Annotated in this window: 60 protein-coding genes (2 of these 60 cut by a window edge); 16 read left to right on the forward strand and 44 right to left on the reverse strand. The window is 58.1% G+C overall.

What is annotated here, in order from left to right; all coding sequences use genetic code 11:
• A protein-coding gene (gene mltA / locus AC0V6W_RS10565; RefSeq protein WP_486151569.1) for a murein transglycosylase A crosses the window boundary here: on the forward strand, positions 1-1125 show its 3' portion. 84 nt of this gene lie to the left of the window's left edge; the window shows 1125 of its 1209 coding nt (coding positions 85-1209); the start codon falls outside the window, past its left edge; it ends in the stop codon at positions 1123-1125.
• Complete coding sequence (locus AC0V6W_RS10570; RefSeq protein ID WP_486149792.1) at positions 1122-1706, forward strand: Smr/MutS family protein; 585 nt, start codon at positions 1122-1124, stop codon at positions 1704-1706. The genes mltA and AC0V6W_RS10570 overlap by 4 nt, the downstream gene beginning before the upstream one ends.
• A gap of 107 nt (positions 1707-1813) precedes the next feature.
• Here AC0V6W_RS10570 and AC0V6W_RS10575 read toward each other — a convergent pair whose 3' ends face one another.
• The gene (locus AC0V6W_RS10575; protein ID WP_486149794.1) at positions 1814-2413 is read right to left on the reverse strand and encodes a DUF2306 domain-containing protein; all 600 of its coding nucleotides are present in this window, start codon (positions 2411-2413) and stop codon (positions 1814-1816) included.
• Positions 2414-2594: 181 nt separating this feature from the next.
• Here AC0V6W_RS10575 and AC0V6W_RS10580 point away from each other — a divergent pair, with 181 nt between their 5' ends.
• Positions 2595-3473 (forward strand): LytTR family DNA-binding domain-containing protein, encoded by an 879-nt coding sequence (locus AC0V6W_RS10580; RefSeq protein ID WP_486149796.1) that lies wholly within the window; start codon positions 2595-2597, stop codon positions 3471-3473.
• Here the strand turns inward: AC0V6W_RS10580 and AC0V6W_RS10585 are convergent.
• From AC0V6W_RS10585 to ahpC, 4 genes are all read right to left on the reverse strand, one after another.
• Positions 3450-4091 (reverse strand): Pr6Pr family membrane protein, encoded by a 642-nt coding sequence (locus AC0V6W_RS10585; RefSeq protein WP_486149798.1) that lies wholly within the window; start codon positions 4089-4091, stop codon positions 3450-3452. The genes AC0V6W_RS10580 and AC0V6W_RS10585 overlap by 24 nt on opposite strands.
• Positions 4092-4232: 141 nt before the next feature.
• Positions 4233-6434 carry a catalase/peroxidase HPI gene (katG, locus tag AC0V6W_RS10590; RefSeq protein WP_486149800.1) on the reverse strand — a complete coding sequence of 734 codons (2202 nt, stop codon included), beginning with the start codon at positions 6432-6434 and terminating at the stop codon, positions 4233-4235.
• A 146-nt stretch (positions 6435-6580) separates the two neighbouring features.
• Positions 6581-8182 (reverse strand): alkyl hydroperoxide reductase subunit F, encoded by a 1602-nt coding sequence (ahpF, locus tag AC0V6W_RS10595; protein WP_486149802.1) that lies wholly within the window; start codon positions 8180-8182, stop codon positions 6581-6583.
• A gap of 158 nt (positions 8183-8340) precedes the next feature.
• Complete coding sequence (gene ahpC / locus AC0V6W_RS10600; RefSeq protein ID WP_486149804.1) at positions 8341-8907, reverse strand: alkyl hydroperoxide reductase subunit C; 567 nt, start codon at positions 8905-8907, stop codon at positions 8341-8343.
• 260 nt (positions 8908-9167) lie between these two features.
• Here ahpC and AC0V6W_RS10605 point away from each other — a divergent pair, with 260 nt between their 5' ends.
• Complete coding sequence (locus tag AC0V6W_RS10605; RefSeq protein ID WP_486149806.1) at positions 9168-10745, forward strand: tetratricopeptide repeat protein; 1578 nt, start codon at positions 9168-9170, stop codon at positions 10743-10745.
• 21 nt (positions 10746-10766) lie between these two features.
• Here AC0V6W_RS10605 and AC0V6W_RS10610 read toward each other — a convergent pair whose 3' ends face one another.
• The 7 genes from AC0V6W_RS10610 to aroC all read right to left on the reverse strand — a co-directional run bounded on the left by AC0V6W_RS10610 (position 10767) and on the right by aroC (position 17653).
• Positions 10767-11711, reverse strand: a complete 945-nt coding sequence (locus AC0V6W_RS10610) for an acetoacetate decarboxylase family protein (RefSeq protein WP_486149808.1) — start codon at positions 11709-11711, stop codon at positions 10767-10769.
• A gap of 11 nt (positions 11712-11722) precedes the next feature.
• Positions 11723-13837 carry an FAD-dependent oxidoreductase gene (locus AC0V6W_RS10615; RefSeq protein WP_486149810.1) on the reverse strand — a complete coding sequence of 705 codons (2115 nt, stop codon included), beginning with the start codon at positions 13835-13837 and terminating at the stop codon, positions 11723-11725.
• A gap of 12 nt (positions 13838-13849) precedes the next feature.
• Positions 13850-14584, reverse strand: a complete 735-nt coding sequence (locus AC0V6W_RS10620; protein WP_486149812.1) for an FAD-dependent oxidoreductase — start codon at positions 14582-14584, stop codon at positions 13850-13852.
• The gene (locus AC0V6W_RS10625; RefSeq protein WP_486149814.1) at positions 14551-15516 is read right to left on the reverse strand and encodes a hypothetical protein; all 966 of its coding nucleotides are present in this window, start codon (positions 15514-15516) and stop codon (positions 14551-14553) included. The genes AC0V6W_RS10620 and AC0V6W_RS10625 overlap by 34 nt, the downstream gene beginning before the upstream one ends.
• Positions 15465-15908 (reverse strand): NAD(P)-binding protein, encoded by a 444-nt coding sequence (locus AC0V6W_RS10630; RefSeq protein ID WP_486149816.1) that lies wholly within the window; start codon positions 15906-15908, stop codon positions 15465-15467. The genes AC0V6W_RS10625 and AC0V6W_RS10630 overlap by 52 nt, the downstream gene beginning before the upstream one ends.
• A 165-nt stretch (positions 15909-16073) precedes the next feature.
• On the reverse strand, positions 16074-16430 hold the full coding sequence (locus AC0V6W_RS10635; protein WP_486149817.1) for a UrcA family protein: 357 nt from the start codon (positions 16428-16430) through the stop codon (positions 16074-16076).
• Between the two features lie 107 nt (positions 16431-16537).
• Positions 16538-17653, reverse strand: a complete 1116-nt coding sequence (gene aroC / locus AC0V6W_RS10640) for a chorismate synthase (protein WP_486149819.1) — start codon at positions 17651-17653, stop codon at positions 16538-16540.
• Positions 17654-18047: 394 nt separating this feature from the next.
• Here aroC and ruvA point away from each other — a divergent pair, with 394 nt between their 5' ends.
• Genes ruvA through ruvB form a run of 4 tightly spaced genes read left to right on the forward strand, consistent with a single transcriptional unit; the run spans position 18048 to position 20750 of the window.
• Complete coding sequence (gene ruvA, locus AC0V6W_RS10645; RefSeq protein WP_486149821.1) at positions 18048-18662, forward strand: Holliday junction branch migration protein RuvA; 615 nt, start codon at positions 18048-18050, stop codon at positions 18660-18662.
• A 57-nt stretch (positions 18663-18719) separates the two neighbouring features.
• Complete coding sequence (locus AC0V6W_RS10650) at positions 18720-19205, forward strand: hypothetical protein (RefSeq protein WP_486149823.1); 486 nt, start codon at positions 18720-18722, stop codon at positions 19203-19205.
• 46 nt (positions 19206-19251) lie between these two features.
• Positions 19252-19698: a hypothetical protein gene (locus tag AC0V6W_RS10655; RefSeq protein ID WP_486149825.1), complete on the forward strand. Its 447-nt coding sequence runs from the start codon at positions 19252-19254 to the stop codon at positions 19696-19698.
• The gene (ruvB, locus tag AC0V6W_RS10660; protein ID WP_486149827.1) at positions 19695-20750 is read left to right on the forward strand and encodes a Holliday junction branch migration DNA helicase RuvB; all 1056 of its coding nucleotides are present in this window, start codon (positions 19695-19697) and stop codon (positions 20748-20750) included. Before AC0V6W_RS10655 ends, ruvB begins: the two co-directional genes overlap by 4 nt.
• A gap of 587 nt (positions 20751-21337) precedes the next feature.
• Here ruvB and AC0V6W_RS10665 read toward each other — a convergent pair.
• From AC0V6W_RS10665 to acnA, 4 genes are all read right to left on the reverse strand, one after another.
• On the reverse strand, positions 21338-22459 hold the full coding sequence (locus tag AC0V6W_RS10665) for a hypothetical protein (protein WP_486149829.1): 1122 nt from the start codon (positions 22457-22459) through the stop codon (positions 21338-21340).
• 182 nt (positions 22460-22641) lie between these two features.
• On the reverse strand, positions 22642-23205 hold the full coding sequence (locus AC0V6W_RS10670; protein ID WP_486149831.1) for a rhodanese-like domain-containing protein: 564 nt from the start codon (positions 23203-23205) through the stop codon (positions 22642-22644).
• 97 nt (positions 23206-23302) lie between these two features.
• Positions 23303-23863 (reverse strand): rhodanese-like domain-containing protein, encoded by a 561-nt coding sequence (locus tag AC0V6W_RS10675; RefSeq protein WP_486149833.1) that lies wholly within the window; start codon positions 23861-23863, stop codon positions 23303-23305.
• Positions 23820-26492, reverse strand: a complete 2673-nt coding sequence (acnA, locus tag AC0V6W_RS10680; protein WP_486149835.1) for an aconitate hydratase AcnA — start codon at positions 26490-26492, stop codon at positions 23820-23822. Before acnA ends, AC0V6W_RS10675 begins: the two co-directional genes overlap by 44 nt.
• A 223-nt stretch (positions 26493-26715) precedes the next feature.
• On the opposite strand from acnA, the gene AC0V6W_RS10685 reads away from it, so the two are divergent.
• Positions 26716-26880 (forward strand): hypothetical protein, encoded by a 165-nt coding sequence (locus AC0V6W_RS10685; protein WP_486149837.1) that lies wholly within the window; start codon positions 26716-26718, stop codon positions 26878-26880.
• An 87-nt stretch (positions 26881-26967) separates the two neighbouring features.
• On the opposite strand, the gene AC0V6W_RS10690 is transcribed toward AC0V6W_RS10685, so the two are convergent.
• Entirely contained in the window at positions 26968-27873 is a 906-nt protein-coding gene (locus AC0V6W_RS10690) for a DMT family transporter (RefSeq protein WP_486149839.1), read from the reverse strand.
• Positions 27874-27903: 30 nt separating this feature from the next.
• A complete protein-coding gene (locus AC0V6W_RS10695; RefSeq protein ID WP_486149841.1) occupies positions 27904-28053 on the reverse strand; it encodes a hypothetical protein in 150 nt (49 codons plus the stop codon).
• 37 nt (positions 28054-28090) lie between these two features.
• Between AC0V6W_RS10695 and AC0V6W_RS10700 the strand changes: the two genes are divergently transcribed.
• On the forward strand, positions 28091-29467 hold the full coding sequence (locus AC0V6W_RS10700; RefSeq protein ID WP_486149843.1) for a L,D-transpeptidase family protein: 1377 nt from the start codon (positions 28091-28093) through the stop codon (positions 29465-29467).
• Here the strand turns inward: AC0V6W_RS10700 and AC0V6W_RS10705 are convergent.
• The 3 genes from AC0V6W_RS10705 to AC0V6W_RS10715 all read right to left on the reverse strand — a co-directional run bounded on the left by AC0V6W_RS10705 (position 29464) and on the right by AC0V6W_RS10715 (position 32244).
• Complete coding sequence (locus tag AC0V6W_RS10705) at positions 29464-29982, reverse strand: hypothetical protein (protein WP_486149845.1); 519 nt, start codon at positions 29980-29982, stop codon at positions 29464-29466. The two genes, AC0V6W_RS10700 and AC0V6W_RS10705, sit on opposite strands and share 4 nt — an antisense overlap.
• Positions 29983-29985: 3 nt before the next feature.
• Positions 29986-30699 carry a murein L,D-transpeptidase catalytic domain-containing protein gene (locus tag AC0V6W_RS10710; protein WP_486149847.1) on the reverse strand — a complete coding sequence of 238 codons (714 nt, stop codon included), beginning with the start codon at positions 30697-30699 and terminating at the stop codon, positions 29986-29988.
• Between the two features lie 87 nt (positions 30700-30786).
• The gene (locus tag AC0V6W_RS10715; RefSeq protein ID WP_486149849.1) at positions 30787-32244 is read right to left on the reverse strand and encodes an NAD(P)-binding protein; all 1458 of its coding nucleotides are present in this window, start codon (positions 32242-32244) and stop codon (positions 30787-30789) included.
• 78 nt (positions 32245-32322) lie between these two features.
• On the opposite strand from AC0V6W_RS10715, the gene AC0V6W_RS10720 reads away from it, so the two are divergent.
• Complete coding sequence (locus AC0V6W_RS10720) at positions 32323-33006, forward strand: hypothetical protein (RefSeq protein WP_486149851.1); 684 nt, start codon at positions 32323-32325, stop codon at positions 33004-33006.
• A 19-nt stretch (positions 33007-33025) separates the two neighbouring features.
• Here AC0V6W_RS10720 and AC0V6W_RS10725 read toward each other — a convergent pair whose 3' ends face one another.
• The 10 genes from AC0V6W_RS10725 to AC0V6W_RS10770 all read right to left on the reverse strand — a co-directional run bounded on the left by AC0V6W_RS10725 (position 33026) and on the right by AC0V6W_RS10770 (position 39085).
• A complete protein-coding gene (locus AC0V6W_RS10725; protein ID WP_486149853.1) occupies positions 33026-33598 on the reverse strand; it encodes a retropepsin-like aspartic protease family protein in 573 nt (190 codons plus the stop codon).
• A gap of 36 nt (positions 33599-33634) precedes the next feature.
• Positions 33635-34549 carry a histone deacetylase family protein gene (locus tag AC0V6W_RS10730; RefSeq protein WP_486149855.1) on the reverse strand — a complete coding sequence of 305 codons (915 nt, stop codon included), beginning with the start codon at positions 34547-34549 and terminating at the stop codon, positions 33635-33637.
• Positions 34495-34890 carry a type II toxin-antitoxin system RelE/ParE family toxin gene (locus tag AC0V6W_RS10735; protein ID WP_486149857.1) on the reverse strand — a complete coding sequence of 132 codons (396 nt, stop codon included), beginning with the start codon at positions 34888-34890 and terminating at the stop codon, positions 34495-34497. Before AC0V6W_RS10735 ends, AC0V6W_RS10730 begins: the two co-directional genes overlap by 55 nt.
• An 88-nt stretch (positions 34891-34978) precedes the next feature.
• Positions 34979-35155 carry a ribbon-helix-helix domain-containing protein gene (locus AC0V6W_RS10740; RefSeq protein WP_486149859.1) on the reverse strand — a complete coding sequence of 59 codons (177 nt, stop codon included), beginning with the start codon at positions 35153-35155 and terminating at the stop codon, positions 34979-34981.
• Between the two features lie 36 nt (positions 35156-35191).
• Positions 35192-35713 carry a thioredoxin family protein gene (locus tag AC0V6W_RS10745; RefSeq protein WP_486149861.1) on the reverse strand — a complete coding sequence of 174 codons (522 nt, stop codon included), beginning with the start codon at positions 35711-35713 and terminating at the stop codon, positions 35192-35194.
• Positions 35710-36885, reverse strand: coding sequence for a flavodoxin-dependent (E)-4-hydroxy-3-methylbut-2-enyl-diphosphate synthase (gene ispG / locus AC0V6W_RS10750; RefSeq protein ID WP_486149863.1), 1176 nt, complete (start codon positions 36883-36885; stop codon positions 35710-35712). The genes AC0V6W_RS10745 and ispG overlap by 4 nt, the downstream gene beginning before the upstream one ends.
• A gap of 168 nt (positions 36886-37053) precedes the next feature.
• Positions 37054-37710 (reverse strand): NrsF family protein, encoded by a 657-nt coding sequence (locus AC0V6W_RS10755; protein ID WP_486149865.1) that lies wholly within the window; start codon positions 37708-37710, stop codon positions 37054-37056.
• Between the two features lies 1 nt (position 37711).
• Positions 37712-38242 carry a sigma-70 family RNA polymerase sigma factor gene (locus tag AC0V6W_RS10760; protein WP_486149867.1) on the reverse strand — a complete coding sequence of 177 codons (531 nt, stop codon included), beginning with the start codon at positions 38240-38242 and terminating at the stop codon, positions 37712-37714.
• Positions 38243-38255: 13 nt separating this feature from the next.
• Positions 38256-38729, reverse strand: coding sequence for a DoxX family protein (locus AC0V6W_RS10765; RefSeq protein ID WP_486149869.1), 474 nt, complete (start codon positions 38727-38729; stop codon positions 38256-38258).
• Positions 38730-38803: 74 nt separating this feature from the next.
• Positions 38804-39085, reverse strand: coding sequence for a BufA1 family periplasmic bufferin-type metallophore (locus AC0V6W_RS10770; RefSeq protein WP_486149871.1), 282 nt, complete (start codon positions 39083-39085; stop codon positions 38804-38806).
• A 420-nt stretch (positions 39086-39505) separates the two neighbouring features.
• Between AC0V6W_RS10770 and bufB the strand changes: the two genes are divergently transcribed.
• The 3 genes from bufB to AC0V6W_RS10785 are packed head-to-tail and all read left to right on the forward strand — an operon-like array spanning position 39506 to position 42223.
• The gene (gene bufB, locus AC0V6W_RS10775) at positions 39506-40396 is read left to right on the forward strand and encodes an MNIO family bufferin maturase (RefSeq protein WP_486149873.1); all 891 of its coding nucleotides are present in this window, start codon (positions 39506-39508) and stop codon (positions 40394-40396) included.
• Complete coding sequence (locus AC0V6W_RS10780) at positions 40393-41223, forward strand: HvfC/BufC N-terminal domain-containing protein (protein ID WP_486149875.1); 831 nt, start codon at positions 40393-40395, stop codon at positions 41221-41223. The genes bufB and AC0V6W_RS10780 overlap by 4 nt, the downstream gene beginning before the upstream one ends.
• 46 nt (positions 41224-41269) lie before the next feature.
• On the forward strand, positions 41270-42223 hold the full coding sequence (locus AC0V6W_RS10785) for an alpha/beta hydrolase fold domain-containing protein (protein ID WP_486149877.1): 954 nt from the start codon (positions 41270-41272) through the stop codon (positions 42221-42223).
• A 21-nt stretch (positions 42224-42244) separates the two neighbouring features.
• On the opposite strand, the gene AC0V6W_RS10790 is transcribed toward AC0V6W_RS10785, so the two are convergent.
• Both AC0V6W_RS10790 and AC0V6W_RS10795 read right to left on the reverse strand, forming a co-directional pair.
• Entirely contained in the window at positions 42245-43195 is a 951-nt protein-coding gene (locus tag AC0V6W_RS10790) for an SDR family NAD(P)-dependent oxidoreductase (RefSeq protein ID WP_486149879.1), read from the reverse strand.
• Positions 43196-43273: 78 nt separating this feature from the next.
• A complete protein-coding gene (locus AC0V6W_RS10795; RefSeq protein ID WP_486149881.1) occupies positions 43274-44437 on the reverse strand; it encodes a mechanosensitive ion channel in 1164 nt (387 codons plus the stop codon).
• A gap of 118 nt (positions 44438-44555) precedes the next feature.
• Between AC0V6W_RS10795 and AC0V6W_RS10800 the strand changes: the two genes are divergently transcribed.
• A complete protein-coding gene (locus AC0V6W_RS10800; RefSeq protein WP_486149883.1) occupies positions 44556-45662 on the forward strand; it encodes an isoaspartyl peptidase/L-asparaginase family protein in 1107 nt (368 codons plus the stop codon).
• Between the two features lie 29 nt (positions 45663-45691).
• On the opposite strand, the gene AC0V6W_RS10805 is transcribed toward AC0V6W_RS10800, so the two are convergent.
• From AC0V6W_RS10805 to AC0V6W_RS10850, 10 genes are read right to left on the reverse strand one after another with little or no spacing between them, the layout of a single operon-like run.
• The gene (locus tag AC0V6W_RS10805; protein ID WP_486151571.1) at positions 45692-46309 is read right to left on the reverse strand and encodes a serine hydrolase; all 618 of its coding nucleotides are present in this window, start codon (positions 46307-46309) and stop codon (positions 45692-45694) included.
• Entirely contained in the window at positions 46201-46674 is a 474-nt protein-coding gene (locus AC0V6W_RS10810; protein ID WP_486149885.1) for a hypothetical protein, read from the reverse strand. Before AC0V6W_RS10810 ends, AC0V6W_RS10805 begins: the two co-directional genes overlap by 109 nt.
• The gene (locus tag AC0V6W_RS10815) at positions 46671-47633 is read right to left on the reverse strand and encodes an RDD family protein (protein WP_486149887.1); all 963 of its coding nucleotides are present in this window, start codon (positions 47631-47633) and stop codon (positions 46671-46673) included. The genes AC0V6W_RS10810 and AC0V6W_RS10815 overlap by 4 nt, the downstream gene beginning before the upstream one ends.
• Complete coding sequence (locus AC0V6W_RS10820; protein WP_486149889.1) at positions 47630-48766, reverse strand: stage II sporulation protein M; 1137 nt, start codon at positions 48764-48766, stop codon at positions 47630-47632. Before AC0V6W_RS10820 ends, AC0V6W_RS10815 begins: the two co-directional genes overlap by 4 nt.
• 32 nt (positions 48767-48798) lie before the next feature.
• Positions 48799-50160, reverse strand: coding sequence for a DUF58 domain-containing protein (locus AC0V6W_RS10825; RefSeq protein ID WP_486149891.1), 1362 nt, complete (start codon positions 50158-50160; stop codon positions 48799-48801).
• A gap of 6 nt (positions 50161-50166) precedes the next feature.
• Positions 50167-51123, reverse strand: a complete 957-nt coding sequence (locus AC0V6W_RS10830; RefSeq protein WP_486151573.1) for an AAA family ATPase — start codon at positions 51121-51123, stop codon at positions 50167-50169.
• Between the two features lie 2 nt (positions 51124-51125).
• A complete protein-coding gene (locus AC0V6W_RS10835) occupies positions 51126-52484 on the reverse strand; it encodes a DUF4350 domain-containing protein (RefSeq protein WP_486149893.1) in 1359 nt (452 codons plus the stop codon).
• On the reverse strand, positions 52481-52921 hold the full coding sequence (locus tag AC0V6W_RS10840) for a hypothetical protein (RefSeq protein WP_486149895.1): 441 nt from the start codon (positions 52919-52921) through the stop codon (positions 52481-52483). Before AC0V6W_RS10840 ends, AC0V6W_RS10835 begins: the two co-directional genes overlap by 4 nt.
• Positions 52909-53274 (reverse strand): hypothetical protein, encoded by a 366-nt coding sequence (locus AC0V6W_RS10845; protein WP_486149897.1) that lies wholly within the window; start codon positions 53272-53274, stop codon positions 52909-52911. The genes AC0V6W_RS10840 and AC0V6W_RS10845 overlap by 13 nt, the downstream gene beginning before the upstream one ends.
• Before the next feature lie 48 nt (positions 53275-53322).
• Positions 53323-54216 carry a prephenate dehydratase gene (locus tag AC0V6W_RS10850; protein WP_486149899.1) on the reverse strand — a complete coding sequence of 298 codons (894 nt, stop codon included), beginning with the start codon at positions 54214-54216 and terminating at the stop codon, positions 53323-53325.
• A gap of 133 nt (positions 54217-54349) precedes the next feature.
• Here AC0V6W_RS10850 and AC0V6W_RS10855 point away from each other — a divergent pair, with 133 nt between their 5' ends.
• On the forward strand, positions 54350-55075 hold the full coding sequence (locus AC0V6W_RS10855; RefSeq protein WP_486149901.1) for a c-type cytochrome: 726 nt from the start codon (positions 54350-54352) through the stop codon (positions 55073-55075).
• 22 nt (positions 55076-55097) lie between these two features.
• Here the strand turns inward: AC0V6W_RS10855 and AC0V6W_RS10860 are convergent, their stop codons facing one another.
• A protein-coding gene (locus AC0V6W_RS10860; RefSeq protein ID WP_486149903.1) for an RlmE family RNA methyltransferase crosses the window boundary here: on the reverse strand, positions 55098-55622 show its 3' portion. The gene runs 144 nt beyond the window's last position; 525 of the gene's 669 nt are visible here — the last part of the coding sequence; the start codon falls outside the window, past its right edge — the gene reads right to left on this strand; it ends in the stop codon at positions 55098-55100.

Genomic DNA, 55622 nt, shown 5'->3' on the forward strand with positions numbered 1-55622 from the left:
GGACCGGCACCGCCTCCTGTTACTGGTGCGAGCAGCGCTTTGGCAGCAGGCGTTTACAAGGGGCCGCAAATCGCAGGTGAGCGATTTGGCAGAGCTGATCTTATTTTCAGTTCTGCGGACGGCGAAGCTGCTTTGCGTTCTTTCATTGAAAGCTGCGGTGTTCTGACAAGCCGTGAAGACCGCACAGGCCTCACCCAGCCAGCAGATTGGCAGGAAGCGTGCGATAAGGCGCCGGAGAATCGCGGCACCGCCGACAGTTTCTTCATGTCCTATTTCCAAACCGTGACCATTGGTGATGGCAAGGCTTTTGCAACCGGCTATTTCGAACCGGAAATCGCAGGCAGTCGCACGGTGCGACCCGGCTATGTTCCCGTCTATGGCGTGCCCGGTGATCTGGAGCGCGGCTGGCCTGATAATGTGCCCCAGTCAGAGCGAACGGGCCGCGCACCCTTGTCGCGCAGGCTCGCAGATGGCTCTTTTGTTCCCTATTTTGAACGCGCTGAAATTGAAGAAGGTGCTTTAGAAGGCCGCGCACCCATACTGGCATATGCCGCCGATCCTGTGGAATTTTTCTTCCTTCAAATTCAGGGTTCCGGCCGCATCCTTACCGATACCGGCGAGGTTATTCGCATCGGATATGCTGGCCAGAACGGGCGGGGTTATACCGGCATTGGCGGTGTGATGCGCGACCGCGGCCTGCTGGGCGACGGGCCGGGGCAATATTCGGGCTCCATGCAGGGGATCATGGCCTATATCCGCGAAAATCCTGAGGATGGGCGCGATCTTATGCGGCTCAACAAAAGCTGGGTCTTTTTTCGCACGCTGACAGGGGATGGCCCGCTTGGTTCTATCGGGGTGCCCGTTAGACGTGAAAGCTCCGTCGCGGTTGATCCGCGATTTGTGCCCTATGGTGCGCCGGTGTTTCTCGATCTGGACCGCGATGTGGCCGACGGGTTGTGGATTGCACAGGACACTGGCGGAGCCATTAAGGGCGCAAACCGGTTCGATACCTTTTGGGGCGCTGGGGCAGAGGCGCGGACTATTGCAGGCGGGATGAGCGGGCGCGGCAATGCTTACATCCTTTTGCCGCGCGCTGCGGTGCGCAGGCTTACCCAGGGCCAATGAAGCCGCCGCGCGGATTGAGCGAGGACGAAGCGGCTGCCTGGTCGCATCTGGCGCGTTCGGTCACCCCGCTGGAAGGGAAATCCGCGCCTATGACTCCCGCACGCAAGGCCCGAGAGAAGCAGCCCCAGCCTCCTCAAGAGGCCGCTAAGCCAGTACCTGTGAAGCGAGCGCCAAGCCGGGCAGTTAAGCGCGCCGCATCGCCGCCGCCTGTGACGCCTTTGCGCAGGATCGGGCAGGATCAAACGCTTGATCGCAGCTGGAACCGCAAACTCAAGGCAGGGCAGATTGCGCCTGATTACACGCTCGATCTGCATGGTCATAACCTTGATAGCGCCTATACCCGCATCACCAGCGGTCTGGATCAGGCGCGCGCCATGAACGCGCGGGTTGTGCTGGTGATTGCTGGCCGAGAGCGGCCTGTGGACCCGGCTGACCGTGCATCCCAACGCGGCGCAATCCGTGCAAAGCTGCTCGATTGGCTCGCGGCGAGCCATCATGCCGACAGCATCGCAGCCATTCGCCGTGCCCATATCAGGCACGGGGGAGAGGGCGCGCTTTATGTGGTCTTGAAAAAAGCGTGAAACACAAAACGGCGGCGTGGGACCAGCCTGGACCAACGCCGCCGCCTCTTAGGGTAAGGGTTATCGCATCACACTTACCCCAGAGGATTTGATGGTGGCGGTCTGCCTCAGCCAAACAGCCAAACATTCATCAAGCGGCCCGGAATGGCGAAGCTGAAGATGCCCGGGATCATGAGCGCCCCGAGATAAAGGCTGAGCACCTCGTAGCGGTGGCCTTTCATATTGCCGGCACGCGCTGTGGCGACGATTTTGTACGAGGCCCAGAACGTCATCGGCACGAAGATATGAATGAAGCTGAAGCTGCCGCCTGATTTGATAAAGATGGCTGACGTTGCGGTCGCCAGCATAAGGCCAACCCACACCTTGCCCAATTGTTTGTGCAGCTTGGTGCCTTTGCGCGTCAGCAGCAGGTAAGCGCCCAGCGGGATGGCCGGCAGAACGGTGATTACATGGAGAACAATCGCCAAATGCCGCGTGGCTTGATGATCCGGGGCAAATCCTGTGAGGCCGCGCATCAAGGCATAGACCACTGCAAGCGTCATTGTAACGCCCGCCACCCATACCACAGCGCGGATATGGGGGGAGATATCGAACCCGCCTTGCTTGGCTGCTTTGTAATTGCTGGCGCGTTCCTGCGCGGTCTGTTTGTGCAGTTTGGTGCCGGTGAGAAGCGCGACGAATGGCAAGTGACGGATGAGGCTGGTCATAATGAAACTCCCTTTGAGCAGGTGCGTGATTGACTTGATGGCCTAACCATGCCGCTTGCCCATTCGCCTGCAATCACGGCTTCGCGAATGGGTGGGGGCCTTCGTCAACGGTGCGGCTAATCCGCGGGTTTGGGGGCGTTTGCCACTTTACGAAGCGCCAATGGGCAGGCATTTGTGAGCTATGGATATGCGGGGCGGCAAGCATGACGACGGGGAAGCGGCAGGCAAGCCGGCCGAGCTGACGGCGCGTGCGGCGTTCTGGCGAAGCACTTTAACCGACCTTGCAATCATGACCGTAATCGGCGTTTTTCTGGCGGTGATCGGACCGTTTGGGTCGATTGAGCAGCCGCTGGCAGTCCGGCTCGTGACATGGCTCACATTTTCCTATCTCGGCTATGCGATTTATTCTCCCATGGGATACTTCGTTGAACGGGCGCATATCGCTTTGGCATTGCCGAGGCTGCCTTTGTGGATAGCGGCTGCGGCGATTGCGACTGTGCCTATGACTGCAGCAATTTACTTCGTGCAGTTTCTGCCTGAAATGCCCCCGGTGCCATCTCTGGAAGAAGCGCTAACGAGCTATTTTTATGTGTTTGTCATTGGCGGAGGCGTGACGCTTTTGTTCAATTTCATCGGTCCAAGGGCAAACGCAGTGCGCACGGCCGAAGACATGACCAGCTCTGCTCCAAAAGCGCCGGCTGTTCAGCAGACTTCTGGGACGGATTATGAGACCGCGTCAGCAACCGCACCCAATCCGCTATTGGATCAGCTTCCTGCCGAGCTTGGCAGTGATATCATCGCTTTGCAGATGGAAGACCACTATGTGCGGGTGCACACGGCATTGGGATCAGAGATGGTGCTGATGCGCCTGCGCGACGCTATGACGCATGTGGCCGATGCAGAAGGCCGCCAGGTTCATCGCAGTTGGTGGGTGGCGCGCGGCGCTGTTGAAGATGTGCGGCGCGAAGGGCGCAATGTGCGGCTCAAACTTGCGCGAGGGATCGAAGCGCCGGTTAGCCGCGCTCAGGTAAGCGAATTAAAGGCCGCTGGCTGGATCTAGCGCGCGCTGACCGCCGATACGGTTTTTCACCCATACCAATCCTGCACCGACAGCGGCAAAGAACGCGGCCAGCGCAACATTGCTGATCGCATATCTCGCCCAGCCCAGCTCCGGCAGATTGAGGAAGAAATAGGCGTAAAAGCCTGTCACTTGTCCCAGCACCAGCGCAAAGGCGCCATAGGTCAGTGGCGGCACCATGATCGCAGGGATCAGCCGAGCAGGGTGCGGGTCAGCAGGGGTAAAACGCAGCCACCAGATAATCGTCGCGGCAGGGATGATGGTGTGGTGGAATTGATTGGTGATCCGGTCAAACCCTTGGGGGTGATGCTGACCTGATAAGAGACCCCAATAAATGCCAGCGATGATGAACAATGCGGTGGCTAGTGCTGCCATTACGCTGCGTCCAATCGGTTTTCCCAATGCGATCAACGCCATAACAGCGCACGCGGCGACATTGCCCCAGATCGTAAAGAACCGCAGCATGGCTGCCAGATTGCTCAAATAGCCGAATTCGCCCAGCAGCGGCTGCACAGCCAAAGCAAGAAAAGCCAGAATGGCGATGATCGCGGCTGGCACTCTGCCAGGGGATTGAATTGTTTGGTTTTGAGAATTGGTCATCGCTGTCCCTGCCCTTACAAAAGCCAAAAATGCAAGCAAAAGCCCCCGGCGCATATGTTGTGCACCGGGGGCTAAAGCGACCCATTGCTCAAGCCCGACTGACAGGGGGGATAGTCAGGCCTTAAAGGGCTCTACCGGGCTTTACGCATGATGTTTCGCATAGGTTACATCGAAGCGATCATTGTCCATGACCTTGGCCCAAGCGGCTGCGAAATCGGCGACGAATTTCGCCTCATTGCCGCTTTCTGCATAGACTTCGGCTTGAGCGCGAAGCTGGGAGTTTGAGCCAAAGACAAGGTCGGTGCGCGTGGCGCGGTACTTTTCTGCGCCCGTCTTACGGTCGGTGCCGACATATTCTTCATCGCCCGATCCATCGACAGGTGCCCACTTAGTGCCCATGTCGAGAAGGTTGGTGAAGAAGTCCGGTGTGAGCTGGCCCACGCGGTCTGTGAAAATGCCGTGCTTGGTGCCTCCAGCATTCGCGCCCAAGGCGCGCATGCCGCCGACCAGAACTGTCATTTCCGGCATGGACAGACCGAGCAAATGCGCTTTGTCGATCAGCATTTCCTCGGTGCGGACATCCGCTTTGGTTTTGAGGTAGTTGCGGAAGCCGTCTGCAAAGGGCTCCATCGGCTCAAAACTGGCGGCATCGGTGTGCTCATCACTTGCATCGCCGCGTCCGCCCGTGAAAGGAACGCTGATTGCGTGGCCAGCGTCGCTCGCGGCTTTCTCAATCGCAGCGTTACCAGCAAGCACGATAGCATCGGCCATCGAGATATTGCCGCGCAGCTCTTCGATTTTGGCGAGCACCTTGCCAAGTTCTTCCGGATCGTTCGCTTTCCAGTCCTTTTGCGGGGCAAGACGCACACGCGCACCATTGGCGCCGCCGCGATGGTCTGAATTGCGGTAGCTGGAAGCCGAAGCCCATGCCGCCTTCACAAGCTCACTTACCGAAAGACCGCTGCCAAGGATTGCCGTTTTGAACGCGCTCGCATCGGCATCGCTCGGAGCTGTCCCTTCTGGAACCGGGTCCATCCAGATCAGCGTTTCGTCCGGCACTTCCGGCCCCATATAGCGAACCTTTGGTCCCATATCGCGGTGGCACAGTTTGAACCATGCGCGCGCAAAGGCGTCATCCAATTGCTCTGGGTTTTTGAGGAACCGTTCTGAGATTACACGGTAATCCGGGTCCATTTTGAGCGCCATATCGGCAGTCGTCATCATGGTGCGGACTTTTTTGGAAGGATCGCGCGCATCGGGTGCCATGTCTTCAGGATCAGGATTGATCGGCGTCCACATTTTCGCGCCAGCGGGGCTTTCCACCAGTTCAAAATCATATTTGAACAGAATGCGGAAATAATCGTGGCTCCACGATGTGGGGTTGTTTGACCAGCTGCCTTCAATGCCAGATGTGGTGATGTTGCCATTGGCAATTTCTTCCGCATCGTTGAGCCAGCCGAAACCTTGCAGATGCAGGTCTTCGCTTTCGGGGCTCTCGCCGAATGTGTCTGATGGGTGCGCACCGTGCGCTTTACCAAAGGCATGGCCACCAGCGGTAAGAGCGACGGTTTCCTCGTCATTCATTGCCATGCGGGCAAATGTCTCGCGCATGTCGCGGCCCGATGCGAGCGGATCGGGATCACCGCCGGGGCCTTCTGGGTTGACGTAGATCAGACCCATCTGGATCGCGGCAAGCGGGTTTTCGAGCGCCTTGCCTTTGTCAGGAATGATGCGGGTTTCGACGCCTTGGTCGACCCATTGCTCTTCCGTGCCCCAGTAGACGCTTTCGGGCTCGTAAACGTCAGCGCGGCCGCCGCCAAATCCGAAGACCGGGCCGCCCATGCTTTCAATCGCGACATTCCCGGCGAGGATAAACAAGTCAGCCCAGCTGATGTGCTTGCCATATTTCTGCTTGACCGGCCAAAGGAGGCGGCGTGCCTTGTCGAGATTGCCGTTATCGGGCCACGAATTGAGAGGGGCAAATCGTTGCTGACCGCTGCCGGCACCGCCGCGGCCATCACCGGTGCGATATGTGCCCGCTGCATGCCAGGCCATGCGGATGAGAAACGGCCCGTAATGGCCATAATCGGCTGGCCACCATTCCTGATTGTCCGTCATCAGGGCGGTCAAGTCAGCTTTCAATGCTTTGTAATCAATGGCGTTGAAGGCTTCGGCATAATCGAAATCTTCACCCATCGGGTTGGCGCTGCGTCCACCTTCTGTGAGGATATCAAGTTGCATGGCCTGCGGCCACCAATCGCGATTGGTGCGGCCAAACAGCCCGCGCGGGCCTGCATCGCCGTGGAACGGGCAGCCACTCATCTCACCGGTTTTTACATCCATTTTCTGCTCTCCTCTTGGACCAATCCCTCAGGTCGGGATTCGGCATAATCAGGTTTGATGGCAAAAAGATGATGCAAGCGGTGTGATTAGTCCAATCGATTAATATGACAAGATTGATCGGTTTTGTGGTTTAATGTGAGTACGGGCTAGGCCGCCGCTGCGATGTCTTCGATGGCTTCGTTGCGGATGAGGTAATCAAACGCGCCAAGCGCTGCTTTTGACCCTTCGCCCATGGCCACAACAATCTGTTTGTGCGGCACAGTGGTGACATCGCCAGCGGCATAGATGCCGGGCAAATTGGTCCCGCCTTCTTCGTCGATCACTATCTCGCCATACTTCGACAATTCAAGGTCTGTTTCGACCAGCCATTCGGTGTTGGGCACGAGACCGATTTGGATGAACACGCCTTCCAATTCGATCCGGCGTTCCTCCCCTCCTGTCCGATCTTTCACCACCAGTCCATTACAGCGTTTCCCATCGCCCGTAACTTCGGTGGTCTGACCGTTGGTGATGATGTCGACATTGGACATAGATCGCAACTTGGCCTGCAACACTTCATCAGCGCGCAGCTTGGTGCCAAATTCGATGAGCGTGACATGGCCAACGATCCCAGCAAGGTCGATCGCCGCCTCAACGCCGGAATTTCCGCCGCCGATTACGGCAACGCGCTTGCCTTTGAACAGCGGCCCATCGCAATGCGGGCAATAGGCAACGCCTTTGTTGCGGTACTCCGCTTCGCCCGGCACACCGAGATTTTTCCAGCGCGCGCCGGTTGAAAGGATGAGCGAGCGCGCTTTTAATGTGGCTCCATTGGCGAAAGTCACCTCGTGCAGGCCGCCAGCTTTGGCTGCGGGTTTAAGCTGCGTTGCGCGGGAGAGGTCCATCAGGTCAATGTCGTAATCACCGACATGCTTCTTAAGATCATCCGCCAGTTTCGGCCCTTCGGTGTAGGTCGTACCAGGTAAATTTTCGACACCCAATGTGTCCATCAACTGACCGCCAAAACGCTCTGCGGCAATGCCGGTACGGAACCCTTTGCGTGCGGTGTAGACAGCGGACGCTGCACCAGCCGGGCCGCCGCCGATTACAAGAACTTCAAACGGGTCTTTCGCGGCGAGCTTTTCGGCTGCCTTCGCATCTGCGCGGCTGTCCAGTTTTGAGAGGATTTCAGCCAGCTCAATCTTGCCGTTGTAAAAGCTTTCGCCATTAAGGAATGTCGCTGGAACCGCCATGATATCGCGGCTTTCGACCTCGTCCTTAAATGTTCCGCCTTCAACCAAAGTGGCGGTGATGCGCGGGTTTTCGAGCGCCATCAAAGTGAGCGCTTGGACCACATCGGGGCAGTTGTGGCAGGTGAGTGAGAAGAACATCTCAAACTCGAAATCGCCTTCGAGCGCGCGGACCTGCTCAATCAGATCGGCATCAACCTTGGGCGGGTGTCCGCCAGCCCACAAGAGCGCCAGCACGAGCGAAGTGAACTCATGTCCCATGGGAAGACCCGCAAAGCGCACCCATTTGGCAGGGTCGGACGCACGCCGGATAACAAAGCTTGGGCGGCGGCCGCCTGCGATTTGATCGTCGCCGTCGAAATGAGCTGATACCATTTCGTGAAGTTCAGCGATTTCGGTCAAAAGCTCGCGCGTCTGGGCGGATTTTTCGCTGTCATCCAAAGCTGCGACAAGCTCAATCGGCTCGCGCAGATTGGCGAGATATTGTTTGAGCTGGGTCTGCATATTGGCATCGAGCATGGCGTGTTCCGTGGTGTATTGGGTAACAAAAGGACAGGCCCGAACCGCTTCGGGAGGGGGAGGGGGTGGAAGCGGTTCGGACCTGATGTTTGCCCGGACTTGCGTCAGGGCGCAGGCAGCACGCGGCTGGAGGATTGCGCGCTGCCCAATATTGTCAGTTAAATTTTGCCGACAAGGTCGAGTGAAGGAGCAAGCGTTTCAGCGCCTTCTTCCCATGCTGCTGGGCAAACTTGACCGGGGTTGGCGCGCACATATTGAGCGGCTTTGATTTTGCGCGTCAGTTCATTGGCATTTCGGCCTACGCCTTCGCAGGTGATTTCCATGATCTGGATCACGCCATCGGGGTCGACAACGAAAGTCGCACGGTCTGCAAGGCCCACTCCTTCACGCAGCACGCCGAACTGGTTCGACAATGTGTGCATTTGATCGCCGAGGAACGGGAATTTCAGCTTGCCGATTTTCTCAGAGCTATCGTGCCATGCTTTGTGGCTGAAATGCGTGTCGGTTGAAACGCCGTACACTTCCACACCCATGTCTTGCAGCATTGAGTATTTTTCGCCCATGTCTTCAAGCTCTGTCGGGCATACGAATGTCCAGTCGGCGGGGTAAAAGAAAAACACCGCCCATTTGCCTTCGATGTCTTTTTCAGTGACGTCAAAAAAGTCTTTGCCTGCTTGAAAAGCGGTGGCGGTGAAAGGTTGGATTGTTGAACCGATAATGCCCATGTGAATTGTATCTCCTTAAAAGTTTGGATTTCTAGCTGCGGCGCTGATGCACATAAGAATTGATGCGCCGCAACAAAATTGAATTGTGCGATTGCGAAGATCGATTTTTTCAATGAAAAGAACGGGAACCTATCCGGTTGGTTCCAACATGCACTGCCGTCTGGACGAAATTGCTTGCCGGTGACCTAATTTGCAAGGCGGTTGCCGCTTGCCACAAGGAAAGCGCGGTGCGTAAAGAGGCGGTGTTGGGGGAATAGAATTTGAACAATAGGCTTTTGCACCGCAACGGTGTCGACCGCATTGGAGAGGTCCGCGTGCGCGCCGATCTCAACCGCTTGGAACTGGGCGATCAATCATCGGCAATCGAACCGCGCATTATGGAAGTGCTGCTCAAGCTTGCGCAGATGCAGGGCGAAGTGGTTTCCCGCAATGAGATGATCGAAGATGTCTGGGGCGTAGAATTTGGCGGCGATGAAAGTTTGAGCCGTGCGGTTTCCATCCTGCGCAAGACCTTCAAGTCCCTTGGCCAATCCGAACCGTATATCGAGACCATATCAAAACGCGGTTACAGGCTGGTTCAACCGGTCAAAGCCAAACCCCAAAACGGTGACGAGCACACGCCGACTGTCATATCTGGCGGCCTTTCGCGCGAATTGCCTGAATTGCCATCCATGGCGGTTTTGCCGTTCGAGATGCGCGGCAATGCCGCATCGGATCAATTTGCCGTGGACGGATTGGTTGAAGAAGTGGTCGCAGCGCTTAGCCGCATCCGCACTTTGTTCATCATTGCCAGTGGTTCAACCTTTGCGATCCGGAACGAGGTCAACACGCCGATCGAAGCGGGTGAGAAGCTGGGCGTGCGTTATATCGTTTCGGGCCAGGCACAAAGCGCAGGGGACCGGCTGCGTGTCCGCGTTGAAGTGGCCGATGTCAGCAATGGCGGGGTCGTTTGGCAAGACCGGTTCGAAGGTTCGATGGACGATCTGTTCCAGCTTTATGATGATGTTGCAGCAGGCGTTGCAGGGGTTGTGGAGTTTTCTGTACAGCAGCGCGAAACCATGCGCGCGATCCGCCGTCCAACCGCTGATCTTAAGGCATATGAGCTCTATCTGCGCGGGCTTGCCAAATTGCGCACTTACACTCGCCAGGGCATGTACGAAGCGCTCGACCTTCTGAATGAAGCTTTGGAGCGCGATCCCGATTACCCGCTGGCGCACAGCATTGTGGCTGGATGCCATGCCAATATCGCGCAAAGCAAATGGTCGGATGATCCGCTGGAAAATCTGCGTCTGGCCGAATATCACACGTCCGAAAGCCTCACCCATGGCTCGGACGATCCGCAGGTGGTGGGTACGGGATCGCTCGCTTGCAAGATCGCCGGTGATCTTCAAGGGGCGAGCCGATTGGCAGAGCGGGCCTATCAGCTCAATCCGGGCTCCTCGTTCACGCAGATGGTGCTCGCAATGGCCAAGCTTGCATCGGGCCATGTCGATGAAGCTGAGGCGTTGATGCAATTGTCGATCAAGCTTGATCCTCTGTCGCCCAATCGCACTTTGCAGGTCGGTTATCAGGCTGCAATTGGGTTTGCGAGAGGTGACTACGCACAGGCAATGGAGCTGGCGAATGAGGCGGTGAAATACGGACAATCGCCGCCGATTTACGCATTGCTGATTGCATCGTGTGCGCATGCGGGGCAGCTGGACAAAGCTGCCGCATTGCTCACCAAGCTGGAATCAGAAGCGGGCATATCCATCGCGGCGGCCGCAGGCACCTTTTATGAAGACAAGGCGATCACCGCCCTGTTTCACGAAGGAATTGCCAAAGCGCGCGGGGGCTGACGGTGTCAGCCGGTTTTGCCGCTATTGGCTAACCAGAACATTATCGCCGGGCAGCGTCGCAAAATTAAACTTTGCCCAAATGGCGAATTTTACCGGGATTTTGGTGGAGCCGGGGTCAGGTTCGCGGCCCAAAATATCGCGAATGATCTGGTGGCTTTCGCACGTTATCACTTCGATTTCATGCGCGCCTTTCGAAAAGCCGCCGCCTTTGAACTTGGTGATTTCAACAGGCGTGTGCACAATCGCGCGGTAACACGCTGTATTGGTAGCGCCAGGCTCGCGAAATTGTTTGAGTGCGACTGCCGGAACATGGGGGCGAAAGTGAAACAAATCGGCCACGTCTTCGCCAGCGCCTGACAGCAGCCGGGTGAGGAAGGATTCTGCCGCTTTGACGCCATCACTCCATTCTGCGGCGTCCAATTCGGCCTTGGCACCTTTTATGGTGTAAAGCGGAGCCGTTACCCCGCGCGTTTCGCTCGACAGGGTGGGGAAGAATGTGGTTGTGCAGCAGAATTGCGGATTTTCAGGATTGTCTTCTGGCACTTCGAGATCGCCCAGCTCTTTGGCCCAGCCCCATGTCTCGCGTCCGATCACCATACCCATGGCATAGTTGATGAAAATATAGGGCGACCACAGAACAACGCGCGTCTTCAATAGATCGCCTTTGTGCCTTTCGATCAGCGGGATCCACACCGCAAATTCGCGTCCCGGTAGCCAGCCGACCTGCGCGCCGCCTGAAAAAGTGCGCTCCACATCGACAGAGCTGAAAATCGACACGCCCAGCGGAACTTCATACCGCACGCTACCATCGCTTGCTGCGTTGAGAAGTGCATCGGTGAGCTTTTGCATCGACGCCTTATCGGCCTCAATCACAAATGCGTGCGCGGCCGCGTTTTCAAAGACGCCCGGCGGTGCCACATCAATCGCGCCATGGCCCAGCCAGGAAATAAAAGGGATATTGCTCATCGTTTCAATCCTTATCCAAAGCCTTGTGAAGGGCGGCGTTCGAGAAAATCGTATCCGATAATTTTGACAGGCTGACCGCAGATCGCGCGGGCGGCGGCCATGCCTGACATCACTGCCCCTTCGAACGAGGTGACAAGCCCCATTTGCGTCCCTTCTCCAGCAAGGATCAGATTGCTGAAATCGGTCTTTGCGTGCAGCCGGTATTGCGTCATCCCGGCGCCTGAAAGGGTTGTGCATTCGCCCGGATCAACATTGGCGCGGTAATATTGCGCGTCCAATCGCGCTTCGCCCGTCACATCCCTGGGCGCATGGAGGATGGACCAGTTAAACTGATTATCCCTTTGCGCACCGGGCCATGAGGCGTAGCTTTTGGTGTTGAGCCAATTGATTGTCATGCGGCGCAAATCCGCTTTGGCTTTTGCTGGCGTACCCGATTGAGATTTTGGCGCGCGATACAGCGTGGATGGCATGGTGCCCGTCAGGTAATGCAGGCTTTCGGGGCCGTGATCGCCCCATCCTTCAAACTTCAAAACCTGGCTCATATCAGCCCAGATATCGAGATATTCTGGGCCTGAGACACAGGCGGGTTTGGCGCGGGTCCAGCCAAGACCTTCAAGGTCGCGGTCGCACCACAATTGAACGCTGAGGCTGGGCACGATCGGGGTGTTTTCGATCCAATTGCGCAGCGGCGTGTTGATCGCGGTAAGCGGGGCGCAGATGCCCGGCTCATCCTCGCTGAACTGTTTCAATGCGCCCAAGGCAATGGCCAGAACGACATCGTCGAAATCCTCGCCCAGCGTCAATTCACGCTGGTTTGCAGCTGGCCAGTTGTACCAGTTGCTTTCAAGATTGACCGCCGCGGCCTGCATTTGTGCGCCGGCTTTCAGCTGTTCCCAATGCGGCTGTGATGGCCACACCACCATGCCATCTCGTCGCTGCGTGGGCGCATAAGGACCATCAATGCACTCGGCCTGTATGTCGATTTTGACCTTGCCCACTTTGCCGGGATCGGTTGAGCTTGGTTCAAGCGACGTGACCTTGTTGAAGAATTCGAACGCCACACCATTGGCGATTAGCTGTTCATAAAGCGGGCCAACCATCACCTCGCCCATGCCAGCCTGCACCTCGTATATGGCTGTGCCTTTATAAGTCAGCACGATACGCATAATGGTGCCCAGCGCAGTGCCGGCGGCGACATTGGGCTGGTCCGCATCGCCATCGACATATTGATAGGCGGTGTCATAGAGCAGCCGCACAAGAGTGGATTGCGCAACTACGTCGCGGTCAGCGCCGTGTTTTAGCAGCCACTCGCGAAACTCTAAATCGTCAAGCGAAGTGAAGGGCGCATCCTTCAAAACCAGATCAAGGATGATCCCTTTCGATACCGCTTTGAAAATGTCGAGCAGATCGTGCGGGATGGAATGACCGTTCGCCCTGCGCGCCTCGGCCGAATGCGGTTCATGTGCCTTATGGACCCAGCTGATCAGGCCGAGTGCGCGGTGTGCTGCCTTATGTAGAGCATCCGCTGTTGCCTCTTCAGCGCCGCGTAAATGCGCTGCTGCTGCATCAAGAGCATCGAGCGGGTTTTGCAGTTTGTGCAGTCCATCTGGCGCAGGCCCCGCATGCCCGGTCGCCTCGCGCATATTGGGGCCTTCGTGATGCGACAGGATCAGCTTCACCCAATCTGCCATTGTGCCAAGCATTTCAAACAGAGTCGGAAACAGCCCGCCGGTGCCCGGAATGCCATTGTTTGTCGCCCAGGTCAGCGGCCAGTAAGACCAGTTTCCTGCTGGATCTAACACTCCTAGCGGAGTGAAGCGCTGGGGTTTTGCCGCATCCTGCCATGTTGGCATGGCCCACCCGCCTTCTATTGGCGGGCGTTCGGCGTAGAGTTCCTGAAGCAGTTTGAACGTGTTTTCGTAAAAGCCGAACCAGACATGCAGGCCGTGTTCGATATTGCGGTTTTGCGCGTCGCGTCCGCTGGCCCCTTTGCCGCCGCAGCGCCAGCCCATCTGATAGACGGTCACTTCATTTGCGGCTCGCAAATCAGGCGTGCGGGTCAATTGATAAGCGGCACTCAGCCCCGCCATACCGCCACCCAGAATTGCTATCTTGCGCTTGGCCATCGGGCACCCTCCTCAGGTGGTTTTGATGTATTGCGGAAAGCCGCTGATCGCGCGCGCGGCCAGCATTCCTGATTCCATCGCGCTTTCAAAACAGCCGCCGCTAAAGCGGGTTTTGGTCCAGTCGCCCACGACGTAGAAATTGCTGAGTTCGGCAGGTTTTGCAGGATCAAAGCGCGATGCGACATTTTCGCCTGATGGGGTTTGGACATATTGTTCGGACAGGTCGAAATTGGCCCGCACATAGCTGCTGATAACCTGTGATCCGAAACTGGTGTCTTTAAGGTTAGGCCACAAACCGCTGAGCGAGGTGTCGATCCATTGATCGGCTATATGGTCAGCATCGCGAGTCAAACTGGGCGGCGATATTGGGTCGCCGTCGATTGCCAAAGTGCCGCAGAAATAGGCCAGCGAATGCGGGATGGGGGCAGGGCCAGAACGGTCCTCCCCCCAATTTTCAAAGGCAATGACCTCGGTCATATCGCCCCAGCTATCGTAAGGCGGTTTGTACGATGTGAGCACGGTTGAACCATGGCTCCAGCCAAGGTCATCAAGTCCCCTGCTCATCCACAATTGCATCGCCTGTGTGCCAACCGATGCACTGTGCTCAATCGCGCTGGCCCATTTGGGATGCGCTGTCATCAGATCGGTGACGAGCGGTTCGAGAACAAGCGGCGGAAGCCCTGATATGGCGATGTCGAAGTCTTCGCCTGCTTTCAGTGTGCGGGGGGATCGGAATAGACGAGACAATCGGAATAGTCGAAATCTGTGCCGTCGGCTTTCAGCTTTTCGCCATTTTCCAATTGGGACCAATCCGGTTCGCTTGGCCAGCTGTCCATCTGTTTGCCGCCCGGTATGGTGATCCGGCGAAGCGGCTTATAGGGCTGGTCTCCAAGAGTGCGCGCTTGCCGTCTGACAGTGATTTGCGACAATTCGCCATTTGCGCATTCCAGCCCGGTCACCCGGTGGAACAGCTGGATATCGACCCCGCGTGCGGTCAGAACATCGTAAAGCGGCGTGAATACAGTGTCAGCCGTGCCTGCCACCATTCGCCATAGCGGCGCGTTGTTGTATCCGACCGCAATTTCCATCTGCGCGCGAAAGGACACGCCGGCGGCCAGCAGCCCTGGGCTGTCCATTTCTCCGCCAACCTGCGCAAAAGCAAGGTCATAGATTGCATTGACGAGGCCCGAATTCAGCGTCCCATGCGTTGCCCCATGCTTTTCCAGCCATTCGCGCATATCGAGCGTGTTGAGCGCGTCGTAGCCCGCTTCCCCCTTGCCCAGCAGATCGCTGATATAGCCGGCACTTGTCGCCACAACGAGATCCGCGCCAATGGCGATCATGCGCAAAGTGCCGAATATGCCGACCGCAAGCGCGCTATCATCGTTTTGATGTTCGCCGAGGAATTGGCCAATCTGTTCCTGCGCGCTGGCGAGTGCGACTTTTGCGCCCACTTTGGGCTGTATCCGATCGGGCACCAGCCTGTAGCGGACGACAGCGAACCAGGTCTCCACAGCTTTGCGGAAAGGTGCGTGGGCGGGGATCAAACCTTCAATCGTATCGATCAAAGTTAGAACCAATTTGCTTTGTGCGCTGATTGGCAGCTGGCCGGGGCGGTCTTTTGCGTTCAGCACCTCATCGCCCGGCTCTCCCCCAATTTGGGAAAGGGGATGTTCCACGGGGTCCAGACCCCATCGGGCGAACGGTCCATCAACGACACCAGATGCTGCGGTTTGAAGCCGTCGGTCCATTCCTGCAGGGGATTATCCGGGTCTGGATGCACTTTGCGCCACTCTTCATAGCAAGTGCGCAAAGTGGCAAAGGCGTTTTGATAGCAGCCCATCAGGATGTGCAGGCCGTGTTCCTCTATCCGGTCGGCGACCGCTTCGTTGCGGCCGCTCGCGCATTTGCCGCCCAGCCGCCAGCCTTGCGTGTAGATGGTGATGTCATAGCGGCCCTCAAGCGCTGGATCGCTGAGCCAGAAGGCGGCCGCAACCGCCGATGGTCCGCCGCCCAGGATCGTGATCCTTGTGCGCTGTGCGACCTCGTTCGCACCCTTGGTATCAGTCATATGGTCCCCCCAAACCTGATCGACTGACCCGGCCTGGCGGGAGTCGCTGGCATCAATCCTACCATTGCTTTGCCTCCCTGTCGCACGTTGATATCGTACCCTTCGGCGCGGCCAGACCCAGAGGGGGCAGCCGGTCACCCAGCCGCCCCCCTTTGTGGTCAGTGCTTACCGGTTCGCTTTGGCCGGGACGCTGCTTACAGCGAGGCGAGTGGCGTTTGTTGACTTGATGCTGGCCAGCGCAACCGATGTGGTGGCTTTCGCACATTGGCGGTATTGCGAGACCTCGCGCACCGACTGGCGCGCTCTTGAGTATCCGCACACCTTCTTGACAGCCCCGCGAATGCGGCTTTCCAAAGCTTGCATCCCCGTTTCGCTGTCGAGGTTGAGGTCGTCATAGGACACCATCACGGTGCGATTGCCGTCATCGTTGACTGTCATCGTGTCATTGTCAGCCGCGATTGCGGTGGTGCAGCCAAGTGCAAGCAGAGCGGTGGCGGTGATGGCTTTAGTGGTATTGAACATGTGAATTCCCCTTGATGAGTTGTGGCGATCTGTTCGCCTGCCATCCTCAATCGGGGGTTTGGCATTCAAAGTCCTGAGCGCACCTTGAAGCTAATCTGATGTTTCCCTTATGGCTTCTCCGCTCCTGCTCCTGCTCCTGCTCCCACCCCGATGCTGCCCATCTGGCCTTGATGCAGCAGTTTGTGATCGGCCAGCACCAGCGCCATCATCGCTTCGACTACCGGCGCGCCTCTGATGCCCACACACGGATCATGGCGGCCCTTGGTGCGCACCTGAGTCGCCTCCCCATCAGAGGTGATGGAAGGGACAGGCGTGAGGATCGAGCTTGTTGGTTTGAAAGCGGTTCGCACCACTACGGGCTGTCCGGTGGAGATGCCGCCTGCTGTCCCGCCTGCATGGTTGCTGGCGTATTGCGGTTTACCATCAGGGCCGGGCGACATGGCATCGGCGTTCTGTTCACCCGTCAGACGCGCGGCTTCAAAGCCATCGCCGATCTCCACGCCTTTGGTCGCGTTGATTGTCATCATCGCAGCCGCCAGATCGCTATCGAGCTTGGCATAGACCGGCGCGCCCCAGCCAGCCGGAACGCCCCTTGCCACGCATTCGACCACAGCGCCCAGCGAAGAGCCTGCCTTGCGCGCCTCGTCCACTTTCGCTTCCCAGCGTTTGGCCGCCGCCGCATCAGGGCAGAAGAACGGATTGCGCGCGATCTCGCTTGCGTCAAAGGCATTCATGTCAATCGCATCCCCGCCCAGTTCGCACACAAAGGCAAGCACCGATACCTCTGGGATGATCGCCCGCGCCACTGCGCCAGCGGCCACCCGCGCTGCGGTTTCGCGCGCCGATGATCGCCCGCCGCCGCGATAGTCACGGTGCCCGTATTTCGCATCATAGGTGTAATCGGCATGGCCGGGGCGATAGCTCTTGGCGATTTCCGAGTAGTCTTTGGAGCGCTGATCGGTGTTTTCGATCATCAGGTGAATGGGCGTGCCGGTTGTCTTGCCCTCAAACACGCCAGACCCAATGCGCACTTGATCCGCCTCTTGCCTTTGCGTTGTGTACTTGCTTTGCCCCGGACGGCGCGCATCCATGAAGGGTTGGATCGCCTCTTCTGTCAGCATCAGCCCGGGCGGGCAGCCATCCACCACCACGCCAAGGCCGGGTCCATGGCTTTCGCCCCAAGTGGTGAAGCGCAAAGCGCGTCCGAATGTGTTCCAGCTCATGCCAGCCCTTTCCCCAATCTGGCGCCATTTGTCCACCACCCGCCCGGCTGCCTGCCATTCAGCTTACTATTCAGCTCACCGGGCCCTCTCACTCGGTTCGTCGCTGATGAGAGGCACTTGGACCGCATGTTACACGGTCTTGGCGTAAAAATCAGATCGATCACTGATGCGGCTTTTGATCGAGCAAGTCGATCAATTCGGCAGGGTTGAGGGAGGGGCTGAGAGAGTGCCTCAGAGAGGAGAAGCGCGCAAATCATCGTGCCAAAGCCTATAGCGCGGCAGCACAAAGTAGGAAAACGGGGGCGGCAGCGCGCCTCCTCCCCCTGCAGGAGTGACGATAAACGCCTCGCACGGTCTGGCCTTTGGCGCACCTTTAGGCGAGAACACATACAGTATGATTGCAAAGCTATCAGGCAGGCTCGATGAAACGGGTGAAGATTGGGCCATCGTCGATGTCGGCGGGGTGGGCTATCTCGTCCATTGTTCGGCGCGCACATTGTCGGCGCTGGGTAATGTGGGGGAGGCATGCACGGTCCACACCGATTTGCAGGTGAGCGAGAATGATATGCGCCTTTTAGGCTTTGCGGAAAGCGCAGAGCGCGACTGGTTCCGCCTTTTGACGCAGGTTCAGGGCGTGGGCAGCAAAGTGGGCCTTGCGATCCTGTCCGCGCTTTCCACTGCCGAATTGCGCGATGCGTGTGCGGCAGGCGATGCCGCCAGCGTTGCGCGCGCCAATGGGGTAGGGCCGAAACTTGCAGGCCGGATCGTGAATGAGCTGACCGATAAAGCAGGCGCGATGCCGGGATCTGTCGGGGCAGGCGGCGCGTCAGGCGGCGGGGCGGCCATGGCCTCAGGCGGCGCAAGCGCGGATGCGGTAAGCGCATTGGAAAATCTCGGCTTCAAACCGGCTATCGCGGCGCAGGCCGTCGCGCGCGCCACGGCTGAACTGGGCAAGGATGCCAGTGAAAGCGATCTGATCCGGGTCGCGCTGAAAAAGGCGGCGGGGTGATGTTCATCGGCAATCAATCCTTGCGATGCGACCCGTTTTTCAGGAGGAATTGACCCGATGAAAAACCCGAAGATTTTCGCCGCTGTTAAGTGCATTGGACTGGGGCTTGGACTTTGCCTTGGACTGGGCCTTACCGCTGCGTCACCCGCCGCTGCGTGCCAGGGGCCGCAGTTCGAAAGCCGATTTGTGCTGTTCAGCGCGCAGCAACAGACCGAAATCCCCGAAGGCATGGTACAATACCGGGTGCGCATCACGCCCAATTCGCTGCGCAATGTGCATTACCGCGATCTGATCGATGTACATCTGATGGCCGATACGCCCCAAGAAACGGGCAAAATCGAACGAGCGACCGGCCGTCTGAAAATCGTAAAACCTGTGGGGACGAGTTGCAGCTCCGTCGCTGTGCCGGAACCGGGCGTTTATTACGTTGTGGGCTCGCTCGCGCTGGATCAGGCAGGCAATCCTGTGCAGATCAATGGCGGGAAATTGTTCCGCCCCCAATTCACCTCCCGCAAGGCCTATCCAGACTTTTCCGAGCAATGAGCAAGATGAACGATATGGCAGGTGCAGCGCCGATAAAGGCGGCGGGATGATGACTTATACCATTCGTCATCCTGAACTCGTTTCAGGATCCATCACCGGCGCGGCGCTGTTGCAAGGGCGCAAAGCCCAATTCACAGGCCAGATCTCGCCAATGGGGATTGCCCCCTTCAATCAAGTTTATCTTCCACTGCCTGCGCCAGTTCTTCAATTGCTTTTCTCTGATGATGGCAGGCTCCATCGTCTCAAACCGTTCAAAATGGACAAGCCGGTGAACGCGATACCGCTTCGTGAAGCTATCTGTGGCACCGCTTCTATGCTGAGCAAGTCGCGCCATCAAATCAGACGTAACGCCAGTATAAAGCGTTTCGCGATAGCCGCTGGCAAGGATGTACGTGCAGGGTTCGAGGTGGCGCTTCATCTCACCTGTATTGTTTCGCGATGGGTCCTGAAACAAGTTCAGGATGACGGTGGAGGGATTAAAGTACTGTCATGACTGACGATCTGCCCATTCATTCCCCCGATCCGCAAATCGGTGATCCAGACACCGCGCTCAGGCCTAAATCGCTCTCCGAATTTATCGGACAGGAAGCCGCACGCGACAATTTGGCAGTGTTTATCCAGTCGGCCAAATCGCGCGGCGAGGCGATGGATCATACGCTGTTTTTTGGCCCGCCCGGCCTTGGCAAGACGACGCTGGCGCAGATCGTTGCGGGGGAATTGGGCGTGGGATTTCGCGCCACGTCCGGCCCCGTAATTGCAAAAGCGGGCGATCTGGCGGCATTGCTGACCAATCTTGAACCGCATGACGTGCTGTTTATTGATGAAATTCATCGGTTGAACCCGGTTGTTGAGGAAGTGCTGTACCCCGCGATGGAGGACCGCGCGCTCGATATCATCATTGGCGAAGGGCCATCGGCGCGCAGTGTGCGGATTGATCTGCCGCCGTTCACGCTGATCGGGGCGACGACGCGCCAAGGGCTGCTCACCACGCCGTTGCGCGATCGGTTTGGCATTCCGGTGCGATTGCAATTCTACTCCCATGAAGAGCTGGAACAGGTGGTGACGCGCGGCGCCCGGCTGCTGGGGCTCGCGATTGACGCAGATGGCGCGCGTGAGATTGCGCGGCGTTCGCGCGGGACACCGCGTGTGGCGGGGCGGTTATTGCGCCGGGTCCGCGATTTTGCGCAGGTTGCAGGGACCGGCACCGTGACGCGCGCAGGCGCTGACGATGCGCTGACCCGGCTGGAGATTGACCGGCTGGGTTTGGACGCGATGGACCGCAAATATCTCACCATGATCGCCGCCACTTACAAAGGCGGCCCGGTGGGGGTGGAAACGCTGGCAGCAGGGCTGGCGGAACCGCGCGATACGGTGGAGGATGTGGTGGAACCTTACCTCATCCAGCTGGGTCTGCTCGCACGCACCGCGCGGGGGCGCGTGCTGAATGATGCGGGCTGGGAGCATCTTGAGATGACGCCTGTGAAACGCGCAGGCGATGATGCGAATCGCTCTGCGCCCGGATTGTTCGGCGATAGCGTCAAATAGGCCGCGCAAATGTTGCGCCCGTGTAAAATGGCTAAATGAAAGCTAACCCAGCAGTGTCAATTCGGGACAAGCGGACGTAAAATCACGGTAATTCGCGATTTTTGAGGAGCCGAGGCGGCCTAAATATGGTTAAACACATTGCGGTGTAATGCGAGGTGGAGGCATTACAGCGTTGGAACAGGCGTCGGTATAGGTCCGCTATATCAAGCCTCCAATAGGCAAATAAGGTTTTTAGTTATGTCGTTCAAACTGGCTGCTGCAAAGCTCTCCGCCGCCGTCGCAGGTGTCGCTCTTATCCAGGGCGGTGCTGTTCGTGTGGCTGAGCCGTTGAACACGGATGATCCGCAATACACCACCAATCTGGATGTGCCGCGCGACGGGACGAAGCTTCAACCGCTTCCGAATGAACCGCGCTATATCAAGACGCGCGAACGGGTGATCCCTGAACAGCGCCGCCGGATTGTGGAACGCACAGTGGAATGCCAGCCTTTGGCGCCCGGCGTTGTCGCGGCATCGGCTCCGCTGCCTGCCGGCGCGAGCCAGGCCTATTACGATCCGATTGAATGCCCGCCGATTGCGCAGGTTGCCTACGCACCTGCACCGCTTCCCCCGCTTCCTCCCGTACAAGGCGGCGGCGGCTTTGGCGCTGCGCCCGTGATTGTTGGCGGCAGCGGCGGCTTTGGCGGCGGGTTCGGTGGCGGCTTTGGCGGCGGCTTCTTTGGCGGCGGTGGCTCGTCATCGGGCGATGTCACGGTCAACAACATCACCAATACCGGCGAGCCTGTAAGCTCAACCAGCGGCGGCACAACCACCACCACGACCAGCGGCGGGACAACCACCAGCACGGGCGGTGAAGATGGCGATGGTATCAACATCAATATCAACATCGACAATTCGACCTCGACAGGCGCTGTCAGCTCCTCAACTGGCGACGTCTCATCGAGCACAGGTGCGGTTTCCACCTCGACATCAACGGGGGCGGTTTCCAGCTCTACGGGCGCGGTGAGCAGTTCAACTGGCGCAGTCTCTAGCTCAACAGGCGATGTCTCCAGCTCCACTGGTGCAGTGTCCAGTTCAACCGGCGCGGTTTCCAGCTCAACTGGGGCCGTGACATCGAGCACGGGTGCGGTTTCCAGCTCGTCTTCCTCGTCCAGCTCCAGCTCTTCATCGAGCAGCAGCTCCTCATCGTCCTCCAGCTCGACGAGCGGCGGCGGTGACAACACCAGTTCGTCGGGTGGTTCATCCAGCTCAGGCGGCTCAAGCACATCGTCAAGCGGCGGTTCCAGCGGCGGCGATACCAGCACATCGGGCGGCGCGAGCAGTTCTTCGAGCTCTTCAGGCGGCTCCAGCTCCTCATCGAGCGGCGGTGACACCTCAACCTCGGGCGGCGCAACCAGCACGTCGGGCGGTTCGAGCACTTCGGGCGGTTCGAGCACCACCTCTTCAGGCGGCGCGACCAGCGGCGGGACCAGCTCCGGCGATATGACAAGCTCAACCAGTTCTTCGTCCAGCTCCAGCAGCACCTCGACATCGACCTCTTCGTCGGGTTCCAGCTCGGGTGCATCCAGCTCCGGCGGGTCTACTTCGGGCGGAAGCACCACCAGCGGCGGCAGCAGTTCGGGCGCGACATCGACCAGCACTTCGACGTCGACCTCCAGCTCAACATCGTCGACTTCAGGCGGCACGACCACATCATCCAGCGGCGGCACCGAAGTGCCAGCTCCGCCGATGATGATCCTGTTCGGCGCAGCCGCGGCAGCGATCCTGGGCCGCAAGAAATTCGGTGTAAAAGGCGGTAGCGAAGGCGCAGCCGCTTAAGAGTACGGGCACACCAACACAGAAAAGGGCGGCTTTCCTCACGGAACAGCCGCCCTTTCTTTTGCACGCAATCCTATTGCTGGCTTGTACGTTCCGTTTGTGAGAGTTGCGCTTGAAGCTGAGCCATTGGCGTTGTTCCCACCCAAGCCACATCGGCTGTCGTAACAGTATCGCCCAGCTCCCAGACATTGCCATAGCCGTAGCCGATTAAATTGATGAATGTCGGGATGTTCAGAGCGAGGGATGCGATCTTAAGCCTGATCGGCGGCACATTGTCGCTGAAATTGTTGTTGCAATAGATCAAAATTTTGCGGCCTTTGTTTTCGCCGATCACTTCGCGCAACTTATCTTGTGTAAAGTCAGAGAAGGGCAGGTTCACCGCACCATCTATGTGCCCCAACTCAAATGCGGCGACGGATCGCGTGTCCAGGATGAGTGTATCAGTTTCGGCCGCATGAGCCTTGAAATCTGCGAGCGACAAAAGGCGTTCCTGCCTGATGGAGGCAACCTCGCTTGTCAGCAGTTCAAAGCCTGCATAATCAATTTCTTGCGCTTCGCTTACCTGATCCTGTGCAGTCAGCGACACCGCTAAGGCCGCAGACAAAGCTGCACCAGCTATCAAAACCGTGTTTATCATTGAAACCTCCTGACCTTAGGGAAAGTCATGGGGTGTCCAGTATGTAAGATTGATGAATATAGGGTCGATCCGCGCTTTAGCGGCAAGGGTAGGGGGGCTATTCTTTACCCGGAACAATCAGCGTCTTGCTCGAAGACTTCCAAGCAAGAATGCCGCCTTCAAGGTGTGTGGCGGGCTTACCAGTGTGCGCGGCAATCTTTTCGCCGACAAGACTGGAACGCCGGCCTGATCGGCAATAAAGGACGATCTCCCGATCATCTTGTGAGGCGACCTCGGCAGGATCGAAGCGATCCATTGCGATATGCTCTGCGCCGGGGATGATGCCTTCGGCAACTTCCTCAAGGGTGCGAACATCAATCAGCCGGATGTTCTCATTTGCCAATCTCTCAGCCAAATCATCAGCGCTGATTTCGATGAGCTGTCCGTTGTTTGTGCCAATTTCTGAGCCGGTTTGGCTCAGGCCTTCGCGCACTTCCAATTTTGCTGCCGCCGCCAATTCGGGAAACGGAAGAATGTCAGGAACGGTGTCCGTTTCATCCGATTGCGGCGCGCAAGCAGCAAGGGCGAGGCCCATTCCCGCACTTGCGATGAGAAAAGCGCGCCGCTTCATCGGTTTACGCTGCCAGTTTGCGCAAAACGTAATGGAGGATGCCGCCATTGCGGTAATATTCCATCTCGTTTGCGGTATCGATCCGGCAGAGCGCGGTGAAAGTGAAGCTGGTGCCATCGGCGCGGGTCGCTTCGATCTCGATATCTTGGCCGGGCGTGAGATCCGCGAGGCCTTTGATCGAGAATGTGCAATCCGCGTCCAAGTTCAGCGTTTCGCGTGTATCGCCGCCTTTGAATTGCAGTGGCAAAACGCCCATGCCGACAAGGTTTGACCGGTGAATGCGTTCAAAGCTTTCAACGATAACCGCGCGCACACCCAAAAGGATCGTGCCTTTGGCTGCCCAATCGCGCGATGAGCCCGTGCCATATTCCTTGCCGCCAACGACGATCAACGGCGTTCCATCAGCCTTGTGCTTCATCGCCGCGTCATAGATCGGCATTTGCTCGCCATTATAGACGGTTTCGCCGCCTTCAACGCCGGGGACCATTTCGTTTTTGATGCGGATATTGGCGAAAGTGCCGCGCATCATCACGTCATGGTTGCCGCGGCGCGAGCCGTAGGAGTTGAAGTCCTTCTTCGCGACCTGATTGGAGTTCAAATAAGAACCAGCAGGGCTGTCTTCCTTGATCGCGCCAGCAGGCGAGATGTGATCGGTTGTGACAGAATCGCCAAGGATCGCGAGCGGTTTGGCATCCACAATATCTTCAACCGGCGCAGGCTCCATGCCCATGCCCTCAAAGTAAGGTGGGTTCGCAACATAGGTGCTGCCAGCGCGCCACTGATAGGTGTCGGATGGTTCCACCGTGATCGCCTGCCAGTGCTCATCGCCATCATAGACATTGGCATAGCGGGTTTCGAACATAGACCGGTCAATATTGGCCGCGCGGTGTTCTGCAATCTCGGCATTGGAAGGCCACAGATCGGCGAGCATCACGTCATTGCCGTCCTGGTCCTGGCCCAAAGGCGTTGTGGTGATGTCTTCGGTAACGGTGCCTTTGAGCGCGTAGGCCACCACGAGCGGAGGGCTTGCCAAGAAGTTCGCGCGCACGTCTTGCGAAACGCGGCCTTCGAAATTGCGGTTTCCTGAAAGGACGGATGCCGCGACAATGTCATTGCCATTGATCGCTTTGCTGATCGGCGCAGCCAGCGGGCCTGAGTTACCGATACAGGTGGTGCAGCCATAGCCGACAAGGTCAAAACCGATCGCGTCCAGATCATCCTGAAGGCCCGATTTCACAAGGTAATCCGTGACAACTTGGCTTCCGGGCGCGAGCGAGGTTTTCACCCAAGGCTTTGGCAGCATCCCGCGCTCATTGGCTTTTTTCGCCACCAGACCTGCAGCAATCAGCACGTCGGGGTTGGATGTGTTGGTGCAGCTGGTGATCGCCGCAATCACCACATCGCCATCGCCAATATCATGCGCGGTGTCATCCACGCCAACACGGACGGGGGCGTCTTTCTTGTAGACCGTCTTCAGATCACCGTTGAACAGCTCGTCCACTTCGGGAAGGATCACGCGGTCTTGCGGACGCTTTGGCCCGGCAAGGCTTGGGACAACCGACGACACATCGAGCGACAATGTGTTGGTGAACACCGGCTCGTGCGCAGGGTCAAACCACATGCCTTGCGCTTTGGCATAGGCTTCAACCAGAGCGAGGTTTTCCTCTGAGCGGCCCGTCAGGCGCATGTAATCGATGGTCTTGTCATCAATGCCGAAGAAGCCGCAAGTGGCGCCGTATTCGGGCGCCATATTGGCGATGGTTGCGCGGTCTGCCAGAGTGAGGTTGGCAACGCCTTCGCCGTAAAATTCCACAAAGCGGCCCACAACGCCCACTTCGCGCAGCATTTGGACGCAGGTAAGAACAAGGTCGGTGGCGGTCACGCCTTCGGCCATTTTGCCGGTCAGTTTGAAGCCGACAACTTCGGGGATCAGCATCGAAATCGGCTGGCCCAGCATCGCGGCTTCCGCCTCGATCCCGCCAACGCCCCAGCCCAGAACGCCAAGGCCGTTGATCATCGTGGTGTGGCTGTCTGTGCCAACGCATGTGTCAGGATAGGCGACCATTTCGCCGTTTTCATCCGCGCTCGACCAGATGCCTTGCGCGATGTGTTCTAGGTTCACCTGGTGGCAGATGCCGGTGCCGGGAGGGACAGCGGAGAAGTTTTCAAACGACTTTGAACCCCATTTCAGGAAATCATAGCGTTCCGCATTGCGCTCATACTCGAGCGCCATATTCGCTTCCATCGCCTGCGGGTGACCAAATTCATCGACCATGACTGAGTGATCGATCACGAGATTGACGGGCACCTGCGGATTGATCTTTTGGGTATCACCGCCCAATTCCTTGATCGCATCGCGCATGGCTGCGAGATCAACAACGCAAGGGACGCCGGTGAAATCTTGCAGGAGGACGCGCGCCGGGCGGTACTGGATTTCATTGCCGGTTTTGGGGTTTTTCTGCCAATCGACAATCGCCTGAATATGCTCGCGCCCGACGGTGAAACCTTCGTCTTCGAACCGGAGCAGATTTTCGAGCAGAACTTTCATGGAATTCGGCAGTTTGGAGACATCGCCCAATTGCGCCGCAGCTTTGTCGAGCGAATAATAGGCGTATTGCGTACCGTTTACGTCAAGCGTTGAACGGGTGGCGAGCGTGTCCTTGCCGATGGCTGTCATAGCGTCGAATATCCCTTATTTCTCATCAGATGCGCATAAACCGCCAATTGATCCCAGCGGCGCGAATTTGCCCGATTCACCTGCGCGTTCACACGCAAGAGGTCAAGTGGGTCTGATGCGGATGAGGACCAATTGCGCCATGTTACCAGAGTTTACTACCGCTTTGCGCCGTCATCGCGGTAATGCGGTCGCGATTGTTGGGCGATAAAGGAGGGCTGGACCCATGAACAAGCAGGATACCGCGCAAACTCATGCTGAAAGCATGAAAGCGGGCATTTTTGCTGCAATCATGATGGTCTCCTTTTGCTTTACAATTGCCATTACGGTGTCGGGGAGCGCGCCTGCTGCGGCAAACTCCGAGCTGGAAACGGCTGAGCGGCAGCCATGATGGCCTCCTTTCGGAGTCGCAATTAGTTGAGGAAGAATTCACGTTTCCGCCCCTGACCCAAGGAAGCGTGATGCCGGGGCGGCTAGTCTATCCCAGCTGCTCCGGCTTTTCCTCTTTCGCTGCTTGCGCGGCGATCCAGCATCCCGTGACAATCAAGGCTGTGCCAGCAAGCGTTGGCCATGTGACCTGTTCGCGAAAGAACAACCAGCCGAAAATGCTCGCCCAGACAAAGCCTGAATATTCTATTGGCACCAGCACTTGGGCCTGCGCGCGGGCATAGGCCCATGCAATCGCCATCGCGCCAAGCACAGTCAACAATCCCGCAGCCCCGATCCCGCCCAGCGTTTCGGCAGGCGGCATTGCCCATAGAAATGGCGCAAAGACAAGCAGCACCAGCCCCCCGATTCCGCTGTGAAAGGTCGCAATCTCAATCGGGCCTGCCAGCTGCGATTGCCGCCGGATCACTACGAAATTGTAAGCATAAAGCAGCGCCGAGACCATCAAAGCAGCCATCCCCCAGGCCGCATCCTGGCTGAACTGACCCGCGCCGATCCGCCCGCCAACAATCACCAGCGTGCCTGCAAATCCCAGCATGCTGGCAAATATCGCCGTGCGCCGGATTTCCTCACCCAGCAAAATCCGGGCGAGATACAGCGCTATCAAAGGCGCGATAAAGCTCAACGCAATCGCTTCGGCGAGCGGCAATTTGGTGAGCGCAAAGAAGAAACTGAGCGCCATAAAGGCAGAGATAACGCCGCGTTCGATATGCAGCTTCATCACGCTGCGCGCCGGCCATTTCGGGCGCTGGACAAGCCAGACCGGCGCAATGATGCAGATGGCGGCAGCCGATCGCAGAATGGTGGCGGAATAAGCGCCAGCGGCAAGCGCGGCCTCTTTCATATAGGCATCCATCAGCGACAAAAACCCAACCCCTGCAAAAGCGGCAAGAGCGGCCAGTGCCGGAGTGGTCTTGGCGAGGGGGCTGGGAGGCATACTGCCCCCTATCGCGGAGCGCGCTCAAGGTCACGCGCCAAGCTCAACACTGGCCCCGTATGCGTGCTTTTCCAATTCCGCCAGAACTGTGCAGGATTCAGCCCCCGTAAAGGCATTGTGGTTGATAGTGGCTGTAAACAGGGGGTAGAGTGCGCGCGTGAAAACGGGTTTGGCACTCACAAACCCCCATATGACTTTGCAAAACGGGTAATAAGCAATGCGCAATTGGATCGGCAAATTGAACGGCACTTTCGCGGCGACGGCATTGATCGGCGCGGCCTCTGTTGCAGCCACAGGAACAGCGTTGGCGCAGGACAATGCTGGCGAGCAGAATGCAGCAGGCGATGATGCTGCCGCTGCCCCCGCTATGATCTCCGAACCTATCGTGCAGGGCGGGCTGGAACCCGCTGCGCCGCTCGTGCAGGAATGGAGCATTGCCAATGCGCAAAGCCTGATTGCCGTCATCGAAGGGATTGGCGCAGAAGGGCTTGATCCAGCCGATTATGACATTCAGGCGCTGCAAACCGCGATTGCCTCTGCGCCGTCGGCTGAACTCAACCAGATTGCGTCTAAAAACTTTGGCTGGCTGGTCGAAGATCTGCGCGATGGCCGCACGCCGATGGATGCGCGCGAACAATGGTTCGTGGTCGATCCTGACCGCGAAACCTATCGCACTGGCGACCTGCTGGCGAAAGCGCTGGCATCGGGCGATATTGCGGGCACTTTGATGGGGCTGAACCCGGTTCATCCCGATTACGCCGAATTAAAGGCCGCGCTGGCAGCCACGGCGGAAACCGACACAGCCAAACGCAAGCTGATCCGCGCCAATATGGATCGCTGGCGCTGGCTCGGGCGCGATCTGGGCAAGGTTTATCTGATGTCCAATGTGCCCGAATATCAGCTGCGGCTGACCGTGGGCAACAAGATCATCAAGAGCTACCGGACCATCGTCGGTAAACCCGGCCGCACCGCGACCCCGCAATTGGCAGAGGATGTTTCAGGCGTGGTGTTCAACCCCACTTGGACCGTTCCCCAGTCCATCGTCAAAGGCGAAGGGCTGGGCCAGCGCGTGCTCAGCAATCCCGGCTGGGCAAAGGCAAAGGGATATAAGGCAACGCGCGGCGCAAATGGTTGGATTTCGGTGGTGCAACAGCCCGGCCCGACCAATTCGCTGGGCCGGATGAAGCTGGAGATGCCCAATCGCCACGCGATTTTCTTCCATGATACGCCGTCGCGCCATCTGTTCGCTCGCGAGAACCGCGCGCTCAGCCATGGCTGCATCCGCACCGAAAGCGCGTTGGAAGTGGCGATGATGGTGGCGATCCTTGGCAAAGGCGCAACCAAGGAAGAAGCGGTCGAAATCTCCACTTCAGGCAAATACACTAAGGTGATGAACGAGCGTAAAGTGCCGGCGTATATAACCTATTTCACCATGGCGACCGATGTGAATGGCGAAATGGCGACGTTCAAGGATATCTACAACCGCGATGCGCCCGTGCTCGCGAGCCTCGACAAACCCCGCGAACGCGATCGCAGCTATGAAATTACCGACGAGGTGATTGTGATTGAGAATAACCCGCTGGCGGGGGATTAAGTTTCGCCATGGTTCAATGGACTAAAGCTACGCGAAGTAATGATAGCTTGGCGGTAAAAATAGCCAGCCGGAATTGCGTAGACTGCGATTAGCGCAACCAGATGAAAATTATCTATCGGTTCGCTAGCGGCCAAACCTCCAAAAATCTGGTAAGTCGCAAACGCTCCGGCTCCGATTGCTGTCACAATTGCCGTGATTGATGATCGCGGTATCTCGATTTTTTCTCTTAGCCATAACGCAACAGGGGCGCCAATCGCTGTGATGTAGAACGCGCAAAATGCTGCCCCGATACTGATTGCTATAATCAAAACCAAAGCAGTTCCGACGAGACCCGAAAAAGCTTGAGATATTGCAGAAAATTCTATGCCGTCGCCGGTGACCGCGGCAAATCCAATGACATAGAGAACTGAGAGCGTGCTTCCGATAAAGGAAGCCTGAAAGCTTGCGGGCAAGATGCCTACTAGCACCGATCCAACATCAAGCTCGAACTTTGCAGTACTCGGCCGATAAACCAAACCCTAAAACGTCCCCGGCGCATATCTTTGCGCTGCTGTCGGCTGATCGGGGCGCAGCGTTTCATATTGCGGCCCGCGCGCCAGGCTGCCGTCTTCCATCAGGCCCAAACTGTCGGCATAAATCATCCGCCCGCCTGATAGCTGCAACAGCGCTTTCCTGAAATCCTCTGCCCCAAGCGCGAAACAGCCATTGGAGCGGCCCAGCCGCCCCCAGCGCGCCACATGCGATGGCTCTGCATATTTGGCCTGGTGCATCACGATATAGCGGCGCAAGGCAGCCTCATTCGTGGGGTCTAGCCCGCCCAGACGCACCGATGTGCCATAGCGGCCCTGATACCATTCCCACGTCACATAGGCGCCCTTGCTTGTCGCATTGGACCCTTCGACATTGGAGTAATTGTTGAGCCAGCCATCATGTTCAGGATCAGACCCGCGCCCATGGGCGACATGATAGCTTTCCACCTCTTCGTAATTCAGATTGACGAAGTGAAAGCGCGGCAGCGCAGAATGCAGGCCGTAATCGGCAATGCCAACAATATCGCGTTTCCAGATATTGTCGCCCACCCGCGCCAGTTCGCGCGCGGCAATTTCGAACAATTTGCGATCTCGCACAGACCCCTTGGCAGGCTGTGCGGCCAGTTTGGCAGGCAAAGCGGCAGGCAGCGATAACGCGGCTCCTGCGGCCAAAGCACCTTTAAGACAATCGCGTCGGTTCATAATCTACCAATATATAGCCCAGTGATGAGGTTCCCGTGAACGGAAAATAGGTCCACCTTGCACAGGTATTTTCCCAGATCGGGACATTTACGCGGCAAGCTCTCCTTCATGGATCGCTTTGGCTTTCATCCCAAGCTTGATGACGCCGGGCATATTGTCGCGGATTTTTGCGCCGACTTGGCTGAATTGGGCAAGGCGCGGATCGCCTTCCGCCATCATTTTGGCAATGGCTGGCCCTGTCGGATGCAAGCGGCTGCGCGCATTAAAGGCGTTGGTTTTCTCATTGCCGGACAGGATTGCCGTGCTCATCAAATTGGACATCACCGCATAGGGATAGGTGTCTGTCGTATCGGTCAGCGGAGCAGGGGGCAGCAGATTGTTCTTTTCCGCATCGGTTTCAAAATTCGCTTCCACAAAGGCGGCCAGCGCGGCGGAATAGGGGACGAATGGGGCCTGCGCGAGTTGCAGGGTTATCCGGTCGCCATCGAAGAACGGGCGAATGTTGCCGCGCGCTTCAAACGGGACGGCGCTGGCGGTGCAATCGATAAAGAGCGTATTGCCGGGCACGCTCGCTACGGTTCCGCCAAAGTGCATAGTGCCCGGCGCGATGCGGGTCACGCGGCCTTGGCGATGAACCTGCGTAATGCCTTGCAGCAGCGCAACCTCAGCCTCTGAAATGACGGCAAAGTGGAACATTTTGGGCGTGATTTGCGGATCAAGCCGCAGCATCACCCCCCGCTCACCCAATTGCGCGAACATCTCATCACCGGTTTCAGCCGCATTGGCGGCTTCAACCAAGGCGACCTGAAATTCGATCAAGCCTTCCAGATTGGCATGGGCAGGCTGCAACAGCTTGCGGTTGAACATCCAGCTATCGCGCGGGCGCACCCAGCCGATGGAATCCGGCTTAACGCCCGCCTCCAGCAGCCATACGCCTGTATCCATCGCGGTTTTGCCGCCGCCAATAATGACATAGTGATCGGGCAGATTATCGGCCTGTTGCCACAAAGCGGGCAAATCACCGGGCGTTGCAAACCGGGTGCCTGGCTCAATTTCAAAAGCAGGTTTGTGTGTCGCAGGAACGCTGGTTTTGAAGAATGTGCCATCCACCAGCTTGCGCCGGACGGTGATGGTGGTCTCTTCGCCGGACAAAATGCCTTTGACCCGGTGCGTGCCTGCTTCGCCGCCCTCATAGGCAGTGAGCGGGTGATAGGATACGCGCCCGCTCGGGATCAGCCGGTCCATCATCAGCGTGTGATAATAAGCGAGGATTTCCGCATGCTTGGCCAGCGGATACATGCCCGCATTGTGGCCCTGTGTGTCCACCCGGTCGGGGCACATCTCCATCGAATTGACGCCGTATGTTGCGCTGGGCTGGTGCAAAGCGACAAAGGGATAGGCATCGTTCCAATGCCCGCCGGGCCGCGCGTGTTTGTCAACGATGGTGATGTGACAATCGGGATCTTCATCAAGCAGCGTATCGGCAAAAGCCAATCCGACAGCGCCTGCGCCAATCACGAGATAATCGGTTTCCAGCTCAGCCATATCGCGTCTATCCTGTCTTTATAGTGCGCTGATGCGCTGCGATGCTGCTAGGCGAAATGCGATATGGGGGAAAGTGAAATGGTTGCAGATAACCTTGCGAAAATGGGTCCGCCGCTGTTGCTTGCGGCGCTGTTTGGAGCGTTGTTTGGATCACTGGGCGGCTGCGCGTCGGCTGTCGGCGGGCCTGAAAGCGCGCCGGCCGCGGCGCAAGCGGCTCCTGCGGCCAGCACGGCTGAACCAGCTGCACCGGCTTACCCGCTTGCCAAGCCGCTAACGGTCGCGCCTGCGCCCCAAATCGAATACCGCAAACTTGCGATCACTCGTAGCAGCCGCACGGACACGCCCAGCACAGTCACAGTCGAAGCCGCTGAAATGCCCGCGCAGCCCACCAAAATCCTCGACCCCGCCATGGCAGAGCGGCTGTTCGGCAACACTGGCATCACCGTGCAATGGATTGGCTGGGAGGAACGCGGGCCCACCTGGGTTGCGGTGGATGAGGATGGCTATTGGCTGCTTATGGGCGGGCAAGAGGGGGCACCTGGCGAACGCATGGAGATCGAAGGGTTCATCACCGAAATCGGCACCGATTATTTTATCTATGACGGGACGATCAAAATCCTGGGCGCGCCCAATGCTGACCGGCTTTGCAATATGAGCAAAAGGGGTTGGCGGTTTGGCATCACGCAGAACCGCAAATATTGGCGGCTGCGCGAATTTGAATGGTGCGATCGTCTCACCGATTACATCGACATCTACTTTTAGTAGGTAGCGATAACCGGCGTTAATCCGCGCGCATAATCATCTCATCGTTCGAAATTTCAACCGCGCCGATCTGCGACAGATAGGATTGGCCCAGCAGCGATATGCCAAGCCCGCGCGGGATCACGACCGCTTCGACATTGCGCCTGACCATGCCGCCTATTTCCACCTCGCGCAGAGTGACCGGAACGCCGTAAACCGCCCCGCTTGCACCGGATCCGATATGGCGGACATCGCCGTCATTCCAATGCACGCCCGCCGATCTTGCATCATCCGCTGTCAGGGCGATCACCGATGCGCCGGTATCAACCAGCATGCGCATGCGCGCGCCATCAATGCTGGCGGCGGCATAGAAATGCCCATCGCCTTCGCGCGAAAGAGTGTGCTCCCCGCCAAAACTGCCGCTGCCTGATTTCGACGCAAATGTCTTGTTGCCTGACCCTGTGAAAGGCTCAGATGAAGACCCGGAAAACGGTGATGAGCTTGCAGATGATGGGGCTGGGGCGGCTCCTTCGCCAGCGTCATCACCCGAAGGCACAACCAGCACCGCAAAGCCGCAGATTGCCGCAGCCAATATGATCACCCGTTCAAGCATCGTAGCGCCGTTTTAGGGCGCGAAGCTTAAGGCACTCTAAAGCGTTTCTTTATTCGCGCGGTCACCTGTCAGCGCGCCAAGCGGAAAGGCAGCATTCACTTGCGCCATCGTCAGCATGGAGCGCGCATGGCGAGCGGCGACCTCATGCGGATCGCCATATCCGCCGCCTAGCGCGGATGCGATTGCCACGCCGCGTGCGCGCACCTCTTGCGCCACATAGGCATCGCGCCGGGCAAGTCCTTCATCCGTAAGCGCCAGCCGCCCCAGCCTGTCATCCCGGTGCGGATCAACGCCCGCCTGGTACAGCACCAGATCGGGCGCGGCATCATCCAGCATGCGTGGCAGGTGCCTTTGGAGCTCTGCCATATAGCCATCATCATCCAGCCCATCGGGCAAAGGCACATCGCAATCAGAGCGCGCTTTTCGCACCGGGAAATTGCGCTCTGCATGAAGCGACAGAGTGACGATATCCTCGCGCCCGGCGGTCAGGCTGGCCGTGCCATCGCCCTGATGCACATCAAGATCGACGATCAGGATGGAGCGCGCATCGCCTTGTGCGATCAAGCGGTTGGAAGCGACCGCCAGATCGTTGAACACGCAATATCCCGCGCCGGTATTGCTCAGCGCGTGATGGCTGCCCGCCGCTGAGTTTGCGGCATAGCCGTGCCGCATCGCAAGCTTTGCCGCCAGCCATGTGCCGCCATTGGTGTGGCGCACGCGGTCTCTGATACGCTCCGTCACTGGAAAGCCGATACGGCGTTCCTTTTCGGGCGGAACTTGGGCGGTGAAGACCTCTTCGACATAGGCCGGGTCATGCACTGCTTCGAGCCAATCGCGCGGCATGGGGAGAGGCGCGTGCTCGGTCATCGCTTCTCCGCTCGCCCGCAATTCCTCCATCACAAGCTGATACTTGTCGAACTTGAACGTGCCCCGCGTTGGTTGGGGTGCCATGTAGTCGGCATGATGGACGACGTGCAGCATTGGGGAAGGCCCTGGTTGAAGAGCGCAGTAATGTCTTGACGTTGGTGAACCACGCGAATGATAGCCACCCGACTTTCCAGCTCAAAAAATTTGTATAGGATCAAAAATCCCTCTTTACCGACCGATCGGATACTAGGCGCTAAATCCGAACGTATCCGGCCCATTTTAGGCGTTTCGCCAAGCAAACGAACCGCTGCATCAAAGGCGCGTACTTTTCGTTCAGCGGCTTTTTCATCGTAGGTCGCGTAGTAATCCCAGATTCTTTCAAGGTCATTTTCGGCGGCAGACGACCACTCAATGTGAAAGGTCATTGACCTTCCATTTTCCTCAATCGCTTACGTGAAATCAGCGTCTCAACGCCATTGTAAGGTCGATACCCGCTCGCTTCACCTTCTGCGATCAGCGATTGCAGTTCAGCAATGGTGGCTTCTTTTTTTGCTTGTGCTCTTTCCAATTGCGTAAAGCTTCGCGCACGACTTCGCTGGTGGATGCGTAATCTCCGGTGGCAACGGCTTTTTGCACGTCGGCCAGCAATTCTTCGGTTAGCGATACGGAGATTTTTTCGATTTTGCCCATAGGTCTATTGGTAGCACTAATTCCTACCGCCGGCAATCAGGATGTGTTGGCTGGCGCGCCTGCAAGCATGGAAAGCTCATCATAGATCGCGTCTTCTTCGCGGGTGGCCGTATTGCGCCAGCTGGTTGCGGTGTCGGGGTTTAGCAGTGTGCCATCAGCGCTCAGCACGAGCAGGTTGGGCGTGCCGGGCAGATCCTCGAGGCCAAAGCGGCGGGCAATGGCTAGGTTATGGCCATCGCCTGATTGAGGCATGCCGACATTGACATAGACCAGCTCGTAGCGGTCAGCGATCAGCGCTTTGAACCGCTGCGTCCCAAGCCAACCCGCCAAAGCGCGGCTATCATGACACCAGTTTGCGCCCATCACCAACAGCACGCGCTTGCCGTTTTCGCCCGCGCGAGCCAAAGCCGCATCGACATGGGCGTTTGCATCCTCGGATACGGTGTAGGCCTCGGCCTCCGGATAGTCATGCGCCTCGCCGCCAGCGACTTTCGCCAGTGCGACTCCGCCGCCCAGCAGTAGGGCTGCGAGCACTCCGGCTAGCAATGCCTTGATCATTCAGCTGCCTCGGTTGCCGTCTCAGGGGCAGGCGTCTTCTGCTCTTGAGCATGCGGATCGAACGCAACCGCTTCGCCCGCTTCAATCGCGGCGGCTTTGTCTTCGACCAGTTTCACGATGTGATCGAGCATATCCTCATCCTCAATCGCATGCGCTTTCATGCCGGACAGATAGACCATATGCTTGCCATTGCCGCCGCCTGTGAGGCCGATATCGGTCTCGCGCGCTTCGCCCGGGCCATTGACCACGCAGCCCAGCACTGACAGCGACATCGGCGTTTTGATATGCTCAAGGCGCTTTTCCAGCGTTTCCACCGTCCGGATCACGTCGAAACCCTGACGCGAGCACGAGGGGCATGACACTACGCGCACACCGCGCGTGCGCAGGCCCAGGGCTTTGAGCATCTCATAGCCGACCTTGACCTCTTCCTCAGGTTCAGCCGACAGCGATACGCGGATCGTGTCGCCGATCCCTGCCCACAGCAGCGATCCCATGCCGATGGAGGATTTCACCGTTCCCCCGATCAGCCCGCCAGCCTCTGTTATGCCAAGATGCAAGGGGCAATCGACCGCATCGGCAAGGCCGTGATAGGCGGCAACCGCCAGGAACACGTCGGACGCTTTGACGGCAACCTTGAAGTCGTGAAAGTCGTGATCTTGCAGCAGCTTGATGTGATCCAATGCGCTTTCAATCAAGGCTTCGGGGCAGGGCTCTCCGTATTTCTCAAGCAGGTCTTTCTCGAGGCTGCCCGCATTCACCCCGATCCGGATCGCGCAGCCATTGGCTTTGGCGGCGCGGACCACTTCGGCAACCCGGTCCGATGATCCGATATTGCCGGGATTGATGCGCAGGCAGGCGGCGCCGCCATCGGCTGCCTCCAAAGCGCGTTTGTAGTGGAAGTGGATGTCGGCCACCACCGGGATGTTGGCGGCTCGGGTGATGAGCGGGAAGGCGGCTGTTGCCTCTTGGGTGGGGCAAGAGACGCGGATGATGTCGCAGCCCACATCCTCACATCGGCGGATCTGGTCAATCGTTGCCGCCGCATCCTCTGTCGGCGTGTTCGTCATCGTCTGCACCGTGATCGGCGCAAGGCCGCCAACGGGCACATTGCCCACCATGATCTGCCGGCATTCGCGGCGTTCAATCGTGCGCCATGGGCGGATCGCGTTCATACTATTGGCCTTCAACCTGAAGCATGGACCGCATGTTACACGGTCCTGGAAACAAAAAGCGATGGGGCGCGCAAGTCACCCTCACGCGCCTCATATGAAGGCTTTGCTGCAAAATTGCGACCCTGAACATGGCCGCCCATCTACCACAGCGTGCAACGGGTAGGAAACCTACCAGCGGATCAGCGGCGGGACCACAATCCGGCCAATCACGGCGGCAATCGCTACGGGCGCGATGTGCCACAGTCCGACATGCGAGAAAGTGTCGAGCGGGCAGGTGATCCCGTAAGCCAAAGTGCCAAGCGATCCCGCTGCCAGCCCTGCAAGCCAGGAGGAGCGTTCAATCGATACAGGCGCGCCGCGTCTGAGCCACATCACCGATGCAACCAGCACCAAAGCCGCTGCGGCCAGCGAGGCGGTGGTGCACATAAATGCGACCGGATCGTTCAGCCCTTCGGCGGCATGATCGTGGCCTTCGCCAGTTGTCAGACTGATAATCGCGCCCAAAGGCAGAATGGAGAGCATGATCGCACCCCACAGCGGCGCGCTGGCACGCATCCCGATCCGGGGCATGGCGCTCGTTACCATGGCCGCAGTGCTGGCAATGCCAACCACCAGCAGCAATCCATGCGTGATCAGGAAATAGCCCGATGCTTCGCCTGTCAAAAGGCCATCCCACCAATCATAAACGGCGATGGATGCGACAGCGGCAATGACCGCTGCAAACGCAATCAAAGCTGCGCCTTCGGCAGGTTTCACACGTTTCACAGGTGTCAGATCGTCAGCGAGTGCTGCGACCAATGTCTCTGTGCTCGAATACTTTTCCATATCAGTCAGCTTTCTCTACCAAAGAGGCCAGTTTCTTGAGGCCGCGATGGATATTCACTTTCACCAGGCTTTCGCTTTGCCCGGTTTTTTCAGACGCTTCGCGGATCGATAATCCGCCAATTTTAACCAGTTCAATCGCTTCGGCCTGATTGTCAGGCAAGTGTTTGAACAATCTATCAAGACTGACGCGGGCCATGATAACTTCTTCGTCGCTGTCTTCTACCGCATCATCTTCCATCAATTCTGACGCATCGTGTTTGTAAACTTTGCGCAAATGATCGACCCACCGGTACCGCGCAATGGCTGCCAGCCATGGCAGAAAGGCGCGCTTTGGGTCCCATGTGGCGCGCTTTGTATAAAACGCGATGAGAACCTCTTGCACCAGATCATCGATCTGATGAGGGGGCACTCGGCGGCGAAAATACCGCTCCAGCCAAACGCCCACCTCGGTGAGCAGCACATTGGCGGCGGCTTTATCGCCGTCTTGTGCTGCCACCATGAGGCGAGCCAGAGTGGGTTCGTCGGCGATCATGGCCTAAACCCGCTTACCCGGCCTTCGAGGCGAACAATCGGTCAGAAATCCGATCAAGACCAAACAGTCCGCCACCGCGAGAGATCAGCACCAAAGCCAAAGCTATAGGTGTAATCGCCCAACCCCAGAAATGATCCGCTGTCGGGAATACGAAAAACTGGATCACCAAAGTCATAATCATCAACGAAACCGCAGAGAACCGGGTGAAAAGGCCCGCAAACAGCAGCAGCGGGAATGCAAACTCGGCATAGGTTGCCATGGGAACCGCCAGATCGGTTGGGATTGGCAGTCCTGAAAATTCATTTTCGAACAGGAAGTACTGGATCTCGTCGATTTCGAACCACGTGCCTTCAACGACTTTCGTTTTGTACGACCGCCAGAAAATCAGCGCGAGTGCAATGCGTGCAAGCAGCAATCCGACGCTTTCCATAAATTTGCCCGACAAAAAGCCGACCAAACCGCGATACATTGAAATGATGGTGTTCATTGTGTCCTCCTATGCTGCCCTTGGAAAGCGGCGCCAAATTTGCCTGATGCGCCGCTTTCCCGGGCCAATCGGTTTTATCGCTTAAGCGGCTTGAGTGAGCCTTTGCCTTTGGGCGTGCTGATTTTGACGCATGACCCTTTGTCGACATATTTCCAGGCATTGCCCTGCCAGTCGCGAGTCGATGTGCCAGCGCAGCTTGTGCCGGGGCCGGCGGCGCAGTCATTCTTGCCGGCTTTTGAAACGCCGTAGCATTTTTCTTTCGCGCCCTGAGCAGCAACCGGGGTTACGGTGAGGCCAGCGGCGATGCCTGCGGTCAATGCAAGGCCTGCGAAATTGGCGATTGTCTTGGTGTTCATGTGTCGTCTCCTGAATTTCATCTATCTTGCGCTCGGCAAGTGTGCCGCAGCTATTTGGCAATTCGCCGCAATGCCGCGATGGGTTACAAGCAGGTTTCAACTTTTTTGAAATTAGCGCCAATCTGCCCGCGATCGGGCCGTGTTTGGGTCCTTTATTTTTCTTCCTCCGATCCCCCCTTCGATGCCCCCTTTCGATGTTTATGTGTAACGCGTGCAGGGGCAATCGCGAACACTTTATCAGATACCGCGCTGAAGGGCGGCCTTACCTGGCCCTATTTGCGCTGTGTCAGGCAGTCTGGCGGGCTGCCTCTGTTTGCGCCGCGAAACTGACCCCCACCCACACACGGCGCGCACTGGGGCGAGGTATATGACAGGTCCGCCGAGCTGCCGATTTTGCAAAAATGCTGTAAGGACGCCTGCATGACATCTTCATCCCTTACGATTGACCGATTTCACGGCTTCGGTCTGGGTCTGCGATCAGAGCATTACGCCGATTTTCTGGATGCGGCAGATGGGCAGCAGGCGCCTATCAATAAGCAGCCGGTAGATTTTCTCGAAGTGATCAGCGAAAACCATATGACAGATGGCGGCCGGCCTTTGCGCATTCTGGAGGAGGCGCGCGCGCTTTATCCGGTGATCCTGCATGGGGTGTCGATGTCAATCGGTTCGGCTGGCGGACTGGATAAGGATTATCTTGCCCGACTGCGTATGCTGGCGGACCGGATTGAGCCTTTATGGGTGTCTGATCATCTGTGCTGGACCCGCACCAGCGCGCATAACAGCCATGATCTGCTGCCTATGCCATTGACCCAGGCGGCCTTGGATGTGGTGTGCGAAAACATTGATGCAGCCCAAGATGCGCTGGGCCGCGCAATGCTGTTTGAAAACCCGTCAAGCTATCTCACTTTTCCTGGTGATGAGATGGCGGAGTGGGAATTCCTCACTGAAATGACGCGGCGCACGGGGTGCTATCTGCTGCTGGATGTGAACAATATCTATGTCTCCGCTGCCAATCATGGCTTTTCTGCTGGCGATTATCTGGCAGGTCTGCCGCTGGACCGGGTGCGCCAGATCCACCTTGCAGGCCACGATCCGGCGACGGCGGACCGCGATATCATCATCGACACGCATGACCGGGCGGTGGATGATGGCGTGTGGGCGCTGTATGCCAAAGCTCTCGAAATGCTGCGCGGCCCGGTTGCGACCATGATTGAGCGCGATGCCGATATCCCCGCTTTGGGCGAATTGCTGAGCGAATTGGACCGCGCGCGCGGGATCGCGGATCAAGCCGCGATGCTGGAGCCTGCATGAGCCCTTCGGACAACCCCTCCGAAACCACTGGCGACAACCCTGCCGTAAACCTCGCGGAGACACAGGCGGCGTTCATGCGCGCGATTCTGGATGACAGCGCCCCGCTTCCCGAGGGATGGGGCAATTCTCAAGCCGCCGGCATGGGCGTTTATCGCGGCAATTACCGCTCTGCTGTTATGGACGCGATTGCCGCCACCTATGAACGCACGGCGCGCTATGCCGGGGAAGATGCGTTCCGTCAGGCGAGCATTCACCACGCGCTTGCCCATCCGTCTTCGCATTGGACGATTGACCGCGTGGGCGCAGGCTTTGATGCTACCTGCGCAGACCTGTTCGGCGACAATCCCGAAGTGGCTGAGATCGCCTGGCTCGAATGGTCCATGCTCGAAGCATCGCGAGCGGCGGATACAGCGCCTGTCAGCGCGGCGGAGTTTGCCGAGCGATCTCAGCAATTCGGTGATGAGCAATGGGCCGGGCTTTGCCTGCAATTCCTCCCCGGCTCTGCTGCGCGCATCGTGCATTATGACCTTGGCGCGCTGTGGCGATCGCTGGAGGAGGGGAGCGAGGGACCGCCGCAGCTTTCAGGCCCAGCCACGCGCGGCTGTCTGGTGTGGCGCGAGGGGGAGCGGCCCACCTTTCTGATGGTTGATGAGGCACAAGGCCGCGCCTTTGCCGCCATGCGCGATGGCGCGGTTTATGGCGATGTTATCGGATTGATCGCGGGCGAAAATCCTGACGAGGAAGCCATCCAGGCCGCCGCCATGCAGGCAGGCGCGATGCTTGGCGGATGGCTAAGCGAGGGGCTGATCGCGGCATTCAGCGCTTGACTTGATGGCCCCGCGCCTCTCTCCTCGGCGGTGAGAGGGATAATTTATGCTGACCAACACTACATCGCAGGCGCGCACTGATAAAGCGAGCCTGCTGCTCAAAACCGTCAAATGGATCATGTCGCGGCGCAAACGGGTCTTTCCGCACACCGCAGAAGAATTCCGCGCCGATATGGCGACCCGCAAATTGCCGCGCGATGCGGCGATGCCGACAAGTTTTGCGAGCAAATATGATGTGAGCCAGTGGGAAGCAGCCGGCCAGCAGGTCGTGACGCTGCATCCCAAATCGGGGCCGGGTGAATGGCACATGCTCTATTTCCATGGCGGCGGCTTTATTCTGCCAATGTTCAAAGAACACTGGCCGCTGGTCGCTGCGATGATCGATACGTGCGGGGTGAGCGTGACGGTGCCGCTGTATGAAGTGGTTCCCGAAAGCTCGCACAGCGCGCAAGATGCGCTGGCCGATAGCGTGTTTGCAAAATTGTGCGAGGATCACGATCCGGCCAAGATTATCCTCAATGGCGATAGCGCAGGCGGACATATGGCGCTGGCGCTGGCTTTGCGGTTGGCCAAAGCGGGCGGACCAAATGAAGGCAGCGCGCAGCCGGGCAAGCTAGCTCTGTTTGCGCCGTGGCTTGATCTCACCATGAAAGACCCGGCCATCGCTGCGGTAGAGCCGCATGATTTCATGCTCAAAATCGGCACTTTGCGCGAATGCGGCAAAATGTTTGCCGAAACGCGCGATCCGGCAAGCGCTGAATGCAGCCCGCTTTATGCCGCGCCGCAAGACCTCGCCATGCTGCCGCCGACGCGCATCTGGACGGGCCAGCATGATCTGTTCATTGTGGATTCGCGCACATTCGCCGCCCGCCTGAATGAAGTTGGCGTGGATGCGATGCTGTATGAATACGCTCAGGCCCCGCATGTCTTTATGGCGATCACCCCCTGCCGCGAAAGCAAGGATACCCTAAAGCTGCTGAGCGAATTTCTGGCCGAATAGCGGAGGCGTTTTGCGCGCGGATCAGACGGTGAAAACTGTGCCGGTCAGCTCTTCGCTCAGCGACCACAGCTTGTCTGCCGCAGCGCTATCCACCGCATAGCTGCGCACGCCGCCGCGCCTGTTTTCATCATCGATCTGCGCCACATGGCAATCTTCGCAATAGACGCCGCCTTTGCCTTCAAGCTCCTGCGCGGTCGCGGCCCAGCATGATGTGGCCGCGCCTTGCGCTTCGGTTTTCCATTGAAAATCAGGCTCATTCGCAAGGATATTCGCCATCAAACCTTCCTGCATTTTTTCATCCATATGGCGGCCCAAATTGGTGTTGATGCCGCCGGGATGCACCGCGAAAGCATGCACGCCGGAGCTGGCAAAGCGGTTTTCCAGACCCACAGAAAACAGCACATTGGCGGTTTTCGAATGGCCATAGCTTAGGAACGGATCGTATTCGCGATTTTCAAAATTGGGATCATCGAGGTTTACAGGCGCAATCTGGTGGCCCCGGCTCGACAGGTTGATGATACGTTTGTTCGTGCCTGCTTGCACCAGCGGCATCAGCTCTTTGGTCAGCACAAAATGCCCCAGATGATTGGTGCCGAACTGGCTCTCAAATCCATCTTTCGTGTGCGTCAAAGGCGTCGCCATAACGCCTGCATTGTTAATCAGCAGATCAATCGCGTCCATCCGCTCGCGCGCCTGCGCCCCGCAAGCGCGCACGCTGTCCAGCGAGGCGAGGTCGCACGCGATTGTGTCGAGTCGCGCATCAGGGTGCGCCGATTTGATCTCAGCCACGGCCGTATCGAGCGTTTCCTGATTGCGCCCGGCCAGCATCACCTGTGCACCTTTGGCGGCCATGGCGCGCACCGTTTCTTTGCCAAGGCCCGACGTTGCGCCTGTTACAAACACCCGCACTCCGCTTAAATCTTTGCCAGCCAGCACTTCATCGGTGGTTGTCGTCTTGCCAAAACCGCTCACGCATTGTCTCCCAGAAATGATGAGGGGCGCGATAGCATTGCCACCGCGCCCCGTCATGCATTGAAACTGAAAAGCGTGCTATTTCGCTTTATCAAGTTCCTCCAGCTTTTTGGCAGCCCATTCGCGTCCGCCCACTCCAAAGGCGAGAGCGCCTGCGACCGACAGGCCGATAACCAGTGCGCCAAAGCCGATGGTCACGATTTCCTCACCGATGTTCATGTTGTTGAGGCCCATGAACGTGAAGACCAGCATCGCGCCATAGCGGACCACGGAACCGGCCACGCTGCCATCTGTGCCAGCGGAAACCAGTTTGCCCAGCAGATTGGCAATCAGGAAACCGACCCCGATGATAACCGCGCCAAAGGCCACGTTACCGCCAATGGCGAGCACTTGGTTGAGGATGTTGGTGATCTCAGGAAAACCGAGCATCCGTGTGGCGGCAATCGCAAAGAACAAGATGATGCCAACTTGCGCAATGCGGGCAATCGCCGATGATGCTTTGGTACCAGCCGGAAGCAGGCCCATTGCAGCGATCGGTGCATCAACACCCAATCCGCCCAGCACATCGGTGAGCAGGCCCACAACGAAGCGGCTGATAAGATAGCCAATGCCAAGCAGGACACCCGCAGCAATGATGTTGGGAATAGCGCCCATAATCATCCGCAGCATATCGGTTGCCGGACCGGAAATCGCAGCGATATCAAGCACGCCCAGCGCGCCGATGCTGACCGGAATGGCGATCAGCGCATAGATGACAACGCCCAGCGTTTTGGTGATCGTGTCATTGCCTGTCACTTCGTCTGCGCCCGCTTTGTTGGCCCATTTATCAAGGTCCAGCGTTTGCATGGCAGTGACCGCAATATCGCGGACAATCCCTGCGATCATCAAACCGATGAACAAAAGCAGGCCAGCGCTGAAGAGGCGCGGGATATAACCCATGACGGTGTTCAGCAATTCGTTGATCGGGCCAGCGACGCCGCCCAAATTGAGCACGTCGAGAATGGCGAGCAAACCAAACAGCCAGATTAAAAGGCCCACGATCTTGCCGAGCGACATGCCCACGCTTTGACCGGAGCCGGTGCCGCGATTGAGTATCTCAACCTTGTCCACCAATGTGGCAAAAACTTTCTTGGCGATATTCGCCAGAATCCACGTGACGAGTAAAATGCCAAGCGCGAATAAGGCTTTTTGGCCCAAGGCCATGGCCAATTCGCTGTCAAAACTGTATCGTCCAATTTGCATGAATATCCCCTTTTCTTCAATGGTTTGTAAAAACTCTCGCTGAACGGTCAGCGGCGATTTACGTTTTTGTAAACTATTTGGCCCGCGCTGTGGGTTAAACCGTGTAAAGGCTTATGAAATGACATTGATCTGTTCTAAATTTCAGTCACTTGGCGCGTTTGTCGCAGCTTTATTGGGGCTATACGCATTGGGCCTTTCTCCCGCCGCTGCCCAAGATGCTGAGCCGGGCTCTCAGCCAAAATCAGAGCCGCAATGGTCCATCGCAATACATGGCGGTGCTGGCACCATTGCACGAGATACAACCACACCTGCACAGCGCGCCCAATATGAGGCCGCCTTGCAAGAAGCGCTGGATGCAGGCTCTCAGATCCTTCGCGATGGTGGCACATCGGTGGATGCAATCAAGGCGGCGATCGTTTTGCTTGAGGATAACCCATTGTTTAATGCCGGGCGCGGGGCGGTGTTTACCTGGGAAGGGGAGAACGAACTCGACGCATCAATCATGCATGGCCGCGATCGCAGCGCAGGCGCGGTCTCGGGCGTCAAATCGGTAAAAAACCCCATCCTCTTGGCCGACACAGTGCGCACAGACAGCCCGCATGTTTTCCTAAGCGGTGCGGGCGCCGAAGTGTTTGCAGGCGAAAAGGGATTGGAGAGCGCTCCGCCCGAATGGTTCGCGACCGAGGGGCGGTTACAATCGCTTGAGCGAATGAAAGCTGATGCCCTTTCGGCGCTGGATGTGGATATAAAGTTCGGCACAGTGGGCGCGGTGGCGCTCGATCAGCATGGCGATCTGGCTGCGGGCACATCAACGGGCGGGATGACAGGCAAACGCTGGGGCCGGATTGGCGATAGCCCGGTGATCGGAGCGGGCACCTATGCCGATAATCGCAGCTGCGCGCTATCGGCAACGGGATGGGGTGAATATTTCATCCGCGTGGGCGTTGCGCATGAGATTTGCGCAAGACTGCGCATGGAAGTGTCCGGGTGGACGGTTTATGCGCCTGCGAATAGCGACATTGATATCAAAGCTTATACCCAAGGCCGCGCGCAGGAGATCGCGGATTCGGTGATGGCAGAAGTGAAAGCGCTGGGCGGGGATGGCGGGATCATCCTGGTGACCCCTAGCGGCGATGCGCTGTTTAGCTTCAACACAAAGGGCATGTACCGCGGCCGCGCGACCAGCGAGGGTGTGAATGAAGTGGCGATTTTCGGCGAGGAATAGGGCTGGGCGGCTGGGGCCGCTAACCGGCTTCAATCGAAGGGATTGATTTTCGACCAGCGATAATCGCCCAGCACAAAATCCGTCAGCACTTTGCCAATCTGCGCCAAGACCGCCTCTGAAGCAGGGTCCATCCCCTCATGCGTCTCGCGCGCCCGGTAATAGGCGGCAAAAGTAACCGGCGCGCGCGGTTCATCGCCTTTGGGCGGGGCCTCGGCAAAACCGATATCGACATACAGGCTGCCCATACCCGGCCAGATTGATGTCCCTGTCTTATCGCCGCTGACCCAGTCTTGGGGTTTGCCATCGCCGATCCCCGCGCGCACGCGGTTCTTGCCCGTTTGGGTTTCGACCATCCATTGTTTGAGCGTAGCGCGCTCTGCCTCGGGCAAGGCATCGCCATAGATCAGCTTTGCCACCGTGCGCGCCATGGCCGCTGGCGTGGTGGTGTCGCGCATTTCAGTCACCGGCACATTGCCCAGCGCAGGCTCTGTTCTGTCAAGCCTGCTCACATCATCCCCGATAGAGCGCCAGAACCCTGTCAGCGCCGCTGGCCCGCCCAATTCGCGCAGCAGCACATTGGCCGCCGCATTGTCCGAAGTAATCTGTGTCGCGCGGGCAAGCTCGCGCAAAGTTGCCCCTTCGTCCACGCGTTTGGTGGTGAAGGGGAGACCCACATCAGATCATCCTTGCTCCAGAAAACACGCTTGTCCGCATCAATTTCCCCGCTGGCATGCGCGGCGAGCACTTTGGCTGCAAGCGAGAGCTTGAACGAGGAGCAATGGCCAAAGCGGCGATTGCGATTAAGCCCAATGGACTGCCCGCTGCCGGTATCGAACAATTCTGCGCCCAATGTGCCGCCGGCATTGGCTTCGATCAGGCGCAGGCGTGCTTCAATCCGGCCCAGCGGGCTTTGATCAGGCGGCAGGCATCCGGCGAGTGTTCCTGAAAGCCCGAGGGCCAAACCCGATCCAATCGCCGTGCGGCGCGTCAGCTTTGGTCCGCGATTGCTCATGAATATTTGTCCGCTTTGCGTTTGCCAAACCGCATGTCGCCTTCCAGCTTGGCGCGCAATTGGGCATAGAACGCTTCGAGGAAAGCGCGTTCATCCCCGCCGCCTGGATCCCAACCGATCTTGCGGCAGATCGTTTCGTGAACCGCTGCCAGCGCATCGGGTTCGCCATCGCGCAATATCCGCTCCAGCGTCTGCAATTCGCGTTCGCCATAAATGGTCAGCTCTTCATCGCCGAATTCATACCGCGCGCCTGTCACTTCGCTCGTGCCGCTGGCCGCGCCCTGGGTGGATAAGGTTTCAACCAGCTTGGTGCGCGGTGCTTCCACGACCCAGGTGCCCGCAATAATATCGCCTGCGCGCAAAGCATCCTTGTTGAAAAAGGGAAACAGCAGGAACACCGCAAACCAGATGACGGCTGCCCAGATCGTGCCGCCTGTGTCTTCTTCGGCGACATTGATGATCAGCAGCACGATCATGAAAATGACCGGATAGAAAATCTCGATATCGCGCAGCAGATTGCGGGCGATCACCGCTTCGGGAGTAAGCCGCGCGCCGCCATGCGCGGCTACTCTGATGCCAACTGCGCGCTTGCCGAAAGTCGCGCCGCGCGGGCCGAGTTCCTGCGCAAGGAAATAGCCATACCATGCGGTAAAGCTCGCCAGAATGGCGATGATCGAGATAAACTCGCGCGCATTGGATGTGGTGGATGTGTCAACGCCGATATCGGGTTCAAACAGCCCGCCTGCAACTTTCGACAGGATCCAGTAAAACACGATAAGCCCGATCATCAGGATCAGAATATCAAGGATCAACGCGCCTGCCCGCGCGCCGCGCGATGCGACCACGATGGGCACTGCAATGCCTTCTGGCGTTATGAGTGTGCGTTCGCGTTTATTGATACGCCCGCCTGCCTGCCCGGGGGCGGAAAAGCCTGTATCATTCATCGCCGCCGCGCTCATTGATCAGACCTTAGGGCACGCGGGCGATACAGATAGAAATAGGACAGCCAGAAAGCGAGCATGGACCCACCGATCATAAAGCGGTTGGGTGCGCCTTCGACCAATTGGCGGGGAAACGCTTCGAGCAGAGCAGCCGCGACCATCATCAACACCACCCCGATCATCACCACTGCGCCGCGCTGGCCCGCTTCGGACGCGGCCTGAAGGACGCTGCGATTGCCCGGAAACGCCATGGACCGGCCAATATGCAGGCCCGCTGCGCCCGATAGCAGAATGCCGAAAAATTCGGTGGTGCCGTGAACGCTCAGCCAGGCGGCAAATTCCACCTCAAGGCCCTGTCCCGCAAACAGCCACATCATCGCGCCGAGCACCGCAAGGTTGTAAATCAAAAGCAGCAACGTCGGGATGCCGAATGCAAATCCCAATGCAAAGGCAAGGATGCAAACGGCCGCGTTGTTGCTGAACAGGCTGGCGGCAAAAGTCGATAATCCGCCCGCATCCTGTTCCACCGCGAGCGTTCCGGCCAAAGCTTCGCGGCTGGCACCGGGCACGCGCGCATCGAGGAATTGGGTGGGGACGAGGCGGTAATACCATTCCTCATCGCGCACCACCAGCAGCCATCCGACGACCGCGCCTGCCACCATCACGAACAGGGCAATGCACGATTCCAGCCAGATGCCGCGCACTGCCCGGCTCCACCCGCCAAAGAAAAATTCGCGCAGCCAGCCAAACAGCCCTTTGCGCGGGCCATAGACCTGGAACCATGCGCGCTGAACAAGGCTTTCCAGATAGCTGAGCGTGGCCGCATCAAGCGAGGTTTCGCGCGCAACCGAAAGGCTGGAAGCAGCGGTGCGATAAAGGGTGGGCAAAGCCAGCAAATCATCGTCATCGATCCGGCGCAATCCGCCGCTTTCCATGCGGTGGATAATGGTTTCGAGCCGGCGCCAATCACCTTCGCGTTCGAGCCGGAAACGGTCAGAGCGCAAAGCGGCGCTTTCAATATCGGCAGGCGGGGCGATATCGGCTTTGCCGAATAGGCTGGCCAAGCGGCCTTTGGCTTTGGCCGGAGCCGCCGTGTCCTTGGCTGGTGCCTGCGGCGCGGTTTCGCCCGGCTCCAATGGGCGCGCAGCCATTGCGGCCCCTGATGTCGCAGGATTGTTCGCGCTCATCCTATGGCCTCTGAATTCTTGATCATAAAATACCGATCAATCAGTTGATAGCCGATCTGGTTCCACGGTGCCTCGATCACATCAACCCCCATGCGCCGCAGCCTTTGCAGCACAATCGAACGCTGAGTGGCAAGGCTGTCAGCGGTCACGCTGCGGGCCATGGTGGCGATATCGCCGGGCGCTTCTTCGATGATTTCTTCAAGCTCACTATCCGCGATGGTGACGAACAGCACCAGATGTTTGTCCACCAGCCGCCCGATGCTTTCCACCATCAGTTCTGCTGCGGTGGGATCGGTGAAATCGGAGAATAACACGATCAGCGATCGGCGCTGCAATTTGGAAGTCAAAGTGGCCAGCGCGAGCGTGAAATTGGGCTCGACGGGCTCATAATCGAGGCCCGCTGCTGCGCTTTGCAAGCGATGAAACGCGCGCGCATCGCTGATAAATGGCGTCATGATCTGCGGGCGCTGGGCAAAGCCGAAGAGCGACACCCGGTCACTCGATTTAAGCGCGACAAATGCGCAGGTGAGCGCAGCGGTGACTGCGCGGTCAATCCGGGGCATGCCATCAGCCGGTTCGCACATCGCTTGTCCGCAATCAAAAGCGAAAACGATCTGGTTGTTGCGTTCGCTTTCGTTTTCGCGGGCGTAAAGATGGACGTGACGCGCGCTGGCTTTCCAGTCGATCCGGCGGCGATCCATACCCGCTTCATATTCGGTGAGCGATTCAAACTGCGTGCCTTCGCCTCTGATACGGCGAGCAATCAGGCCAGTTTGGGCATCGCGCAGGAATGTCTGCAATTCCTTGCTGCGAACAGGCGAAAGGTCAGGCCAGATGCGGATTTCATCATCAAGCGCGCGGTAGGTGTTGCGCGCGCCAAGGCCCAATGGCCCGGTCCAGCGCAGCCAGGCCCGCGTGATGGGCGCAGTGCCGCGGCGTTCGGGTTTCAGCTCGACCGATCCTGTATCTTCCGGATCATAGGGACCGGGCGCGAGAGTGAAATCGGCGCGGCCCGCCATGCCAAGGCGCGGATCAAATTCCAGCGCTGAACGAACCTGCGAACGCGCGCCGTTTTTGAATGTGGCCGTTACCGTGACAGGGGTTGGCTGGCCCACTTCTGCATCACCGGGCGCGGTGACGTGCCAATTGCCGCATTTGCCCGCCAGCAGCGCATCGCACATGATCAGCACAAACAAAGCCGCCGCCGCGATGGGCGCGACAATCCACAGATCAGGCGTAGTTGCCGCAATCACGACCGCGATGGGCGCAAACCCGGCAATGACCCACGCGGCCCGTTCTGTCGGGACAACCGGGAAAGGCGGCAGCTTTGCCAGAAATGATGGGCGAGAAAGCGCCATGGCCGGTTACCGGGGTGCCTCTGTGCTTTCGACCAGCTCAGCGACCAGAGCCTCGATATCGCGGCCTTCAATCTCGGCGGCGGGGCTCAATGTCAGGCGGTGGCGCAAAACGGGCACGGCGAGCGCTTTGACATCGTCGGGCACGATGTAATCGCGGCCATCCAGCGCAGCACGGGCGCGCGCGGCATTGGCCAGCAGAACAGCGGCGCGCGGGCTGGCACCGACGGACAGTTCGGGATGATCGCGCGTCGCGCGCACCAGCCGCACGACATATTGCGTGATCTCTTCTGCCACAGTCACCTGGTCAAGAGCAGCGCTGGCTGCGACCAGCTTGGCCGCATTCGCCACCGCAGTGACACCCATTTCAGCCGGGCGCTGCGGCCCCTGACGCGATCCGAAACTGGTGACAATGCGCGTTTCTTCAGCTTCATCGGGATAGGGGACCAGCAGTTTGAACAGGAACCTGTCCAATTGCGCCTCTGGCAGGGGATAAACGCCCTGGTTCTCAATCGGGTTCTGGGTTGCGACGACCATGAAACGCTCAGGCAATTGGTGCGTTTCGCCGTCCAGCGTCACGCGGCGTTCTTGCATCGCCTCAAGCAATGCGGCCTGCGTTTTGGGCGGCGTGCGGTTGATTTCATCGGCCAGCAGCAGCTCGCAGAAAATCGGCCCGCGCGTTAGCGTGAACTGGCTCGTTTGAAAGTTGAACAGGTTTGATCCCAGAATATCGCCCGGCAGCAGATCAGGCGTGAACTGGATGCGCCCAAAATCGAGGCCCAAAGCGGTTGAAAAGCTGTTGGCCAGAAACGTCTTGGCGGTGCCCGGGGGGCCTTCGAGCAGGACGTGCCCTTCGCTGATCAAAGCGACCAGCATTTGATCGATGATGGCGTCCTGCCCCACAATCGCTTTGGCGACTTCGGTGCGGATTGCGCCGGCTAAGCTGCGCAATTCGGCTAGGCTCATACTCATTGGGTGGGTGCCTTCTTATTGTGTTTGGATGCTTCTATCTGTTCGACAAGGCTGCCCAGCGATTGGGCGGCGCGCACGATGTCCGATGGTGTTTTGGCATTGCGCAGCCGGGCCGTGCGGTGAGTGAAAGGTTCTTCATCTGGCAAGCGGGTCTGCATCGCGGCATCGATCGCGTCAGGATCAGGCTTTGACAGCGCCAGCGCGCGTGCCATGCGGCGGGCGGACAGGCCGGCATAAGGTTCCGCCAGCAATTTCAACCGGCCCGCGCGCACAATCAGCCCTGCGCCATTGCCCACCAACTGCTTTTTACCAAAGGCGATGTCAGGCCCGCTGGCCGCTGCCGGACCAAACCGCAGAAAAGCGCGCCAACCGACGATGATGATCGCAAGGATCAGGCACAGGGTCGCTGCCAGAAAAGGCGGCCTGAACGCGAGCGTCAACAAGTTCACTGTCCCGCCAAAGCCGTTCAAAGTCATATCAAATGTGACATTGGTGCCCGGACCATAGCCAGCATCCTGAACCAGAGCGAGCGCAGCCGCCGCGCGGTTTTCATCGGCGAGGCCGTAATTGTTCATGAGGTCAGGTTCGACGACGAAAACCACCTCTTCGGTTGAATCGTAATAGTCATCGCTGTTCGGATCATATTGAGGGGTTCCGGCCGTCCCGATGCGCATGGCCAGCACTCTGTCATCAGCAGCAGTGATCAGCGGCTCGTTCGCTCCGTCATCCTCGGCAAAGGCGATGGAGCGTGTTGGCAGATCGCCTTTTAGCGCAAAGCCGCTCCAATCGCTTGCCACATCATTCTGAAGGCTCTCGACCTTGTGCTCAAAAGCGTAAGGATCGGGCAATTCCTCGCTCCATCCGACATTGAATGCCTCGCCCAGTTCAACCCAGCCCCGCTTGAATTTGTCCGCCACGTCATCAGGCAGATTGGGCGGTGGGCGGCGAGCATACCATTTGGGCAGGATGACAAGCGTGGGGCCAATATATTCCCGGTCCTGCAATATCTCGGCGATATCATCGGGGTTCATATAGCTGGGCGGGGTGAGGATCAGCAGGTCATAAGTTTCCAGACCGCTGGGCGAACGCGACTGCGTAACATCGTAATCTTCCGCCTCGAGCAAGCGCACAAGCCCGGCATAACCGTTCAATCCGCGCGCCGCGGCATGGGCTGCGCCATTGTTGTCGCGGTTGCCATCATCGCCGCCCGACAGGAAATACAAAAGCGCCAGAAACGCGGCAAACCCGACAAGGATGACGAAGAGCAGCGTTAACCGGCCAAACGGCGATGCCCCGCGCGCCGATTGGGTGCCGGGATTTGCGGCTGGGCTTGGGGAAGGGCCGGCATTGCTCATGCGCGCGCTCTCCTGCGGCCCGTTTCAGCGCCGCCGATTTTCTCCAGCGCAAATTCGGCATAGGCTGCGCGTGCCGTTTCCCAATCCGCCTGATTGAGCGATCGCAGCGCAAACAGGCTGCGCTCCACCCGCTGGGCAATGGTTGCAAAGGCTTTGCGCGCGGCGTCGGGCAAAGATTGCAGCGAGGCCAGTTCGCGCGCGGTGCTTGATGGCTCAACCCAATCGGGCCGCGCCCGCGCGATCTGCCCAACACTGCGTTGCAGCAGCAAATGGGTCGCCTCATCATAGCGCCCTTCGGCAGCCAGCCTGTCCGCATCTTCGAGCAGTGCGAGGCTTTCCTGACGATCAGGCTGCCATTCGGGTATCTCTTCTTCGGCTTCAGCGTCTTTGGCTTGACGAGCCAGCGGGCCAAATGTGCGCGCGATCAGATACAGCACAAACAGCACAACCGCCCCCAGCAAAACATATTGCAAAACCGGCCAAGCCTGTGCGAGTGCGGTGCCGATGGGGGACAGTAGTTCACCCAGCCAGGCAAAAAACTCCTCCAGCGCTTTTTCAAAAGCGGAAGGTTCGTATGGTTCTGGCGGGGGATTTCGACCGGATCGAACTGGATATCGCCATTATCGCGCACAGCTTCCCAGCTTTCGCGAGTGTCTTCGACGGTTACGTCCGGCAGAGGTTCCGGTTCTTCAACCGAAAGCTCGGGCACGGTGTCATAAGGCGGCTGAACGCTGACGGGCGGATCGCCCCAATCATCGCTTTCGTAAATTGGATCTGCCGCCAAAGTCATGCGATATGGTAGGTGGCACGGTCTAGCGGCGCGCGCAACGCCTTTTGCTCACCCACGTTTGCGAGCGAGCGGATAGGTGCCCAAAATCCGCAATTGCTTGGAATAAAATGAACATTCCTCCAGCGCCCGATCCACCGCAGGATCGCCCGGCGCGCCGATAATGTCGGCATAGAACCGGGTCGCGGAAAAACTTGTGCCCTGTTGGTAGCTTTCCAGCTTGCTCATATTCACCCCATTTGTCGCAAATCCGCCAAGCGCTTTATACAAAGCAGCAGGAATGTTGCGCACCTCGAAAATAAAGGTCGTCATGGTGGCGGTGTTGGGATCGTGCGCCAGAAATGCTGGTTTATTAGCAAGGATGACGAAACGGGTCATATTGTCAGGGCTGTCCTCGACATTGTCCTCGATGATGGAAAGCCCGTACAGTTCAGCTGCAATGGCGGGCGCAATCGCAGCAATAGTCGGATCGTCGCGCTCAGATACAAAAGCGGCAGCGCCTGCCGTATCGGCATAGCTGAGCGGCACGATATCGCGTTCACGCAGAAACTCGCGCGATTGGCCAAGCGCTTGTGGATGGCTGTAGGCGGCTTCGAACGGGCCATTGCCCACCGCCATCAATGCGTGGTGGATCGGCATGAAATATTCGCCCGTAATCGACAGGCCGCTTTCAGGAAGAAGAAAGTGGATATCGGCCACGCGCCCATGCTGGGAATTTTCAATCGGAATAATCGCTTGGCCTGCGCGCCCGTCCTTCACCGCTTCCAAAGCATCGGCAAAACTGAAGCATGGCAGCGGCAAGGCATCGGCTCGGGCTTCGAGCGCGGCGCGGTGCGAATTGGCGCCGGGCGATCCCTGAAAAGCAATCGCACGCGCCGGATCAGCAGCGGCTTTACCGCGCAAATCATCAACAATCGGGAGGGCAGGGCCAGGAAAAGAACGCATGATTATGACGCCTGCTAAAGGGGCTTGCGGGTAACAGCAAGGCTTGGTGCCTCACTAAATTGCAAATATCGCAATGCGTGATGTTCCGATGGGTCTTGCGCCGCGCCAAACGCATGATTATGGGCCGCACGGGATGAATCAAGAACCACACAACTCCGACACGCCCCCTGCCACCGAGGCACAGGGTGATCTGTTCAATACCGCAGCGGGCTGGGCCCTGTTTGCAGGCATTGTTGGCCTTGGCCTTTCAGTGGCGGCAGACATGTATTTCCACGGCTCTTCGCCTGAACGGCCCGAACAATTGGGCTATGTCATCGAAGGCGCAGTTGAAGAGGGCGGCGCAGTCGCGGCCGAAATGACCATGGCCGAGGCTTTGAATATGGCCAGCGTGGATGTTTCTGCGGGCGAGAAAGTCTATGCTAAGTGTTCTAGTTGCCACACGATTGATGCAGGCGGCGCAAACGGCGTTGGCCCCAATCTGCACGGCATTATGGGCGCAGGCGTCGGGAAAAAAGCTGGCTATCAATATTCCGACGCGATGGCATCTTTCGGCGGCCAATGGGGCTGGGATGAGATGAACCAATGGCTCAAATCACCCAAACGCTACATGGATGGCACCAAGATGGGCTTTGCTGGCCTGTCCAAAGTTGAAGACCGCGCGGCGGTCGCGCTTTACATGAACTCGCAAGGTTCGAACCTGCCGGTGCCGGAATATGTGTCCGAAGCGGCAGATGGTGAAGGCGACGGCGAAGTTGCGGCTGAGGAGGCGGAAGTTTCAATCGACGCGGTTGAAACCGCCGAAGACGTTCAGAATGCTGCCGAAGAGACATCTTTGGAAACTGCCGAAGCAACCGAGTGACATGCAAAGGATGCGCGGGGGCTTACTCCTTGCGCCCTTTGAACCCTTGCGCAATCACATACCATTCCGATGATCCCTTGCGGCTTGCGGGCGGCTTGGCGTGTTTCACCGTGGTGAAGTGCTTTTTCAGCAAAGTGAGCAGGTCGCGGTCGGTGCCGCCTGCTAGAACCTTGGCCACAAATGCGCCCTTTTCGCTCAATGTCTCGGTTGCAAACCAGGCCGCAGCCTCCACCAGACCCATAGTGCGCAGATGATCGGTTTGTTTGTGGCCCACAGTGTTCGCGGCCATATCTGACAAGACCAAATCGGGCGGACCGCCTAGTGCCTCTTCCAGCATTCGCGGTGCATCGTCATCGAGGAAGTCCATCTCGAATATGGTCACCCCTTCGATGGGGTCTGTGGGCAGCAGATCAATGCCGACGACATTGGCTTTGGGCGCTTTTGCGCGCACCACTTGCGCCCAACCGCCCGGCGCTATGCCCAGATCGACCACGCGCGATCTACCTCTGATAAGATTGAACTTCTCATCCAATTCAAGCAGTTTATA

Source organism: Erythrobacter sp. JB1-7 (genome assembly GCF_057365015.1).

Coding starts and splice junctions, on each gene's coding strand:
- AC0V6W_RS10570 (WP_486149792.1), top strand. CDS start 1,122: ATGAAGCCGCCGCGCGGATTGAGCGAGGACGAAGCGGCTGCCTGGTCG.
- AC0V6W_RS10575 (WP_486149794.1), bottom strand. CDS start 2,413: ATGACCAGCCTCATCCGTCACTTGCCATTCGTCGCGCTTCTCACCGGC.
- AC0V6W_RS10580 (WP_486149796.1), top strand. CDS start 2,595: ATGGATATGCGGGGCGGCAAGCATGACGACGGGGAAGCGGCAGGCAAG.
- AC0V6W_RS10585 (WP_486149798.1), bottom strand. CDS start 4,091: ATGACCAATTCTCAAAACCAAACAATTCAATCCCCTGGCAGAGTGCCA.
- katG (WP_486149800.1), bottom strand. CDS start 6,434: ATGGATGTAAAAACCGGTGAGATGAGTGGCTGCCCGTTCCACGGCGAT.
- ahpF (WP_486149802.1), bottom strand. CDS start 8,182: ATGCTCGATGCCAATATGCAGACCCAGCTCAAACAATATCTCGCCAAT.
- ahpC (WP_486149804.1), bottom strand. CDS start 8,907: ATGGGCATTATCGGTTCAACAATCCAACCTTTCACCGCCACCGCTTTT.
- AC0V6W_RS10610 (WP_486149808.1), bottom strand. CDS start 11,711: ATGAGCAATATCCCTTTTATTTCCTGGCTGGGCCATGGCGCGATTGAT.
- AC0V6W_RS10615 (WP_486149810.1), bottom strand. CDS start 13,837: ATGGCCAAGCGCAAGATAGCAATTCTGGGTGGCGGTATGGCGGGGCTG.
- AC0V6W_RS10630 (WP_486149816.1), bottom strand. CDS start 15,908: ATGACTGATACCAAGGGTGCGAACGAGGTCGCACAGCGCACAAGGATC.
- AC0V6W_RS10635 (WP_486149817.1), bottom strand. CDS start 16,430: ATGTTCAATACCACTAAAGCCATCACCGCCACCGCTCTGCTTGCACTT.
- aroC (WP_486149819.1), bottom strand. CDS start 17,653: ATGAGCTGGAACACATTCGGACGCGCTTTGCGCTTCACCACTTGGGGC.
- ruvA (WP_486149821.1), top strand. CDS start 18,048: ATGATTGCAAAGCTATCAGGCAGGCTCGATGAAACGGGTGAAGATTGG.
- AC0V6W_RS10650 (WP_486149823.1), top strand. CDS start 18,720: ATGAAAAACCCGAAGATTTTCGCCGCTGTTAAGTGCATTGGACTGGGG.
- AC0V6W_RS10655 (WP_486149825.1), top strand. CDS start 19,252: ATGATGACTTATACCATTCGTCATCCTGAACTCGTTTCAGGATCCATC.
- ruvB (WP_486149827.1), top strand. CDS start 19,695: ATGACTGACGATCTGCCCATTCATTCCCCCGATCCGCAAATCGGTGAT.
- AC0V6W_RS10670 (WP_486149831.1), bottom strand. CDS start 23,205: ATGATAAACACGGTTTTGATAGCTGGTGCAGCTTTGTCTGCGGCCTTA.
- AC0V6W_RS10675 (WP_486149833.1), bottom strand. CDS start 23,863: ATGGCGGCATCCTCCATTACGTTTTGCGCAAACTGGCAGCGTAAACCG.
- acnA (WP_486149835.1), bottom strand. CDS start 26,492: ATGACAGCCATCGGCAAGGACACGCTCGCCACCCGTTCAACGCTTGAC.
- AC0V6W_RS10685 (WP_486149837.1), top strand. CDS start 26,716: ATGAACAAGCAGGATACCGCGCAAACTCATGCTGAAAGCATGAAAGCG.
- AC0V6W_RS10690 (WP_486149839.1), bottom strand. CDS start 27,873: ATGCCTCCCAGCCCCCTCGCCAAGACCACTCCGGCACTGGCCGCTCTT.
- AC0V6W_RS10700 (WP_486149843.1), top strand. CDS start 28,091: ATGCGCAATTGGATCGGCAAATTGAACGGCACTTTCGCGGCGACGGCA.
- AC0V6W_RS10710 (WP_486149847.1), bottom strand. CDS start 30,699: ATGAACCGACGCGATTGTCTTAAAGGTGCTTTGGCCGCAGGAGCCGCG.
- AC0V6W_RS10715 (WP_486149849.1), bottom strand. CDS start 32,244: ATGGCTGAGCTGGAAACCGATTATCTCGTGATTGGCGCAGGCGCTGTC.
- AC0V6W_RS10720 (WP_486149851.1), top strand. CDS start 32,323: ATGGTTGCAGATAACCTTGCGAAAATGGGTCCGCCGCTGTTGCTTGCG.
- AC0V6W_RS10725 (WP_486149853.1), bottom strand. CDS start 33,598: ATGCTTGAACGGGTGATCATATTGGCTGCGGCAATCTGCGGCTTTGCG.
- AC0V6W_RS10730 (WP_486149855.1), bottom strand. CDS start 34,549: ATGGCACCCCAACCAACGCGGGGCACGTTCAAGTTCGACAAGTATCAG.
- AC0V6W_RS10735 (WP_486149857.1), bottom strand. CDS start 34,890: ATGACCTTTCACATTGAGTGGTCGTCTGCCGCCGAAAATGACCTTGAA.
- AC0V6W_RS10740 (WP_486149859.1), bottom strand. CDS start 35,155: ATGGGCAAAATCGAAAAAATCTCCGTATCGCTAACCGAAGAATTGCTG.
- AC0V6W_RS10745 (WP_486149861.1), bottom strand. CDS start 35,713: ATGATCAAGGCATTGCTAGCCGGAGTGCTCGCAGCCCTACTGCTGGGC.
- ispG (WP_486149863.1), bottom strand. CDS start 36,885: ATGAACGCGATCCGCCCATGGCGCACGATTGAACGCCGCGAATGCCGG.
- AC0V6W_RS10755 (WP_486149865.1), bottom strand. CDS start 37,710: ATGGAAAAGTATTCGAGCACAGAGACATTGGTCGCAGCACTCGCTGAC.
- AC0V6W_RS10760 (WP_486149867.1), bottom strand. CDS start 38,242: ATGATCGCCGACGAACCCACTCTGGCTCGCCTCATGGTGGCAGCACAA.
- AC0V6W_RS10765 (WP_486149869.1), bottom strand. CDS start 38,729: ATGAACACCATCATTTCAATGTATCGCGGTTTGGTCGGCTTTTTGTCG.
- AC0V6W_RS10770 (WP_486149871.1), bottom strand. CDS start 39,085: ATGAACACCAAGACAATCGCCAATTTCGCAGGCCTTGCATTGACCGCA.
- bufB (WP_486149873.1), top strand. CDS start 39,506: ATGACATCTTCATCCCTTACGATTGACCGATTTCACGGCTTCGGTCTG.
- AC0V6W_RS10780 (WP_486149875.1), top strand. CDS start 40,393: ATGAGCCCTTCGGACAACCCCTCCGAAACCACTGGCGACAACCCTGCC.
- AC0V6W_RS10785 (WP_486149877.1), top strand. CDS start 41,270: ATGCTGACCAACACTACATCGCAGGCGCGCACTGATAAAGCGAGCCTG.
- AC0V6W_RS10795 (WP_486149881.1), bottom strand. CDS start 44,437: ATGCAAATTGGACGATACAGTTTTGACAGCGAATTGGCCATGGCCTTG.
- AC0V6W_RS10800 (WP_486149883.1), top strand. CDS start 44,556: ATGACATTGATCTGTTCTAAATTTCAGTCACTTGGCGCGTTTGTCGCA.
- AC0V6W_RS10810 (WP_486149885.1), bottom strand. CDS start 46,674: ATGAGCAATCGCGGACCAAAGCTGACGCGCCGCACGGCGATTGGATCG.
- AC0V6W_RS10815 (WP_486149887.1), bottom strand. CDS start 47,633: ATGAGCGCGGCGGCGATGAATGATACAGGCTTTTCCGCCCCCGGGCAG.
- AC0V6W_RS10820 (WP_486149889.1), bottom strand. CDS start 48,766: ATGGCTGCGCGCCCATTGGAGCCGGGCGAAACCGCGCCGCAGGCACCA.
- AC0V6W_RS10825 (WP_486149891.1), bottom strand. CDS start 50,160: ATGGCGCTTTCTCGCCCATCATTTCTGGCAAAGCTGCCGCCTTTCCCG.
- AC0V6W_RS10830 (WP_486151573.1), bottom strand. CDS start 51,123: ATGAGCCTAGCCGAATTGCGCAGCTTAGCCGGCGCAATCCGCACCGAA.
- AC0V6W_RS10835 (WP_486149893.1), bottom strand. CDS start 52,484: ATGAGCAATGCCGGCCCTTCCCCAAGCCCAGCCGCAAATCCCGGCACC.
- AC0V6W_RS10845 (WP_486149897.1), bottom strand. CDS start 53,274: ATGACTTTGGCGGCAGATCCAATTTACGAAAGCGATGATTGGGGCGAT.
- AC0V6W_RS10850 (WP_486149899.1), bottom strand. CDS start 54,216: ATGCGTTCTTTTCCTGGCCCTGCCCTCCCGATTGTTGATGATTTGCGC.
- AC0V6W_RS10855 (WP_486149901.1), top strand. CDS start 54,350: ATGAATCAAGAACCACACAACTCCGACACGCCCCCTGCCACCGAGGCA.